General features: G+C 41.2%; 41 protein-coding genes (2 of these 41 cut by a window edge). 23 read left to right on the top strand and 18 right to left on the bottom strand.

Going from position 1 to position 57,671, the window contains the following annotated elements; translation table 11 throughout:
* On the bottom strand, window positions 1–782 hold the 5' portion of the coding sequence (truC, locus tag L2737_RS02535) for a tRNA pseudouridine(65) synthase TruC (protein WP_248954659.1). It extends 67 nt beyond the left edge of the window; the window shows 782 of its 849 coding nt (coding positions 1–782); its start codon is at window positions 780–782; its stop codon lies off the left edge, out of view.
* Window positions 783–792: 10 nt separating this feature from the next.
* Window positions 793–1,170: a YqcC family protein gene (locus L2737_RS02530; protein WP_346349184.1), complete on the bottom strand. Its 378-nt coding sequence runs from the start codon at window positions 1,168–1,170 to the stop codon at window positions 793–795.
* A gap of 60 nt (window positions 1,171–1,230) precedes the next feature.
* On the opposite strand from L2737_RS02530, the gene L2737_RS02525 reads away from it, so the two are divergent.
* Together L2737_RS02525 and L2737_RS02520 are read left to right on the top strand one after the other, a co-directional pair.
* Window positions 1,231–2,256, top strand: a complete 1,026-nt coding sequence (locus L2737_RS02525) for a DUF3549 family protein (RefSeq protein WP_248954657.1) — start codon at window positions 1,231–1,233, stop codon at window positions 2,254–2,256.
* Window positions 2,253–2,639 (top strand): DUF3301 domain-containing protein, encoded by a 387-nt coding sequence (locus L2737_RS02520; protein ID WP_102527871.1) that lies wholly within the window; start codon window positions 2,253–2,255, stop codon window positions 2,637–2,639. The genes L2737_RS02525 and L2737_RS02520 overlap by 4 nt, the downstream gene beginning before the upstream one ends.
* 1,881 nt (window positions 2,640–4,520) lie before the next feature.
* On the opposite strand, the gene L2737_RS02515 is transcribed toward L2737_RS02520, so the two are convergent.
* Window positions 4,521–4,856, bottom strand: coding sequence for an Mpo1-like protein (locus tag L2737_RS02515; protein WP_229367452.1), 336 nt, complete (start codon window positions 4,854–4,856; stop codon window positions 4,521–4,523).
* Window positions 4,857–5,001: 145 nt separating this feature from the next.
* Window positions 5,002–5,631 (bottom strand): GNAT family N-acetyltransferase, encoded by a 630-nt coding sequence (locus L2737_RS02510; protein WP_248954656.1) that lies wholly within the window; start codon window positions 5,629–5,631, stop codon window positions 5,002–5,004.
* Window positions 5,632–5,762: 131 nt separating this feature from the next.
* On the opposite strand from L2737_RS02510, the gene L2737_RS02505 reads away from it, so the two are divergent.
* Window positions 5,763–5,993 (top strand): DUF2789 domain-containing protein, encoded by a 231-nt coding sequence (locus tag L2737_RS02505; RefSeq protein ID WP_102527928.1) that lies wholly within the window; start codon window positions 5,763–5,765, stop codon window positions 5,991–5,993.
* Window positions 5,994–6,061: 68 nt separating this feature from the next.
* Here L2737_RS02505 and L2737_RS02500 read toward each other — a convergent pair whose 3' ends face one another.
* A complete protein-coding gene (locus tag L2737_RS02500; protein ID WP_102527868.1) occupies window positions 6,062–6,448 on the bottom strand; it encodes a DUF3192 domain-containing protein in 387 nt (128 codons plus the stop codon).
* 194 nt (window positions 6,449–6,642) lie between these two features.
* Between L2737_RS02500 and L2737_RS02495 the strand changes: the two genes are divergently transcribed.
* A complete protein-coding gene (locus L2737_RS02495) occupies window positions 6,643–6,978 on the top strand; it encodes a hypothetical protein (RefSeq protein ID WP_102527867.1) in 336 nt (111 codons plus the stop codon).
* 157 nt (window positions 6,979–7,135) lie between these two features.
* Window positions 7,136–7,909 (top strand): Zn-ribbon-containing protein, encoded by a 774-nt coding sequence (locus L2737_RS02490; protein ID WP_248954655.1) that lies wholly within the window; start codon window positions 7,136–7,138, stop codon window positions 7,907–7,909.
* 138 nt (window positions 7,910–8,047) lie between these two features.
* Here the strand turns inward: L2737_RS02490 and syd are convergent, their stop codons facing one another.
* Entirely contained in the window at window positions 8,048–8,695 is a 648-nt protein-coding gene (gene syd / locus L2737_RS02485) for a SecY-interacting protein (protein ID WP_248954654.1), read from the bottom strand.
* A 59-nt stretch (window positions 8,696–8,754) separates the two neighbouring features.
* Between syd and queF the strand changes: the two genes are divergently transcribed.
* Window positions 8,755–9,609: an NADPH-dependent 7-cyano-7-deazaguanine reductase QueF gene (gene queF, locus L2737_RS02480; protein ID WP_102527864.1), complete on the top strand. Its 855-nt coding sequence runs from the start codon at window positions 8,755–8,757 to the stop codon at window positions 9,607–9,609.
* A 109-nt stretch (window positions 9,610–9,718) separates the two neighbouring features.
* On the opposite strand, the gene L2737_RS02475 is transcribed toward queF, so the two are convergent.
* Window positions 9,719–10,645: a 4'-phosphopantetheinyl transferase family protein gene (locus L2737_RS02475; RefSeq protein WP_283108215.1), complete on the bottom strand. Its 927-nt coding sequence runs from the start codon at window positions 10,643–10,645 to the stop codon at window positions 9,719–9,721.
* 285 nt (window positions 10,646–10,930) lie between these two features.
* On the bottom strand, window positions 10,931–12,970 hold the full coding sequence (gene fusA / locus L2737_RS02470) for an elongation factor G (RefSeq protein WP_248954653.1): 2,040 nt from the start codon (window positions 12,968–12,970) through the stop codon (window positions 10,931–10,933).
* A gap of 370 nt (window positions 12,971–13,340) precedes the next feature.
* Between fusA and L2737_RS02465 the strand changes: the two genes are divergently transcribed.
* From L2737_RS02465 to L2737_RS02430, 8 genes are all read left to right on the top strand, one after another.
* On the top strand, window positions 13,341–14,204 hold the full coding sequence (locus L2737_RS02465; RefSeq protein ID WP_371995918.1) for a transcriptional regulator: 864 nt from the start codon (window positions 13,341–13,343) through the stop codon (window positions 14,202–14,204).
* Entirely contained in the window at window positions 14,201–22,483 is an 8,283-nt protein-coding gene (locus L2737_RS02460) for a type I polyketide synthase (protein WP_248954652.1), read from the top strand. The genes L2737_RS02465 and L2737_RS02460 overlap by 4 nt, the downstream gene beginning before the upstream one ends.
* Window positions 22,480–24,711, top strand: a complete 2,232-nt coding sequence (locus L2737_RS02455; protein WP_248954651.1) for a PfaB family protein — start codon at window positions 22,480–22,482, stop codon at window positions 24,709–24,711. The genes L2737_RS02460 and L2737_RS02455 overlap by 4 nt, the downstream gene beginning before the upstream one ends.
* A complete protein-coding gene (locus L2737_RS02450; protein ID WP_428848371.1) occupies window positions 24,666–30,794 on the top strand; it encodes a beta-ketoacyl synthase N-terminal-like domain-containing protein in 6,129 nt (2,042 codons plus the stop codon). Before L2737_RS02455 ends, L2737_RS02450 begins: the two co-directional genes overlap by 46 nt.
* Window positions 30,795–30,804: 10 nt before the next feature.
* Window positions 30,805–32,433 carry an eicosapentaenoate synthase subunit PfaD gene (pfaD, locus tag L2737_RS02445; RefSeq protein ID WP_248954650.1) on the top strand — a complete coding sequence of 543 codons (1,629 nt, stop codon included), beginning with the start codon at window positions 30,805–30,807 and terminating at the stop codon, window positions 32,431–32,433.
* Window positions 32,434–32,624: 191 nt separating this feature from the next.
* Window positions 32,625–32,882 (top strand): hypothetical protein, encoded by a 258-nt coding sequence (locus L2737_RS02440; protein WP_248954649.1) that lies wholly within the window; start codon window positions 32,625–32,627, stop codon window positions 32,880–32,882.
* Between the two features lie 493 nt (window positions 32,883–33,375).
* Window positions 33,376–34,953 (top strand): methyl-accepting chemotaxis protein, encoded by a 1,578-nt coding sequence (locus L2737_RS02435; protein WP_248954648.1) that lies wholly within the window; start codon window positions 33,376–33,378, stop codon window positions 34,951–34,953.
* Between the two features lie 356 nt (window positions 34,954–35,309).
* Window positions 35,310–36,791 (top strand): CotH kinase family protein, encoded by a 1,482-nt coding sequence (locus tag L2737_RS02430; RefSeq protein WP_248954647.1) that lies wholly within the window; start codon window positions 35,310–35,312, stop codon window positions 36,789–36,791.
* A 205-nt stretch (window positions 36,792–36,996) separates the two neighbouring features.
* Here L2737_RS02430 and L2737_RS02425 read toward each other — a convergent pair whose 3' ends face one another.
* Entirely contained in the window at window positions 36,997–37,671 is a 675-nt protein-coding gene (locus tag L2737_RS02425) for a 2OG-Fe(II) oxygenase (RefSeq protein WP_248954646.1), read from the bottom strand.
* A gap of 716 nt (window positions 37,672–38,387) precedes the next feature.
* Between L2737_RS02425 and L2737_RS02420 the strand changes: the two genes are divergently transcribed.
* On the top strand, window positions 38,388–38,621 hold the full coding sequence (locus L2737_RS02420; protein WP_248954645.1) for an OmpA family protein: 234 nt from the start codon (window positions 38,388–38,390) through the stop codon (window positions 38,619–38,621).
* Window positions 38,622–38,775: 154 nt separating this feature from the next.
* On the opposite strand, the gene L2737_RS02415 is transcribed toward L2737_RS02420, so the two are convergent.
* Window positions 38,776–40,179 (bottom strand): hypothetical protein, encoded by a 1,404-nt coding sequence (locus L2737_RS02415; RefSeq protein WP_248954644.1) that lies wholly within the window; start codon window positions 40,177–40,179, stop codon window positions 38,776–38,778.
* Between the two features lie 287 nt (window positions 40,180–40,466).
* Between L2737_RS02415 and yghU the strand changes: the two genes are divergently transcribed.
* The 3 genes from yghU to L2737_RS02400 all read left to right on the top strand — a co-directional run bounded on the left by yghU (window position 40,467) and on the right by L2737_RS02400 (window position 43,490).
* Window positions 40,467–41,330 (top strand): glutathione-dependent disulfide-bond oxidoreductase, encoded by an 864-nt coding sequence (yghU, locus tag L2737_RS02410; RefSeq protein ID WP_248954643.1) that lies wholly within the window; start codon window positions 40,467–40,469, stop codon window positions 41,328–41,330.
* 327 nt (window positions 41,331–41,657) lie between these two features.
* Window positions 41,658–42,590 (top strand): LytTR family DNA-binding domain-containing protein, encoded by a 933-nt coding sequence (locus tag L2737_RS02405; RefSeq protein ID WP_248954642.1) that lies wholly within the window; start codon window positions 41,658–41,660, stop codon window positions 42,588–42,590.
* A 126-nt stretch (window positions 42,591–42,716) separates the two neighbouring features.
* The gene (locus tag L2737_RS02400; protein WP_248954641.1) at window positions 42,717–43,490 is read left to right on the top strand and encodes a CPBP family intramembrane glutamic endopeptidase; all 774 of its coding nucleotides are present in this window, start codon (window positions 42,717–42,719) and stop codon (window positions 43,488–43,490) included.
* 162 nt (window positions 43,491–43,652) lie between these two features.
* Here L2737_RS02400 and L2737_RS02395 read toward each other — a convergent pair whose 3' ends face one another.
* On the bottom strand, window positions 43,653–44,324 hold the full coding sequence (locus L2737_RS02395) for a flagellar brake protein (RefSeq protein ID WP_248954640.1): 672 nt from the start codon (window positions 44,322–44,324) through the stop codon (window positions 43,653–43,655).
* A gap of 248 nt (window positions 44,325–44,572) precedes the next feature.
* Here L2737_RS02395 and L2737_RS02390 point away from each other — a divergent pair, with 248 nt between their 5' ends.
* Complete coding sequence (locus L2737_RS02390) at window positions 44,573–45,133, top strand: CBS domain-containing protein (protein ID WP_248954639.1); 561 nt, start codon at window positions 44,573–44,575, stop codon at window positions 45,131–45,133.
* Between the two features lie 372 nt (window positions 45,134–45,505).
* On the opposite strand, the gene L2737_RS02385 is transcribed toward L2737_RS02390, so the two are convergent.
* A complete protein-coding gene (locus L2737_RS02385) occupies window positions 45,506–46,186 on the bottom strand; it encodes a fumarylacetoacetate hydrolase family protein (protein WP_248954638.1) in 681 nt (226 codons plus the stop codon).
* A 75-nt stretch (window positions 46,187–46,261) separates the two neighbouring features.
* The gene (locus L2737_RS02380; RefSeq protein ID WP_248954637.1) at window positions 46,262–47,020 is read right to left on the bottom strand and encodes a sterol desaturase family protein; all 759 of its coding nucleotides are present in this window, start codon (window positions 47,018–47,020) and stop codon (window positions 46,262–46,264) included.
* 137 nt (window positions 47,021–47,157) lie between these two features.
* Between L2737_RS02380 and L2737_RS02375 the strand changes: the two genes are divergently transcribed.
* Entirely contained in the window at window positions 47,158–49,032 is a 1,875-nt protein-coding gene (locus L2737_RS02375; protein ID WP_248954636.1) for a winged helix-turn-helix domain-containing protein, read from the top strand.
* Window positions 49,033–49,135: 103 nt separating this feature from the next.
* On the opposite strand, the gene L2737_RS02370 is transcribed toward L2737_RS02375, so the two are convergent.
* From L2737_RS02370 to L2737_RS02360, 3 genes are read right to left on the bottom strand one after another with little or no spacing between them, the layout of a single operon-like run.
* Complete coding sequence (locus tag L2737_RS02370; RefSeq protein ID WP_102529173.1) at window positions 49,136–50,146, bottom strand: succinylglutamate desuccinylase/aspartoacylase family protein; 1,011 nt, start codon at window positions 50,144–50,146, stop codon at window positions 49,136–49,138.
* Window positions 50,146–51,051: a 30S ribosomal protein S6--L-glutamate ligase gene (rimK, locus tag L2737_RS02365; protein WP_248954635.1), complete on the bottom strand. Its 906-nt coding sequence runs from the start codon at window positions 51,049–51,051 to the stop codon at window positions 50,146–50,148. Before rimK ends, L2737_RS02370 begins: the two co-directional genes overlap by 1 nt.
* A gap of 4 nt (window positions 51,052–51,055) precedes the next feature.
* Window positions 51,056–51,487, bottom strand: a complete 432-nt coding sequence (locus L2737_RS02360) for an ATP-dependent zinc protease family protein (RefSeq protein ID WP_102529175.1) — start codon at window positions 51,485–51,487, stop codon at window positions 51,056–51,058.
* Window positions 51,488–52,019: 532 nt separating this feature from the next.
* Between L2737_RS02360 and L2737_RS02355 the strand changes: the two genes are divergently transcribed.
* The 3 genes from L2737_RS02355 to L2737_RS02345 all read left to right on the top strand — a co-directional run bounded on the left by L2737_RS02355 (window position 52,020) and on the right by L2737_RS02345 (window position 56,027).
* The gene (locus L2737_RS02355; protein WP_248954634.1) at window positions 52,020–52,691 is read left to right on the top strand and encodes a DUF2461 domain-containing protein; all 672 of its coding nucleotides are present in this window, start codon (window positions 52,020–52,022) and stop codon (window positions 52,689–52,691) included.
* Window positions 52,692–53,104: 413 nt separating this feature from the next.
* Window positions 53,105–54,463, top strand: coding sequence for a BamA/TamA family outer membrane protein (locus L2737_RS02350; RefSeq protein ID WP_248954633.1), 1,359 nt, complete (start codon window positions 53,105–53,107; stop codon window positions 54,461–54,463).
* 163 nt (window positions 54,464–54,626) lie between these two features.
* On the top strand, window positions 54,627–56,027 hold the full coding sequence (locus tag L2737_RS02345; RefSeq protein WP_248954632.1) for an RsmB/NOP family class I SAM-dependent RNA methyltransferase: 1,401 nt from the start codon (window positions 54,627–54,629) through the stop codon (window positions 56,025–56,027).
* Between the two features lie 294 nt (window positions 56,028–56,321).
* Here the strand turns inward: L2737_RS02345 and L2737_RS02340 are convergent, their stop codons facing one another.
* Both L2737_RS02340 and L2737_RS02335 read right to left on the bottom strand, forming a co-directional pair.
* Window positions 56,322–57,326, bottom strand: coding sequence for an NAD-dependent epimerase (locus L2737_RS02340; RefSeq protein ID WP_248954631.1), 1,005 nt, complete (start codon window positions 57,324–57,326; stop codon window positions 56,322–56,324).
* 32 nt (window positions 57,327–57,358) lie between these two features.
* Window positions 57,359–57,671, bottom strand: the 3' end of a protein-coding gene (locus tag L2737_RS02335) for a nucleotide sugar dehydrogenase (RefSeq protein WP_248954630.1). 854 nt of this gene lie beyond the right edge of the window; the window shows 313 of its 1,167 coding nt (coding positions 855–1,167); its start codon lies beyond the right edge, outside the window; its stop codon occupies window positions 57,359–57,361.

Here is a 57,671-nt window from a genome sequence, read left to right as displayed (position 1 = left end):
AACCACTCTTGCTCAAGCTCTGTTTCAATATGCATTAATTGCTGAGTGACAGGATGGGTAAAGCGAATAGATTTCGCTATCAGCCACAGTCGATTTATCTCAAAGTGCGATCTGAAGAATTTATTTTGTTTACCGTCACCATGGGTGGTATCGCCAATGATCGGGTGACGTAAATGCGCCATATGACGACGTAATTGGTGTTTACGCCCTGTTTGCGGTGTTAATTTAATTAAACAAAAACGACTCGTCGGGTAACGACCTGAACTAAATGGAATTTCTGTATTTAATAAAGGAGCATAGTCAGTCACCGCATCTTGAGGGGGTTTATCTTTGCGGGCTTTTTTGTCGGCAACATCATCAAGTTCTACTTTTAATGCGTAATCCAACCTAGCTGCTTCATGCACATTACCTCGCACTAACGCTAAATAGGTTTTCTCAATTTGGTGCTGCTCAAACTGCTCACATAAAGCCCTAGCCACCTCACTACTTTTAGCAAACACCAATACACCTGAAGTCGGCCTATCTAAACGGTGAACTGGGAATACATGGCATCCAACTAAATCACGTGTTAATTGCATCGCAAAAAAACGCTCTTTTCTGGCTAAGTATGAACGATGTACCAATAAACCGGCAGGCTTATGGATGGCCACAATATGTTCATCTTCAAATAAAATCTCTAACTCAGGTGCGACTTCATCGCTTTCCTCTAACTCAGTATTAAGCGTTTCATCGTCAAAGTATTCATCATCAGCAAATGGACTAATATATTTATCTTCTGTCATCATATTCACCTTACTGACGGGTTAAAAAGTTATCTATCTGAGTCAGCAATTCAACTAAAGCTGTTAAGTCACCGTGATTTACCCAAGCTTGTTCTGCCATTGGCGTTAACGATATTTGCGTCGGCAGAGGTAAGCTTTGCTCAATTAACTGACCCATTTTCGGAATGAATATGAACTGCAGCCACTGCTCAAAACGCAATGAGTCACAAGCAAATGGCGCTGTACTGGCAAGTGCTGTATCTGAAGGTATAGAGCCAGACCACAAATCACTTTGCTTTAGTTGCTGTTCTAACTGTATTAAATATTGAGCGGTTTGAATATGAGGCATAACGGCAGGTTTTCGCTTAAACGGTTTAAAATAATCATAGTTGTTTGTGCGACTAATCATATCATCAGACGCCAGTTAACCCTATAATAGCGGCAAGTTAATCGCGATAAATAAACTCCCATGACACAACTCGAAACCTTAAGCCAATTCCTAGACACCGCTAACACTCAATTTCAGGTTTATGATTTAGGCCGAAGAGTGGAAAACATTGACCCAGTGTTATTCAACCAAATTGAAGCATTGAACACCCCTTACCCATTTCCAATTCAAGGCCATGCCCAGTTTGCCATTGTGTTTTGGCGTGAAGATCAACCGCCTTTTATTTGGTTTTTAAAGCTGCCTCTTGATGAGCAAGGTTTGTTATCGCCTGCCCAGCGTAGCCAGTTTATTAAAATGATCCTAGAAGCGTTAGGGCGTGATCCAACTAAAGCTTTGTCTGATGAAGAACAAGAACGCTACGCCAATCATCCGTTCAGTTTTAAGCCTAGCCAAGAAAAACTAGCACTGTTTAATGCATTGGTTAAAAAGCAATTAAGTCAGCAAGCATCTGCTCAATATGAATATGCTGCCCAGTATTTTTCGAATTTAAATGAAACCAATGCTCAAGGTGACAACTGGCAACAACTCGGATTACAAGGTATTGCCGATGTCTGTGTCCGCTTAGATAAGTTTGACCATGACAAGCATATCAATGCAGCTATTACCCTAGCACCGTTAGAGGTTCAAGCAGCTATTTGTCAATGTTTAGAGCACGTTGCCATTTCAAATGCATTAGCTAATACCTTATTTGATAAGTTATCCGCCGCAGAAGTTGAGCATAAGCATATCTACCTTAGAGCGCTCGCATCTCACCCAGAATTAACGCAAAAAGCGATTAAGCTATTAGTGAATTACCAACAGTTAGATGAGAACTTATTGATCACAATTGCAGCAAGAAGTTGGACAGCTCTAAAAGATGATGCAACTCGCAAACTTTATCTTGAAGTATTAGCTAACCAACCGCAAAACTTCTTTAATCAAGTTTTTGCTGATATCGTAGCTATTCCAAGTTTACGAGATTCACTACTGCTCGATTTAAGAAGTGCTGACCGTAGTGAGAAACTTTCTTCCGCCATCGGCGGGTTATTTAGGGCCGTTAGCCAATGATGTCAGATTTTATTTTAATCGTCGCAGTTGTCGTTATTGCTGCATTCTTTTGGCAATTACGTCAAATGGCTGAAATCAGTCGTCGCTATGCTGAAAGATCTTGTGCCAATCAAAAAGTACAATTGTTGGCTATTGCTATGGAATCAGCAAGACCAAGTATTGGTGGCACAACAGGCTTATGTTGGCGTGCAAAATTTATGTTTGAATTCAGTACCGATGGTATTAATCAATACCGCGGTCACATCGATATGCACGGCAAAAAGATAGAAAAGATTAACTGGCCGATATTTCCAGAGCCGGAATGGATGGATGCGCCAATGGCCAAAGGTAAGTTTGGTGGCTGTGGTGGCGCATCAAGCTGCAATTCTGGCAAATGCCGTTAATACGCATACGTTAAGCAAGCTTTCAATTAAGCATTTACTTAATTAAAGTGTAAAACGTCCACATGATGAAACGCTATTAGAGGGTTAAGCACACTCTCAATAGCGTTTTTTATTGGCTGAGTATTAGAGTGTGTTGATCTTTTAAGGTTGTTTTTGCAGTGAAATTAGCTTCGATTGCTAGGCGGCAATTCACTCGCCGCGCTTAATTCGCTTTTTACCTCGAACAAATTCAACCAGTAAAAATCAACACGCCCTAGCTGATATCTCGTTTCAATATCAACGTAAGTCGAATTTTAAGCAAAAGAAAGACCGCGGCAATAAATTGTCGCGGTCTCTTATACTCTTGTTAAGCCATCCAGCTATATTTGTGCTCCCTGCACCATCCATGCGTCTAACTTGCTCCGTGCGCTATCCTTATTCAATCCTTGATGTTCCATGTACACTAAAGTACTGTCCCTCTTACTCGATTATCCTTTGACCGAGCCTGCTCAAATCCTTAAGCGTGTCCTTTAAATCATCCTTGGGGTTCTTCCATGACATCCTTGCTTCAATTATCTGCATCCATTGCAATCACTGTTATCCTTAACAGCGTAAATCCATTTTACTGATGTCCAAACATTAAAATCCATTTCACCATAAAGTCTTTCATCATCTCTGATGTCAGTGTCATCCATTAACACTGTCGTTTTCCTTAACGACGCTTTATCGTCCACTTAATTAATGTGCTATAAGTCATCATCCTGATGAGCAACATCAATAACTAAGGTAATAACTAGGGTTCATCCTGAGCAAGCCATTACAACAATCTATTGTAATCAGTCTCATGTTACAGCCACTTGCTAAAATCTTAATTAGCAGCAGTTTTGTTTAAAACTACTAAACACATCCTGTGCTTATCTGCTTCCTTGTGACTTATTTTAAGCAATATGTGAGTAAATAAATATGCACAAAACACGCAATTAACACGACAGCAACAAACAGCAAAAGCCAAACTAAAAATTAAACCAAACGATACAACAACTTAAAACAAAACACTCCAAATAAGCCAATATAAAAGCGCTAAGTCTCACAGCGCTTGTGAGATATATCTCACAAAGCGAGTGGAAAAGTAAGAAGCTAAGTCTTTTGACCGACTCACATATTTAACATTTACATAGCAGACATGCATTCATAAAAATAGGCATATATAAAAGTAGGCGTGCATAAATATTGATTTCAATTAAGCATAAAAAAGCGCAACCAAATAAGGTTGCGCTCATTTTACTCTTCGCTAGCTATCCTGCTAAATTGTGCTCCCTGCTCCATCCATGCGACTAACGTGCTCCTTGCTCCATTTTCCTTTTAACTCAATTTCCTTGTACTACCCTTGAAGAGTATTACTTGAGTGTTCATTCCTTTGAATCAGTCTATCCTTGTGACTGAGAGGCTAACTCCTAATATACCGTCCTGGTATTTGCTTCCTGCAACCCTTCATCTTCCTGATGAGGTTCATCCTTGTTTCAGTTAATCATTAACTGAGCTTATGCCCATTCCTTGAGCGTGTCCTAGTTTCATCCTGAAATTGATACACTCATCCATAACTAATGAAAAAGCATTTTTATTCACTTTAAGCACTAACTCAATTAACTTTGATTGTGGCTACATCCTGTAACTCACTCAATTAATTCATTGATTGCTTAATAAGTTCATTGTAAATAATAATTGAATTCGAAATCAGCCTAAAAACCATTGAAACAAAATATTCACAAAGTAAATATTACAGTTAAATACATAAGCGATTGTTTTTATTTAGCTTTTAATTAAATGGTGAGAAATTAGATAACTCATAACGAAAGAATACCTACACTACTGTGAGATAAGTCTCACAAGCATAGGTAACAGTTAGCTTGAAGGCGAGCCTAAACCAAGGCGCTTTTTTAACATTTGTGCAAACATCACCCAGTCGGCTAGTAAGCTATATAAAGGATATTCAAATGTGGCAGGTCTATTTTTTTCAAATACAAAGTGTCCTACCCAAGCAAAACCATACCCAATAACTGGCAAAAGCCATAATTGCCACCACTGTTGATTCAACAAAGTAACAATGATTAGCACAATGATTAAGGCACTGCCGACATAATGAAGTCTCCGGCAAGTTGTGTCTTGATGTTGTGATAAATAGAAAGGATAAAAAGATTTAAAGTCTTGATACTTTTTTTCACTTATCTTTTCATTCATAACCGTCACTCATCTTTTCATCCATAACCGAAGCTAATTGTAATAATATAAATTAACGCAAAAAATTTTCTTAAACGATCAGCTACTTCATGAAGTTAGCTAATGGTTAGATAATAGGTAGCTATTAGTTTGTTAACTGAAGCTTTTACTTACTCGGGTAAATTAATATTTCACCATCTACGCTACCTATAGAAAGTTCAGATAAATGATTAAAACCTTCGCGGGCAAATAGCTCTGCATGTTTAGGGTTATTCACAAACACCCCAATGCCATCTAAATCAGGCTGTTCATCACACCAACTTAATACTGCTTCGATCAATTTTGCACCGTTACCTTTACTTTGTTCATTAGGGGTTAATGCAATAAATTGCAGGATCCCATATTGCTTACTCGGCAAGCTTTCTAAGATGCTGTGTTCTTTTTTAATTAATGCCTGAGTGGAATTCCAGCCTGTTCCCAGTACCATTTTCAAGCGCCAATGCCAGTAACGGCTTTCCCCTAGCGGCACTTGGTGAGTAATAACACATGCAACGCCAATTAGGCGATCACCATCGAACCAACCAATTAAAGGTTGTTCTTGCTGCCAAAGCTCCGTCAATTCTTCACGAATAGCTGCGCGAAGCTTTTGCTCGTAACTTGCCTGATTTGTTGTAGCAAGTGCTTCAATAAAGAAAGGATCATCATGGTAAGCGTTATAAATAATCGAAGCTGCCACTCGCAAGTCTTCTGCCGTTAAGTAAACGGCTTTATGCTCTGCCAACACGTTCTGTTCCATATTCTCACTCATTGCTAAATCAAGTTGATAGTTACAACTTAACAAGTTTGAAACATATTGCAATTTTAATGCTGTCACCTACGCTTAAAGTTAATTTAATCGCGAAATTTAAGCATAATAACGGGACTATTATGGACACGACTTCAGCTACGCTTGCACACTTATTTGAACAACTCGGTTTAGATGCTACAGAGGCCGGTATCAAGCTTTTTCTGTCACAACATAGTATTGATGCCAATACCAAGTTAACCGATGCAAGCTTTTGGAATCATGCTCAGAAAGCATTTTTAGAAGAGAGTTTAAAAGAAGACGCCCAGTGGTCTGAACTCGTGGACCAATTGGACGTTCTTTTAAGGCAATAGCTAAGATTCTTTCTAAAATTGCATAGCCATAAAATATTGATAAAAACTTACCCAACTAATGGCTGGTATTAAATCTTTTGATACGCGGTTTCACCCCAACCCACTAATTTATTGTCACTTATGACTACTGGGGTACATTCATCTTTAGTGGTTTTGCCATCGCCTTTACTCCACTGCGTACGATAGAAAAGCACATTCACTTCTTTCTTCGGACTTTCAGCATCAGCTTGAGTCACGTAAGCTTCACTAAAATCTGCTGTGCCCATTAAAATAGTGACTTGATCGCGCGCCATACCAATGGTTAATTTTGATAAGTTAGTTCTATTAGTTTGTTGCTGTTTTTCCCAGTAAGAATCACTACGATTACCTTCATGATCACCAACATTCAACACACAACCACTCAAAGAAAGGCTACTCACAGCCATTAAAAATGCTAAACCCAATTTTGTTTTCATGATACTTCCCTTTTATTAAAATGATTCTCACGTAATTACTACTCAAACTGCTTTTGAGATACGTTATAATGTTGTCAATTATCATTAAGCTAAAACCGTGCCAAAATTTATACAATTGATTTTATTAAGTTTTATAAATATCTAATTGGCGGTTGAGCATTTTCACTAATCAATATTGAGGGTTTTCACCAATTATGAGTCCAATCGAACAGGTCCTCGCAGCGGCAAAAACTATCGCAATGAATGGTCATACACCAACAATGGCATTGATTAAGGGGAAATTAGGTGGCCGAGTACCTATGCCAATTCTTATTCAAGGCTTACAGCAATTCAAAGCCATTCCGAAAGAACAATGGCAAACCTTGCCAGACTTAGGCGATGCGCTTGAAACAACTAAACAAGCAACAAATGATGCACCTAGTATGATTGAGCAACAATTAATGGCTCAAATGCAGCAAATGAAAATTGAATTCGAAGCTAAAATAGAGTCACTAGAAAAGCGTGTTTTACAGCTTGAAAATAAACAATAACGATTGAAGTACAGCAGTATTTTCATTTAAATATATGAGTCTGCTGACACAAAATGAGTGCCTTAACTTGTGCACTCACATTGACTTAGTACACTCACATTAATTTAATGCACTGGAACCTTGTCATTTTACAGTCCAAGAATTGAACGGAAACCCCATGTTTGTCACAGAGCTCAGATTTGAATGTTTTGCGGATACCACGATAACCGCAGCCGAGAAAGCCATTAACCATTACCTCGAATCATTAAGAGCAAACGGTCAAATTCTAGGAAGAGAATTCGCTGTTGCATTTAACGAAGGTGAGTTTAAAGTCAGGTTGTTAATGCCGGAAAAAACCAGCTTATCGAGCCGTCATAACAGCCCTTGGACTAAACAAGCTTTACTGCAATTGACTGAAGCAAAGTTACTTGCGCCACGTGAGAAGTACATTGGCCAAGACATTAATTCAGAAAAAAGTAATGAAGAAGCACCAAGTTGGCAGGTGCTTTATACCAGTTATGTTCATATGTGTTCGCCACTACGTAGCGGCGATAACTTGTTACCTATTCCGTTATATCAAATCCCTGCCACATTTAATGGCGACCACAAAAGAGTGATCCGCTGGCAAACAGAGTGGCAAGCCTGTGATGAATTACAAATGGCTGCAGCGACTCAAGCTGAGTTTGCCGCTCTAGAAGAAATCACCAGCCATAAAAGCGACCTATTTAGACGCGGTTGGGATATACGCGGCAGAGTCGAATTTATCACTAAAATTCCAACCTACTATTACTTATATCGTGTAGGTGGTGAAAGCCTAGCCAAAGAGAAAGAACGAGCTTGTCCTAAATGTGGCTCAAAAGAATGGCGTTTAGATGAGCCATTACTCGATATGTTCCATTTTCGATGTGAGCCTTGTCGAATCGTGTCTAATATTTCTTGGGATCATCAGTAAGCTTGTACTCATAAGCCCTTAGCTAATAACTTCTTAATTAATGACCTCTTAGGCTATAAGCCTGCGGTTCAAAAAAGCCTGACTTATAATGAGTAAGTCAGGCTTTTATTTTCACATCACGCTAAACGCGCTGATTGATCATTTACGTTTCAGTAAATCATTACACATCATCTTCATTCGCTGCCAAATTCCAGGGTGAGCGACATAATTGTCTTCAACAATAGGTGCAACTGGTGGCATAACGCGTGGCGATAATGCATCGATGAATTCGGCTAAACTGTCAGCCAGTTGGTCTTTAGGTTTATCACCAGGAATTTCAATCCACACACTGCCGTCTTCATTATTTACGGTGATCATTTGGTCTCCATCACCTAATACACCCACAAACCAAGTTGGCGCTTGCTTAAGCTTTTTCTTCATCATGAGATGACCGATCACATTTTGTTGCAAAGAATCAAAGTCTTGCTGATTCCAAACTTGGAGTAATTCACCCTCACCCCATGTTGAATCAAAATACAAAGGCGCAGAAAAATACTCACCATAAAATGCATTAATATCTTGATGTAATTTGAGCTCTAAAGCGTGTTCTACATTACTGAAATCAGAGCTATTTTTACGTTTAACAGCCTTCCAGGAAACGGCTTCATCTGATTCAAGATCATACTTACCTTCAATGCAGGCGGATCCTTGCCCAAGTGGGAAATAACGGGGAAACTCGCCTAATACATCCTGATAAGCTTGAATATAACGGCTAGAAAAATGATCCAATGAAGTTGAACAAGACACTTAAGATGCTCCAATTTTGGGTTATAATATAAGTCTATTTTGACACGGAAACAGACTAGATGACACACAATCACGACCCCTATAGTGATGCAGAGGCACTTAAAGGACTCACTTTAGGCCAAACGACGCAATATCAAGCAGAATATGATGCTTCACTGCTGCAAGGGGTTCCTCGTAAACTGAATCGAGATGCCATTGAATTAACTGATACGCTTCCTTTTCAAGGTGCTGATATTTGGACAGGTTACGAGCTGTCTTGGCTAAATGCCAAGGGTAAACCCATGGTCGCTATTATTGAAGTTTACTTAGCGATTGAAAGTGATAATTTAATCGAATCCAAATCTTTTAAGCTATATCTCAACAGCTACAATCAGACACGATTTGACAGTGTTGAACAAGTGCAGCAAACATTAGTTACCGACTTAAGCCTCTGTGCTAATGGTAACGTTAGCGTCAAAGTCATTGAGCCAAAGCATTTTAATACCCAGCGTATTGTTGAATTGCCGGGTCACTGTATTGACGAGCTTGATATTGAAGTAGATGACTATCAATTTAAACCTGAGTATCTTGAAAACAGCACTGATGATAAACACGTAGCAGAAACGCTGACTTCAAACCTGCTAAAGTCCAATTGCCTTATCACCTCACAGCCTGACTGGGGCAGCGTAATGATCCGTTATCAAGGCCCTAAAATTGACCGTGAAAAACTGCTGCGCTATTTAATTTCTTTCCGCCAGCATAACGAGTTTCATGAGCAATGTGTCGAGCGTATTTTTACCGATTTAAAGCGCTATTGTGAATGCACAAAACTAACGGTTTATGCCCGCTATACACGTCGTGGTGGTTTAGATATTAATCCATTCAGAAGTGACTTTGAGCAGCCACCAGAAACTCACCGTTTAGCTAGACAGTAAGCTGTGTAGTGACAAATAAAAACGGATTAAGCGCGGCAAGTGAATTGCCGCCTTACAATCTAAGCAAAATGCGTTTTTTGTTATTCGATACTTTTTTGCTGTTCTAAGCTCAAAAGATGTCGGAAAAGTTAACTTGTTTAGCCTTCACAACAACCTTATTTTCAGCCCCGCAACCGACACTGATCGCAAATCGGTATGTTTGATCAATCCTGCCTAAATAACATTGCCAATTGGATGCGGTGACATATTGCTTTGTGTCGGTTTCACACAGCAAACTCAGTGGAATGTTATCAGACAATAACAACTCCTTGTTTAGTAACTTATAAGTACTTGACGTCATATGCGCATCTGGCACTTTATGAGTAACTGACAATGGTTCATGTGAAACTGGCAAAGGACAAAATTGTAGGTTCTTGAGGTCAAATGCAAACGATTTAAGTGATAATGCCAAGCCTAGGCCTTTGGCTTTTATGTAAGATTCTTTTAAAGACCATAAATCAAAGAAGCGCTCTCTCTGCTGATTTTCCGGTAACGCCAATAACGCAGATTCTTCTGGGGATGAGAAGTAGTGATGTAAAATGGCATGAATGTTAGTACTGTTTCGGCGTCGTTCTATATCAACGCCAAAATCAACACCAAACTCTTCTGCAATCACTGAGTCTGCACTCTTAAAGGCAATAGTATTAGAATCAATCGCATTGTGGATCACGCCAATCAACAGCCACTCACCGCTATGGCTGACATTAAACTGAATTCCCGTTTGCTTATATTGCGCAGCTGATAACCTTGGTTTCCCCTTCTCACCATATTCAAATTGCCACTGCTGTGGCGTAATATCTGCAAATTGGGACAACACTGCACGTAAATATCCACGTACCATCAAACCTTGTTCTCTGGATGATTGTTGAATAAAGCGATCGACTTTAATCAGTTCATTTTCAGGCAGCCATGAACGCACGATAGATGCACTACAATCATCGAGTAAATCAGTATTAAGAGAACAATAAAACAGTTGAATGGTGGTAGAAGACTGCAAATTAAGCTCACACAGAGTAACAATAGCGTATTGTCGCTTTTTTTAGGGGGTTGTTTCAACTAGCAGCCTATCTGTTTGTTGCAATAAAAAAGAGCTAAGCCAAGCTTAACCCTTTTATTCTTCGGTCAATAACTATTGCAAGAGTTACTCAAGCAATTAACCTGCTAATGCTTGAATAGATTTACGCTTATATCAAAAAGTACTTTTATCAAAGAGAGCTTATATCCAAGATATGCTTATATCAAAGAGTGCTTTTATCAACTAACGCGTTAATTGACTTATAAGCTAACTAACCACAGCCTTGAGCTCTTTTTGTGGCAATACATCGTAACGACTGAATTGCATCGAGAACTGACCATCTCCTCCGGTCATCGATTTTAGCCGAGTAGAATAGTTACTCACATTGGCTAGCGGCGCTTCTACATTAACTTCCACTAAACCTTTACTGTTAGCCTGTGTGCCACACACAATACCGCGGGCAGAACTAATGTCACCGGTGATCTCACCCACATGGGTTTGCGCTACTTGAATATTCATATCAACTATCGGCTCTAACATTACAGGTTGCGCTAATTTCACTGCCTCCATAAAAGCTCTTTTACCTGCCATAACAAAGGCTATTTCTTTTGAGTCAACGCTGTGATGCTTGCCATCAAGCACGGTCACTTTGATATCTTGCAGCGGGTATCCTCCTAACTCTCCGACGAGCATGGCTTCACGAACGCCCTTTTCAACTGCTGGAATATACTGGCTAGGCACCGAGCCACCCACCACTTTAGAGACAAACTCAAAACCTTGCCCACGAGCAAGAGGCTCAACTTTTAACTCAACCTCACCAAACTGGCCTGAACCACCAGATTGCTTTTTATGGCGATAACGAAATTCAGCCTCGCCCATAATGGTTTCCCGATACGCAATGGCAGGAATGTCGGTTTCCATATCAACATTAAATAGATTCTGCGCTTTCTCCAATGCAATTTGCAGATGTAAATCCCCTTGTCCTTGCAATACAGTTTGGCCTTCAGCTTCATTGCGGCTGATTTGCAAACTAGGATCTTCTGCCACTAACTTATGTAACACTTCCGATATTTTTTGCTCATCACCGCGGCGTTTTGCAGATACCGCTAAGCCAAAAATAGGCTGCGGGAATTTGAGCTCCGGTAAATGGAATTCATCTTCATCATGACTGTCATGCAGCACTGCACCTACTGTCAATTCTTCCAATTTAGCTATAGCGCAGATATCTCCAGGTAACGCTTGGTTCACATTGATTTGTTTGTCACCTTGCAACTTCATTAAATGAGACACTTTAAACGGCTTACGACCGCTACCAATAAACAATTTCATTCCCACAGAAATCGTACCTTGATACAAGCGGAAAACCCCCATACGTCCAAAAAACGGATCTATCGCCACCCTAAATACATGAGCTAAAACATGGTCTGAGGCTTTTTGTGTGACATTAATTGGCTTAGCATCATCACCAAACCCTTTAATAAACTGTGGTGGGTTAGCTTCAAGCGGGCTAGGCATTAATTTAATCAGCATTTCTAATAACGAGCCAATACCAATATCTTGCTCAGCACTGGTAAAACAAACTGGCACTAAGTGCCCCATTCTTAATGCTGTTTCTAATGGTGCATGTAATTGCTCAGGGCTTAGTGATTCCCCCTGCTCGAGATAAAGCTCCATTAAGGCTTCATCTTCTTCTAATACGGTATCGACTAGCTCATCTCTGGCTTGGGTAGGGCTACTGAATAGCGTCGATGTGGTTTCATCACAATGTAAATAACAATCAACGACTGAATCCACAACGCCATCAGCATTGGTATGAGGTAAATTAACCGGCAAACAGCGATGACCAAATTGATGCTGAATATCCATCATCACTTCTGACACGTTTGTTTCATTGCCATCCATATGATTAATCGCAATGATCACCGCTTTACCTTGACGGCGCGCCGCTTCAAAAGCGCGTTTAGTGACAGATTCAATGCCGACACCGGCATTGACGACTAATAACACCGACTCAACGCCGGGTAAGGGTAATAGTGCACGACCAAAAAAGTCAGGTAATCCAGGAGTATCGATAAAATTGATGTGATGCGATTGATAATCAAGATTTAAAAAGGAAGGTTCTAAACTGTGGCGGTGGGATTTTTCTTGGGCAGTGAAATCAGCATGATTTGTACCCTTATCGACCCTGCCTTTTAAAGTGATTGCATCAGCGCTAAAGAGTAATGCCTCAAGTAATGAGGATTTCCCTGCGCCAGTGTGTCCGAGCACTGCCAGATTGCGGATTTGCTCAGTGGTAAACTCAGCCATGATGGCCTCCTTTGTTCACATTATTAAACTATCCATATTTTGTCTTTGTATGTTTACAGCTGCCTATTATTTGCACTCAAACCAGTATACGACTGAAAGAAAGTGAATAAATTGACCTAGATCAGTCTTTACACCGACCCCATTTTTTATAACAAAACCACTCATTCAGCTTACAAGTGTTAGCTAGTTCTGGTCGTATCAGTGATTAATTAGTTTCGGGTGATTGTATCGACCTAAAACCTCAGGTACTCTGCATGCTCGTTTATGCTAAAACACTAATAATGAAGATGAACAAACGTTAATCTTCATTATGATTTTAAGAGTCCCAATAGATTGTACGGAGTATTCATTCTGCTATGGCCGTCCTTAAATGACAGCAAACCGACAAGCTAAATCTGCCATGAAAAAACCTGGCAAAAAAGTATCTTCCGATTGTGATGCGGCAAACACACCTGTGCGCCATCGCAATGCAACAACGACACCTGAAATGCGTCAATTCATTCAGACTTCCGAGTTTACTGTCAGCCAGTTAGCTAAAATTCTTAATATTACTGAAGCAACAGTCAGAAAGTGGCGCAAGCGAGACTCAATAAGTGATACACCTAATACCCCACATCATTTAAAGACCACCCTTTCACCAATGGAAGAGTATGTGGTTGTCGGGTTGCGCTATCAATTGAAAATGCCCTTAGATAGGCTGCTAAAAGTCACCCAACAGTTCATCAATGAAAACGTATCTCGCTCTGGTTTAGCCCGTTGTCTTAAACGTTACGGTGTATCCAAACTCGATGAGTTTGAAAGCCCTTTTGTACCTGAACGATATTTTAATCAGTTACCCATTGTTCAGGGTACAGATGTAGCGACTTACACCTTAAACCCTGAAACTCTGGCTAACACCCTTGCTCTACCAGAGGCTACGCCCGATAACGTGGTACAAGTGGTTTCATTAACCATTCCACCGCAATTGACACAAGCAGACAGTTATTCAATTTTACTCGGTGTCGATTTTGCAACCGACTGGGTTTATCTCGACATCTATCAAGACAACCACACACAAGCGACCAATCGATATATCGCTTATGTGTTAAAGCACGGACCGTTTCATCTACGTAAGTTACTCGTCAAAAATTACCATACATTTTTAGCTCGTTTTCCTGGTGCAACTGCAGCAGAAAACGCGCCTCAAAATAATAAATCAGCTAAGGATAAGCTGAGTACTGGAGACTCAAAATGAGCCAAACCCCTACTAATCCTGAGACGCTCTCTCAAGAAAACAGTCAATCTCAAGATTCGAGATTAAATAAACGCCTTAAAGACATGCCAATTGCCATTGTTGGCATGGCAAGCATTTTTGCAAATTCGCGTTACCTGAATAAATTTTGGGATTTAATCAGTGAAAAAATTGATGCGATTACCGAAGTGCCTGAGTCGCACTGGCGTCCTGAAGATTACTTTGATGCTGATAAATCAACGCCAGATAAAAGCTACTGTAAACGTGGTGGCTTTATTCCAGAAGTTGACTTTAATCCAATGGAATTCGGCCTGCCACCAAATATTTTAGAACTGACTGATACTTCACAATTGCTTTCGCTAGTCATTGCCAAAGAAGTTCTTGCAGATGCGGGCGTTACCTCTGAGTACGATACTGACAAAATCGGTATTACGCTGGGTGTGGGTGGCGGTCAAAAGATCAATGCAAGCTTAACGGCGCGCCTGCAATACCCAGTGCTTAAAAAGGTATTTAAAAGTAGCGGCCTAAGTGATGCTGACAGCGATATGCTGATCAAAAAATTCCAAGACCAGTACATTCACTGGGAAGAAAACTCATTCCCAGGCTCACTAGGTAATGTTATTGCAGGTCGTATTGCTAACCGCTTCGATTTAGGCGGCATGAACTGTGTTGTTGACGCTGCATGTGCAGGCTCACTTGCCGCAATGCGTATGGCATTAACTGAGCTGGTTGAAGGCCGCAGTGAAATGATGATCACTGGTGGTGTTTGTACCGATAACTCACCTTCAATGTACATGAGCTTTTCAAAAACCCCAGCGTTCACCACCAATGAAACGATTCAACCCTTTGATATCGATTCAAAAGGCATGATGATTGGTGAAGGTATCGGCATGGTAGCCCTTAAGCGCCTTGAAGATGCAGAACGTGATGGTGACCGTATTTACTCAGTCATTAAAGGGGTTGGCGCTTCATCTGACGGTAAGTTCAAAAGTATTTATGCTCCGCGCCCTGAAGGCCAAGCAAAAGCACTAAAACGTGCTTATGATGATGCAGGTTTTGCCCCTGAAACCGTTGGCTTAATTGAAGCGCACGGCACAGGCACTGCAGCAGGTGATGTAGCCGAATTCAATGGTCTTAAATCAGTATTTGGTGAAAATGACCCAACCAAACAGCACATTGCGTTAGGTTCGGTTAAATCTCAAGTGGGTCACACTAAATCTACCGCTGGTACTGCTGGCGTGATTAAAGCCGCCCTTGCACTGCACCACAAAGTGCTACCGCCAACCATTAATGTCTCTAAGCCAAACCCTAAACTAAACGTTGAAGATTCGCCGTTTTTCGTTAACACTGAAACCCGTCCTTGGATGCCTCGCCCTGACGGCACACCACGTCGTGCTGGTATCAGCTCATTTGGTTTTGGTGGCACTAACTTCCACTTAGTATTGGAAGAATATAGTCCAGAACACAGCCGTGATGACAAATACCGTCAACGCCAAGTGGCTCAAAGCTTATTAATTAGTGCTGATAACAAAGCAGCCTTAATTGCAGAAGTGAATAAGTTAACCGCTGAAATCAGCGCACTTAAAGGTACTGACAATAGCAGTATTGAGCAAGCAGAGCTCACGCGCATTGCCAAGCAATATGCAGTGACTAAAATTGAAGATTCCGCTGCCCGCTTAGGTCTTGTGGTATCAAACCTTACCGAGCTAACCACTCAGCTTGGTTTAGCGTTAAAGCAACTTAATAACGATTCAGAAGCATGGCAATTGCCATCGGGTACCAGTTACCGCTCATCAGCACTCATCACTGTGACAACTAAGGGTAAAAAAGCGACTAGCGAACCAAAAGTCGCAGCGTTATTTGCCGGCCAAGGCTCGCAATACGTCAACATGGGTATTGAAGTCGCTTGTCATTTCCCTGAAATGCGTCAGCAACTGATCAAAGCCGATAAAGTGTTTGCAAGCTTTGACAAAACACCACTATCACAAGTGATGTTCCCTATTCCTGCTTTTGAAAAAGCAGATAAAGATGCACAAGCGGCATTACTCACCAGCACCGACAATGCGCAAAGTGCTATTGGCGTAGTCAGCATGAGTCAGTATCAGTTACTGAGTCAGGCAGGCTTTAGCGCGGATATGTTTGCAGGTCATAGCTTTGGTGAGCTTTCAGCATTATGTGCCGCTGGGGTAATTTCAAATGATGATTACTATCAGCTTTCATATGCTCGCGGCGCAGCTATGGCTTCATCGGCTATAGATAAAGACGGTAATGAATTAGATAAAGGCACCATGTACGCCATTATCTTGCCAGCTCATGATGCTGATGCAGCAAACAGCGATAACATCGCTAAGTTAGAAACCTGTATTGCTGAATTTGACGGTGTAAAAGTCGCTAATTATAACTCTGCGACTCAGCTTGTTATCGCAGGCCCTACAGAGTCTTGTGCACAAGCAGCTAAAGCCATTAGCGCATTAGGCTTTAAAGCCATTGCACTGCCTGTCTCTGGCGCATTCCATACGCCACTTGTAGGACATGCACAAAAGCCATTCGCTAAAGCCATCGATAAAGCCAAGTTTACTGCCTGCAAAGTTGAATTATTCTCAAATGCCAGCGGTGAAAAACATCCAACGGATGCTAAGTCGATTAAAGCGGCATTTAAACAGCACATGCTACAGTCGGTTCGCTTTACTGATCAGTTAAACAGCATGTATGACGCTGGAGCGCGTGTATTTGTTGAGTTCGGGCCTAAGAATATCTTGCAGAAACTGGTTGAAGCCACGCTAGGTAACAAAGCAGAAAGCGTATCAGTGATTAGCATCAATCCCAATCCGAAAGGTAACAGCGATCTGCAGTTACGTATTGCGGCTATGCAACTTAACGTACTTGGCGCACCGCTAACGGAGGTTGATCCTTATCAAGCAGAAATCGCCGCCCCTGCAGTGCCGAAAGGCATGAACGTCAAGCTAACAGCTTCAAACCATATCAGTGCACCAACCCGCGCTAAAATGGAAAAATCATTAACCACTGGCAAAGTCACTTCACAAATTGTTGAAACTGTTGTCGAAAAAGTGGTTGAAGTACCGGTTGAAAAAGTAGTAGAGAAAATCGTGGAAAAAGAAGTCATTAAAACAGAATACGTTGAAGTTGCCGCATCAGGTTCAACTGCAGTGTCTAACGCTGCTGCTCAAGCGCCTCAAAAAATAGCACCTCAAGCTCCAGCACAAAGTGCTCCAGCTTCAGGCAGCTTAGAAGCGTTCTTCAATGCACAACAGCAAGCAGCTGATTTACATCAGCAGTTCTTAGCCATTCCACAGCAATATGGTGACACCTTTACTCATCTAATGGCCGAGCAAAGTAAAATGGCTGCTGCAGGACATGCTATTCCTGAGAGCCTACAACGCTCAATGGAGCTATTCCACCAGCATCAAGCTCAAACACTACAAAGTCATACTTTGTTCCTTGAGCAACAAGCACAGTCAAGCCAAAACGCATTAAGCATGCTGACTGGTCAAGCACCAGTAGCGACAGCGCCTGTTGTTGCAGTTCCTGTTATCAATACTCCTAGAGTTAATGCGCCTATCGCTGCAACTCCAGTGATTACAGCGCCAGCACCAGTCGTTGAAGCTGTAAAAGTAGCCGCTCCAGTACAAGCGCCTGTTTCCAAACCTGCCGCTATGGCAGCTCCAGCGCCACGTATTGAACCAGTAAAAGCACCTGCCCCAATTACTGCTCCTGTCGTTGCGCCGGTAGTTGCAGCAGCGCCTGCAGGTTTAAACGCAGAAACAGTGCTGAACACTATGCTCGAAGTCGTTGCTGAAAAGACCGGTTACCCGACTGAAATGCTTGAATTAAGCATGGATATGGAAGCAGACCTTGGTATCGATTCAATCAAGCGTGTTGAAATTCTAGGAACCGTTCAAGACGAACTACCAACGCTACCAGAGTTAAGCCCTGAAGATTTAGCTGAATGTCGTACACTTGGCGAAATCGTTGATTATATGAACAGCAAGCTGCCTACAAATGCAGCTGAAGGGATTCAAATAGCAGCTCAAACTGCTGTTGCAGCACCAGCATCAGGTCTTAGCGCAGAAACCGTGCTTAATACAATGCTTGAAGTCGTAGCTGAAAAAACCGGTTACCCAACTGAAATGCTTGAACTGAGCATGGATATGGAAGCAGACCTTGGTATTGATTCAATCAAACGTGTTGAGATTTTAGGTACCGTTCAAGACGAACTACCAACACTGCCAGAATTGAGCCCTGAAGATTTAGCTGAGTGTCGTACCCTTGGCGAAATCGTTTCTTATATGAACTCTAAGCTACCAGCTGAAGACTCTAAACTTCCTACAAGTGCCGCTGAAGCCTCTCAGCTACCAACTACTGGTTCTGCTCCAGTAGGTTTAAGCGCTGAACAAGTTCAAAGCACCATGATGACTGTGGTTGCTGAAAAGACGGGTTACCCAACTGAAATGCTTGAACTGAGCATGGATATGGAAGCAGACCTTGGTATTGATTCAATCAAGCGTGTTGAAATTTTAGGTACCGTTCAAGATGAACTGCCAACACTGCCAGAATTGAGCCCTGAAGATTTAGCTGAGTGTCGCACCTTGGGCGAAATCGTTTCTTATATGAACTCTAAGCTGCCAGCTGAAGGCTCTAAACTTCCTACAAGTGCCGCTGAAGGCTCTCAGCTACAAACTGCTGGTTCTGCTCCAGTAGGTTTAAGCGCTGAACAAGTTCAAAACACCATGATGACTGTGGTTGCTGAAAAGACGGGTTACCCTACTGAAATGCTTGAGTTGAGCATGGATATGGAAGCGGATTTAGGTATCGACTCAATCAAACGTGTTGAGATTCTAGGTACCGTTCAAGATGAACTACCAACACTGCCAGAACTTAACCCTGAAGATTTAGCTGAGTGTCGTACCCTTGGTGAGATCGTCAGCTACATGAACAGCAAACTTCCTGCAGTCAGTGCAAATACTGTCACTGCACCAGTGACGCAAGTTGCTCCTGCTAACAATGGTTTATCAGCTCAAGAAGTTCAAAACACCATGATGACTGTGGTTGCAGAAAAGACCGGTTACCCAACTGAAATGCTTGAGTTAAGCATGGATATGGAAGCGGATTTAGGCATCGACTCAATCAAACGTGTTGAGATTTTAGGTACTGTTCAAGACGAGCTACCAGGCTTGCCAGAGCTTAACCCTGAAGATTTAGCTGAGTGTCGTACACTTGGTGAAATCGTCAGCTATATGAACAGCAAGCTTCTTCCTACAAGTGCAGCCGCAGGCGCTAATACACAGGCAGCTCCAGCAGTTAGTGGTTTATCAGCTGAAACAGCCCTGAGCGCCCCGTCAGGTTTATCTGCAGAGCAAGTTCAAAGCACTATGATGACTGTGGTTGCTGAAAAGACCGGCTACCCAACGGAAATGCTTGAACTAAGCATGGATATGGAAGCGGATTTAGGCATCGACTCAATCAAGCGAGTTGAAATCTTAGGTACTGTTCAAGACGAACTACCTGGCTTACCAGACCTAAACCCTGAAGATTTAGCAGAATGTCGCACTTTAGGCGAAATCGTTAGCTACATGAACAGCAAACTAACGACAAGCAGTGTTGTGAACACTGCAGCATCAACGGCAGCTGCACCAACAGCCACAGCAGATTTAGCAAACGACTTACCTCCTCATCAGGAAGTCGCACTAAAAAAGCTACCAGCGGCGGATAAGTTAGTTGACTGTTTTTCAAAAGACGCATGTATCGTTATCAATGATGACGGTCATAACGCAGGTGTTTTAGCTGAAAAATTAGTAGCAACAGGCCTAACCGTCGCCGTTATTCGTAGCCCTGAATCTGTGACATCTGCGCAATCACCGCTAAGTAGCGATATTGCCAGCTTCACTTTATCAGCGGTCAGTGATGAAGCAATTAGCGATGTAATAGCTCAAATCAGTAAGCAACATAAGATTGCAGGTTTTGTTCACCTGCAGCCTCAACTCGCAACATCAGGCAACTTACCATTAAGTGATGCTGGATTTATCGCAGTTGAGCAAGCTTTCTTGATGGCAAAACATCTACAAAGTCGTTTTAGCGAATTAGCACAATCACAACGCGTAAGCTTTATGACAGTGAGCCGTATTGATGGTGGTTTTGGTTATTTAAATACCACTGAACTGGCAAAAGCTGAGCTTAACCAGGCTGCTTTATCTGGTCTCACCAAAACCCTCGGCCATGAGTGGCCAAACGTGTTTTGTCGAGCATTAGATATTGCACCAAGTTTTGAAGCTGTTGAGCTTGCTCAAGCAGTGATTGCAGAGCTTTATGATGTTGAAACAAGCATTGCAGAAGTCGGTGTTAGCGACCAAGGTCGTCACACACTCACAGCAACAACAGCGGCGCAAACTCGCTACCAAACAACATCGCTCAATAGTAGTGACACAGTGCTTGTTACTGGCGGCGCAAAAGGCGTGACATTTGAATGTGCCTTAACACTTGCTAAGCAAACCCAGTCGCACTTTATCCTAGCGGGTCGCAGTGAGCATTTAGCTGGTAATTTACCGACTTGGGCTCAAGGCAAACAAGCAAAAGAATTAAAAGCTGCTGCAATCGGGTTTATTCAATCTCAAGGTAACAAGCCAACACCTAAGCAAATTGATGCCTTAGTTTGGCCGATTACCAGCAGTTTAGAGATTGACCGCTCACTAGCCGCGTTCAAAGACGTTGGCGCAAGTGCTGAGTACGTCAGCATGGATGTCAGTTCAGATGCAGCTATTAAACAATCACTTGCTGGTCTAAAACCAATTACAGGCATAATTCATGGTGCTGGTGTACTCGCCGATAAACACATTCAAGACAAAACATTAGCTGAGTTAGGCCGTGTATATGGCACTAAAGTGTCAGGCTTTGCTGGCATCATCAATGCGATTGATGCAAGCAAATTGAAGCTAGTTGCTATGTTCTCATCTGCAGCGGGTTTCTATGGCAATACGGGTCAAAGTGATTACTCAATGTCGAATGAGATCCTTAACAAGACAGCACTACAACTTGCAGCAAACTACCCGCAAGCAAAAGTGATGAGCTTTAACTGGGGACCTTGGGACGGCGGTATGGTCAGTTCAGCCTTAAAGAAAATGTTTGTTGAACGCGGCGTATATGTGATTCCGCTCGATAAAGGCGCAAACTTGTTTGCTCACAGTCTATTGTCTGAGTCTGGCGTACAGCTATTAATCGGTTCAAGTATGCAAGGTTCGGCATCAACTGAAGGCGCTGCTGTAAAAAAGCTTAATGCGGACTCTTCGCATAATGCCGAGGGTTCGCTGATTCTTTCTTTAAATAATGCTGCAAGTCACCGTGTTGTGAGTAACACGGTGAGTGTTGAACGAGTACTAAATCCTGTTGCAATGCCTTTCATTGAAGATCATTGCATCGCGGGTAATCCAGTACTACCAACAGTGTGCGCCATACAATGGATGCGTGAAACTGCGCAGCAATTGTGTGGTCTGCCTGTATTGGTTCAAGATTATAAGCTGCTAAAAGGCATTATTTTCGAGACTAAAGAGCCACAAGTATTAACGTTGAAACTGACGCAAACTGAATCAGGCTTAACAGCACTGATTGCTAGTCGCATGCAAAGTGATGATGTGGATAGTTTGCTTAGACCTCAGTATCAAGCCAGCCTCCTTGTTAATGAGAACGTTGTTAATGAGAAGCTCGGAAATGTCGCTGTTTCAAACACGCTACCAACAGTGGTAAAAAACGCCCAGCAGTTAGCAGAGTCAGGCAAAGTCATCAGCACAGATAGTGAGCTATATAGCAACGGCAGCTTATTCCACGGCCCTCGCCTTCAAGGAATAAAGCAGCTGTTAATTGCCGACGATAAGCAGTTGGTTTGTTCGGTTGAATTACCACAAATTGATGCTAAAGATTGTGCAAGCTTTACGCCGCAAACAGGTTTAGGTGGTAGTCAGGCTTTCGCTGAAGATTTGCTACTGCAAGCCATGTTAGTGTGGGCGCGTATCAAGCATGATGCAGCCAGCTTACCTTCAACCATTGGTGAGTTAACCACTTATGCACCGTTTGCATCAGGTGACAGTGGCTACTTAGTGCTGAATGTGGTTAAAAGTACCAGTCGTTCATTAACGGCTGACATTGCTTTATATCATCAAGATGGCCGCCTAAGTTGTACGATGACAAACGCTAAAACGACAATCAGCAAAAGCTTAAATGAGGCTTTTTTAGCCCCAGCTAAAGCATTAGCTGATTTGCAGGAGTCAGTGTGAGTAATCAAACTCTTTCTGCACAAAAAGTACAGTCTACAACATCAGCAAGTGCGGCTAACATGCGCATCGCGTTAAAGTTAGTGGCGAATGAGTCTTTCTCATTCGCCGCGCAAGCTGAAATGAACAGCTCTGCTTTTGCTGCCATCAAGTCATGTTCTTTAGCTGACAGTATTGGTTTGTCAGCTATCGTGCTTGAAATTGATGTGTCATCGTTAGACGACACATCAGCCCCCGCAAACCAAGCTATCAGTTTTAGTGACTATTTAGCCCAAGCGATTGTTCATATAGAACAACAGCAAAGTGTGCTACTCAGCCACCCTGCTATGCCTTATCGTTTATTAATGATGCCAGCTATTGTTGCTGCTAAGCATCGCTGCCACCCCCATGCTTATTTAACAGGTATGGGCGATGATAGTAATGCAAAAACAGCAACCTCTAAGGCATTATCTCAAGCGAAACGCGCTCATATCAGCCCAATCCAAATGGATGCGACTCATTGCAACAGCTATAAAGATAAGTTTGCTGAATTGATAACGCTAGTTGGCAACATTGCAGCGCGAAGCATGCCTGAAACGCCTGCTAAGCTCACTGCAGACAGTTCAAAATACTGGTTCAGCGAAATGCATCAAAGCCGCGTGGCTTGCTTCAATATCACTGAAGGCGCTCATCATCATGCAGCTGTGTTAGTTCAAGGAACTGAGCTTGCCCAGGCAAAATCTATGCTGGATGAAAAGCGGATATTTATCCCTTTATCTGCAGATAATTTGCAAGCGTTCAAATTGCAATTAACAGACTTACACGCCCAACTTGATAGCATTAAATCGCAGTCAGATAACATCATGACTTTAATGCTCACTCAGCTGGAAAAGTTTGCTAACAATAACGCGTTATCGGCCGTGATCATGGCAAACTCGGCAGCTGCAGCTTTTACTGAAGCCGAAGCCATGCTATTGGCTGTTGAAACAGCATTAAATAACAACACAACAGAACTCGATTACAAAACGCCGTCTGGGAGCTGTTTACATACTTCATCCCTACAAAAAGACGCGCATAGTGGCGTCTGTTTTGTCTACCCCGGCGTAGGTACTGTTTACCCACAAATGTTTGCTCAATTACCCAGTTACTTTCCAACGCTGTTTTCACAATTAGAACGTGAAGGCGACGTCAAAGCCATGCTGCAAGCAGAAAGCATTTACGCTGAAAATGCCAAAGTATCAGATATGAGCCTAGATAAACTGGCCATTGCTGGTGTCGGTGTGAGTTATATTTTAACTAAGATATTAACCCAGCACTTTGCTATAAAACCAAATTTTGCCATGGGTTACTCTATGGGTGAAGCGTCGATGTGGGCCAGTCTTGATGTGTGGAAAACGCCGCACAATATGATTGAAGCAACTCAAACCAATAGCATTTTCACCACCGACATTTCAGGTCGATTAGATTGCGTGCGTCAAGCATGGCAATTGAATCATGATGAAGATATTGTCTGGAATAGTTTTGTGGTTCGCGCTGAGCCAAGCATCATAGAAGCTGCCTTAAGTGACTACCCTCGTGCTTATCTCGCCATCGTTCAAGGCGACACCTGCGTACTTGCTGGTTGTGAGCAAAGCTGTAAAGCGCTACTTAAGCAAATAGGTAAACGTGGGATTGCTGCGAATCGTGTTACTGCGATGCACACCCAACCTGCGATGCTAATACGCGACAATGTGCAAACATTCTATCAGCAACCGCTTCATGATCAGGCTGTACTTAATGCACAAGCGGCGCAAATACAATTTATGAGCGCTGCCAGCACTATACCTGTTAGCGTCACCAGCGAAGCAATTGCAGACTCTATTGCTGATACATTCTGCCACCCGCTGAATTTTACGGAATTAGTAAACAATACACGTAAACAAGGCGCCAGTTTATTCGTTGAAATTGGCGCAGACAGACAAACCAGCACCTTAATCGACAAAATTACCCGCACCTCTGAAGCCCCCGATACAGTAATGAATTCAGCATGCCAAGCCATTGCAACTAATGCTAAAGGCGGCGATGACCTAACAGCGCTACTGAAATGTATTGCTCAACTTGTGGCTCACAACGTGCCGTTATCACTCAATTATTTAACTGATGGTTTAACCAACCTTTTGACTACGCAACTTATGACAGCGCAAAGAAGTCAAACTGCGATGAGTCAATCAAACTCTCAGTTAGCCTCACAATTAGAAGGAGAACAATCTTGAGTTCTCAATCGAATACACAACACGCGAGTTTGCCAAAAATTGCGATTGTCGGTTTAGCGACCCAATACCCTGATGCGGAAACACCGGCAAAGTTTTGGCAGAATCTATTAGATAAAAAAGACTCTCGCACAACCATTAGCAGCCAAAAACTCAATGCTAACCCTGCTGATTTTACTGGTGTACAAGGTCAGTCAGACCGCTTTTATTGTGATAAAGGCGGTTATATTCAAAACTTCAGTTTTGATGCTAATGGTTACAAAATCCCAGTGGCGCAATTTGACGGCCTTGATGACAGCTTTTTATGGGCAACAGATACTGCCCGCAACGCATTAAATGATGCTGGCATTGATATTACAAACCCACAAAATGCAGCTAGCTTAAGCCGTACAGGGATTGTAATGGGAACCTTATCGTTCCCAACAGCAAAATCGAATGAGTTGTTTGTCCCGCTGTATCACAGCGCGGTAGAAAAAGCCTTACAGCATAAACTGCAGCAAGCTGATTTTACCCTGCAAGCTTTTGACTCTGAAGGCTTTGCAACGCAGGCGACACCTGCCTCATTATCTAACGGTGCGATTGCTCATAACGCCTCAAAGTTAGTGGCTGACGCGCTGGGTTTAGGCGCTGCGCAATTAAGCCTAGATGCCGCCTGTGCAAGTTCAGTTTACTCGCTAAAACTTGCCTGTGACTACTTGCATACTGGCAAAGCTGACATGATGCTTGCTGGCGCAGTGTCTGGCGCTGACCCATTCTTTATTAACATGGGTTTCTCCATTTTTCACGCCTACCCTGACCATGGTATTTCTGCGCCTTTTGATAGTAACTCAAAAGGTTTATTTGCCGGTGAAGGTGCTGGAGTATTAGTGCTAAAGCGTCTTGAAGATGCCGAACGCGATGGCGACCATATCTACGCGTTGGTTAGCGGTATTGGATTATCAAATGACGGCAAAGGTCAATTTGTATTAAGCCCGAATAGCGATGGCCAAGTTAAAGCGTTTGAGCGTGCTTATGCTGACGCAGCAATGCACGATGAAAGTGCTGGCTCTGAGCGTTTTGGACCAGACAAAGTTGAAGTGATTGAGTGTCATGCAACAGGCACACCTTTAGGTGATAAAGTTGAACTGACTTCAATGGAGCGCTTTTTCAGTGACAAGCTCAAAGGGAGCAACACGCCGCTCATTGGCTCTGCTAAGTCTAACTTAGGTCATTTGCTGACGGCTGCAGGAATGCCTGGGATCATGAAAATGATCTTTGCTATGCGCCAAGGTATGTTACCGCCAAGTATTAATATTAGCGCGCCGATTGCATCTCCATCGGAGATGTTTGGCCCAGCCACATTACCCAATGATGTATTACCTTGGCCAGACAAAGCAGGCAATAAAGCCCGCCATGCTGGGGTATCGGTTTTTGGTTTTGGTGGCTGTAATGCTCATTTATTGGTTGAGTCTTACTTTGCTAAAAATAATGCTAATAACAGCACTCGCACCCCGTCACATTCAACGACTCATTCAGCGACTCATTCAACGACAATCAATGCGCAATTACCTATGCATATTACCGGCATGGCATCGCACTTTGGCTGCCTTAGCACCATTAATGCATTCGCTAATGCCGTTGCAACTCAGCAAAATGCTTTTAGTGCATTACCAGCAAAACGTTGGAAAGGCCTTGATAAACACCCTGAATTATTAAGCCAATTTGGCATTGCAGAAACAGCGCCAATGGGCGCTTATATCGACCAGTTTGATTTCGATTTTTTACGTTTCAAAGTGCCACCGAATGAAGATGACCGTTTGATTTCTCAGCAGCTGTTATTAATGAAAGTGGCTGATGAAGCGATACATGATGCCAAGCTTGAGTCAGGTAGTAAGGTAGCCGTGCTTGTGGCAATGGAAACTGAACTTGAATTGCATCAATTTCGCGGTCGAGTCAATTTGCATACCCAAATAGCAGCAAGCCTTAAGGCCCATGGCGTAAGCTTATCTGACTCTGAATACCAAGCACTTGAAACCATTGCCATGGACAGCGTGTTAGATGCCGCTAAGCTCAACCAATATACCAGTTTCATTGGTAATATTATGGCGTCGCGTATCTCATCGTTATGGGATTTCAATGGCCCAGCCTTTACGATTTCAGCGGGCGAGCAGTCGGTTAATCGCTGTATTGATGTGGCGCAAAACTTATTCTCGATGGAATCTCGTCAAGAGCCATTAGATGCAGTGATTATTGCCGCGGTTGATTTATCTGGCAGCATTGAAAACATGGTGCTAAAAACGGCCAACTTAGCGAAAACAGGGGCGAAAACAGCTCAGCAGCAAACGCTTAATATTGGTGAAGGTGCTGGTGCAATTGTTCTGCAAACCGCCACACCAAAAGCTGTTAATGTCGAGTCGTTAGATTTAATTCATCAAGCCTTAGGCGCAGTAGAATCACCAATCACTGAACATGACACATCAATATTACTGCAAAACAGCTACGGTACAATTAATACGTTAGCCTTTGGTCATAGCGAGCAAGTCAATAGCATCAGCGATAGCTTGTTAACCCCTGCAGGGTTAGCGGCTGAGCAGATTAATGCCCTGGAGCTTAACCAAGCACCAGATGGACAGGTATTGCCAAATAATATCAGTGCAGTGCAGCAGTTATCGCAAATGTTTAGCCAATCAAGCCCGAGCCAAGCGCAGCAGTGCATTGGCCATACGTTTGCAGCATCGGGTATTGCCAGCTTATTGCATGGCGTTTTATCACTTAAAACAGATTCAACAAGTCAAAACCTTGTTGTAGCCACAATGAGTGAAAATCAATGTTCGCAACTGCTCGTTAGTCAATCAGCGCAGCAATCAACAGCGCTTAAGACCCGAATAAACACAGATATTGGCCAGCAAACCGCCAAAAAACTGAGCTTAGTGAAACAAGTCAGCTTAGGTGGCCGTGATATTTATCAACATATTGTCGATGCACCTTTACCTGAGTTAGACAGTATTCGCGCTAAAACGGCCAAATTAACGCCAGTAGCCAAAAGCACTCCGTTGACGATGGCCGAGCGTAACCAGTTTATTGCGCCAGCAAATACAAATGCAGTGACAGCTGACACTACTCCCCCAATTTCAATGACAACAGAGACTTCTATGCCGTTTTCTGATCGTTCAACCCAGTTTAACCCTAAACCAAGCCAGTCAGCGCCGAAGCAAGTCGCTTCGCCTCAAACCGCCATCAACCAAGTGCCAAGTGTTGCCATCAGCCAAGTGCCACCTGCACACTTAACTGCGTTTGAACAAAACCAATGGTTAGCCCATCAAGCGCAATTAGCGTTTTTGAAGAGCCGTGAGCAAGGTTTAAAAGTGGCAGACGCGCTCTTAAAGCAAGAGCTAGCCTATGCAAATGGTCAGCCTTATATTGCCCAATCAGTCGCACAAGCTGTTGCACCTATCCAAGCAGCAAACGTGTTAGCTCAGCCAGTAGCATCTGCTCCAGTTTTGCGTCCAGATCATGCCAACGTGCCGCCATACACAGCGCCAGTGCCAGCAGATAAGCCATGTATTTGGAATTATGCTGATTTAGTGGAATATGCAGAAGGCGATATTGCCAAAGTATTTGGCCCAGATTACGCTGTAATTGATAACTACTCTCGCCGTGTACGTCTTCCTACAACAGATTACTTATTGGTATCTCGTGTTACTAAGCTCGATGCCACCATGAATCAATACAAGCCATGTAGCATGACAACGGAATATGACATCCCTGAAGATGCGCCGTATTTAGTTGACGGACAAATTCCATGGGCAGTAGCCGTTGAGTCAGGCCAATGCGATTTGATGCTGATCAGCTACTTAGGCATTGATTTTGAAAACAAAGGTGAGCGCGTTTATCGTCTTCTTGATTGTACGTTAACCTTCTTAGATGACTTACCTCGTGGCGGCGATACCTTACGTTACGATATTAAAATCAACAACTTTGCTAAAAATGGCGACACCTTATTATTCTTCTTCTCTTACGAGTGTTTTGTTGGCGATAAGATGATCCTCAAAATGGATGGCGGTTGTGCCGGCTTCTTTACCGATCAAGAGTTGGATGATGGCAAAGGCGTTATTCGCACTGATGATGAAATCAAAATCCGTGAAACAGCATTAAACAACCCGAACAAACCTCGTTTTGAACCACTACTACATTGCGCGCAAACTGAGTTTGATTATGGACAAATCCATCATCTACTGAATGCCGATATTGGTGGTTGTTTTAGTGGTGAACACCACAACCATCAACAAGCTTCGGGTAAACAAGACTCGTTATGTTTCGCTTCAGAAAAGTTCTTGATGATTGAGCAAGTTGGCAACCTGCAAGTTCATGGCGGCGCTTGGGGCTTAGGCTTTATTGAAGGCCACAAAACCTTAGCACCTGATCATTGGTACTTCCCTTGTCATTTCCAAGGTGACCAAGTGATGGCTGGCTCGTTGATGGCAGAAGGCTGTGGCCAATTACTGCAATTCTTTATGTTGCACATCGGCATGCACACCTTAGTTGAAAACGGCCGCTTCCAACCACTTGAAAATGCGTCGCAAAAAGTACGTTGTCGTGGTCAAGTATTGCCGCAACATGGCGAATTAACGTACCGCATGGAAATCACTGAAATTGGTACTCACCCTCGCCCATATGCAAAAGCAAACATTGATATTTTACTCAATGGTAAAGCGGTAGTTGATTTCCAAAACCTTGGTGTGATGATTAAAGAAGAAGCCGAATGTACCCGTTTCATCGGCGACACTTCAGAGACAAGTGCTATCATTTCAAGCACAGTCCAAAACAACAATAGCCATAATACGCCTGCATCAACAAATGCACCGTTAATGGCGCAAGTGCCTGACTTAAGCGCACCAACCAACAAAGGGGTTATCCCACTGCAGCATGTTGAAGCGCCGCTGATCCCTGACTATCCAAACCGCACCCCTGATACGCTGCCGTTCACTGCTTATCACATGTTTGAATTTGCCACAGGCAACATAGAAAACTGTTTTGGCCCTGACTTTAGTATCTATCGCGGCTTTATCCCACCTCGTACGCCGTGTGGTGACTTACAGTTAACCACTCGTATTATCGATATTGACGGTAAACGTGGCGAACTTAAAAAGCCATCATCATGTATCGCTGAATACGAAGTCCCAACAGATGCATGGTACTTTGCTAAAAACAGCCATGCCTCTGTAATGCCATATTCAGTACTAATGGAAATCTCACTGCAACCAAACGGTTTTATCTCAGGTTACATGGGCACGACGTTAGGCTTCCCAGGTGAAGAGTTATTCTTCCGTAACCTTGATGGTAGTGGCGAGTTACTCCGCGATGTGGATTTGCGCGGTAAAACCATTGTTAACGACTCAAAACTGTTATCTACCGTGATAGCTGGCAGTAACATTATTCAAAGTTTCACCTTTGATTTAAGTGTCGATGGCGAGCCTTTCTACAAAGGCAGCGCGGTATTTGGTTACTTCAAAGGCGATGCACTTAAAAACCAACTGGGTATTGATAATGGCCGCATCACGCAGCCTTGGCATGTTGAAAACAATGTTGCTGCCGATATCACCGTTGATTTACTGGATAAGCAATCTCGCGTATTCCATGCGCCTGCTAATCAGCCACATTACCGTCTAGCCGGTGGTCAGCTTAACTTTATCGACAAAGCTGAAATCGTTGATAAAGGGGGCAAAAATGGTTTAGGTTACTTGTCTGCATCTCGCACCATTGACCCAAGTGATTGGTTCTTCCAGTTCCATTTCCATCAAGATCCTGTGATGCCGGGTTCATTAGGCGTTGAAGCGATTATCGAGTTAATGCAAACTTACGCCATCAGTAAAGACTTAGGTAAAGGTTTCACTAACCCTAAATTTGGTCAGATTTTATCTGACATCAAATGGAAGTACCGTGGCCAAATTAACCCACTGAATAAACAAATGTCGTTAGATGTGCACATCAGTGCAGTTAAAGATGAAAACGGCAAACGCATTATTGTAGGTGACGCAAACCTAAGCAAAGACGGTTTACGTATATACGAAGTTAAAGACATCGCAATCTGTATCGAAGAGGCATAAAGGAATAATAATGACTATAAGCACTCAAAACGAAAAGCTATCTCCATGGCCTTGGCAAGTTGCCCCGAGTGATGCCAGCTTTGACACTGCCACTATCGGTAAAAAATTAAAAGAACTGACTCAAGCTTGTTACCTGATTAATCACCCTGAAAAGGGCTTGGGTGTTTCACAACATGCCCAAGTGATGACAGAAAGCATCAACAGCCAACAAGATCTACCCGTCAGTGCATTTGCCCCTGCATTAGGAACACAAAGTTTAGGCGACAGTAATTTCCGCCGTGTGCATGGGGTTAAATACGCATACTACGCAGGCGCGATGGCGAATGGTATTTCATCAGAAGAGCTAGTGATTGCATTAGGTCAAGCTGGCATCTTATGCTCGTTTGGCGCAGCAGGATTAATTCCTTCTCGTGTAGAGCAAGCAATTAACCGTATTCAAACTGCGCTACCAAATGGCCCATACATGTTTAACTTAATCCATAGCCCAAGCGAACCCGCGCTTGAGCGTGGCAGTGTTGAACTATTTTTAAAACATAAAGTGCGCACCGTTGAAGCATCAGCATTTTTAGGGCTAACCCCACAAATTGTGTATTATCGCGCAGCGGGTTTAAGCCGTGATAGTCAAGGCGAAGTCGTTATCGCCAACAAGGTTATCGCTAAAGTGAGCCGCACCGAGGTTGCTATTAAGTTTATGCAACCTGCCCCAGCTAAAATGCTGCAAAAACTAGTTGATGAAGGCTTAATCACTGCAGAGCAAATGGAGCTTGCGCAGCTCGTTCCTATGGCCGATGACATCACAGCAGAAGCTGATTCTGGTGGTCATACAGATAACCGTCCGTTAGTGACATTATTGCCAACTATTTTAGCGCTAAAAGATAAAGTGCAAGCTGAGTATCAGTACAAAACACCTATTCGCGTAGGTTGTGGCGGTGGTGTCGGCACCCCTGATGCGGCACTCGCCACCTTTAACATGGGCGCAGCGTATATCGTTACAGGTTCAATTAACCAAGCTTGTGTTGAAGCTGGAGCCAGTGAACACACTCGTAAGTTGCTTGCGACAACAGAAATGGCTGATGTGACCATGGCGCCAGCAGCTGACATGTTCGAAATGGGCGTAAAACTACAAGTGGTTAAACGCGGCACATTGTTCCCAATGCGCGCAAACAAGCTTTATGAAATTTACACCCGTTATGAATCCATTGAAGCTATACCAGCAGAAGAGCGTGAAAAACTTGAAAAACAAGTCTTCCGTTCAACCCTCGATGAGATTTGGGCAGGCACAGTAGCCCACTTTAACGAGCGCGACCCTAAGCAAATCGAGCGTGCTGAAGGAAACCCGAAACGTAAAATGGCACTTATCTTCCGTTGGTATTTAGGTCTTTCAAGCCGTTGGTCAAACTCTGGCGAAGTGGGTCGTGAAATGGATTACCAAATTTGGGCAGGCCCTGCACTTGGCGCGTTCAATGAATGGGCAAAAGGCAGCTATTTAGATGATTATACCCAGCGAAATGCGGTAGACTTAGCCAAACACTTGATGCATGGCGCAGCGTACCAAGCTCGCGTTAACTTATTGACTGCTCAAGGCGTACCGCTTCCGGTTGAACTGCAACGTTGGAGCCCGCTTGATCAGGTAAAATAACCTAACTGCTAATCCGCAGTTGTTGTTTTACAATATGAGCCAGTTATCAGTTTATGGCAAGTTAACGGTAAGTTAGCGGTAAGTCATGTATCAAACAACAAATTGCGTTATCAGCCTATACCCTTGATCTAGGAATAAATAGTCAAGGAATAGGCTGATGATTAGAACAGTAAAGCGAATTAGGTATCAGTATGAGTGAAACACAAAAATTAGATTTTTCAGCGGTCAATGGCACTACGCTTGAGTCATTTAATCAGCAAAAAAATCTGATAAAACGCATGCTAAAAGGCAATAGCGCCCAGTGTAGTGAGTGCAATAAACCACTGACACTGCAACTCCCGCCTAACTCAGCTAAAGCGAAAGTAAGCACAAAATCCCCTGGTATATATTGCGCCAAAGGTTGTACCGATATTGAACTGGATATGGAAGCCGTTGCGTTGATGAAGTAAGACCAGCGATGTCATATGACCATATTATAAAAGCACCTTAGGGTGCTTTTTTTGTATGCTTAGAATCTTAGCCAAATGCCAGTTTATCAACTGTCGTCATGTAAAAAGGCGCAAGACTTTACCTAGCTGAAATATTAATGAGTGGGTTACAAAGCAAGACATCAGCTTGCATTGAAGCTTGAAACTGCTAACAAAATTAGGAGTAAACCCCTGTTACCTCCTCCAATGGCGAGTATGTAAAGTTTCAATCTGGAATGTCTCTGCGTCACAAGCAGGTTTCAGTTTAAGACTTCAATATACGTCGATACCAATAGCCCTCTTATTTAAGTGCTCTGTTATAAATGTTCAGTCATATGCGCTTTGTAACAAATCAGCACTATGTCGCACTTTTGCTAACAAAAATAATGCGTTAACAAATATTTGACCTATATCAACAATAAATAACATTAGCTAAGGCAAACTAACTCATTCTTTTTTATGTGGTTATATTTCTATGAGTCATAACAAGGCTAACAACAATATTGAACAACCCCTTACTGATGATTGTATTTTACTTTCTACCACTGACTTAAATGGAAATATAAAGTACGCCAATAAGGCTTTTGCCGATATTTCAGAATTCAGTGCAGACGAGTTACATGGCAAGCCCCATAATATTGTTCGCCATCCTGATATGCCCAAAGCCGCCTTCAAGTCCCTGTGGGATAATGTAAAAGAAGGTAAACCATGGTGTGGCATCGTTAAAAATAAAACCAAAACAGGTAAGTTCTACTGGGTGAACGCCTATATATCACCCGTTTACGAAAATGGACGCTTACATGAACTTCAATCTATTCGTCGTAAACCAAGCCGTGAACATATCGCTACAGCAGAAAAAATCTATCAACAACTCAATGACGGTAAGCAACCTGCAGAACTCAGCCCTCCTCTATTTAGTTTTACTGGAGCACTGTGTTTATGGGCTGTATTTATCTCATTAATCGCCGCTGTCGCGCCATTAGTTATGCCAATGCTTGTTGCAGCTATTTTTATTCCAATTCTTGCTGGTATTGGGATTTACTTCCTCACCCGACCATTAAAAGATCTTGAAAACAAAGCGACCCAAATAATTGATGATCCGATTGCTTGTGGTGTTTTTGCTTCAAACCAAAACGAGTTAGGCAAAATTGATTTAGCTTTAAATTATTTAATTACTGAAATGGGTGGTGTGGTTGGTCGTATGGCTGATTCTGCCTCGTCAATCAGTGAAGAAAGCCAGCAACTCAATGACACGATTATTCAGACACGCGAGCGAGTGCAAGAGCAAACCCAACAAACCAGCCAAGCTGCCACGGCGATGGAAGAAATGACCACCAGCTTTGCAGAAGTGAATGACAATACGCACAATACCGCCCAAGAAATTACCACCAGCCAGGAAGCTGCTAACCTAGGCCATAACAGCATGGTGAAAGTGGTTAACTCAATTGGTGAGCTCAGAAAAGAAGTGGTTCAATTTTCAACTGTGGTTAACACCATCGAGCGCGACAGTAAATCTATTGCTAGCGTGCTGAGCGAAATCAAAGGCATTGCAGAACAAACTAACCTACTCGCACTCAATGCAGCTATTGAAGCAGCAAGAGCTGGAGAAAGCGGCAGAGGCTTTGCGGTGGTTGCCGATGAAGTAAGACAATTATCGATTCGCACCAGTGAATCCACTGCAGAAATTGAACATATCGTGGCTAATTTCCAACAAAGCACTCAAAAAGCCACCCAAGCAATGGAAGCAGGTCAGCGCCAAGTTGATATTTCTGTATCATTAGCAGAAGAAGCCGATGGTGCTTTTGACCAGCTTTTATCATCGATTAATCGAATTCAAGATATGGCAGCGCTCAACGCAGCAGCAATGAGCCAGCAAACTCTAGTAGCGGAAGATATTAGTCGATCGATTCAGCAAATTGATGAGCTTTCAAACCAAAGTCTAATCCAAACCGAAGATACGCAGAACAAATGTGAACAAATGGGACGACTGGCCAATAAAACCAGCCACCTTTCAAAGCAATTTTGGAAGCAAACTATTGAGCGAACTAAGTAACCTGAATTCGGGATAAGTAAAAACAGCTAAATATGAAAACCGCAATAACACGATTTTGCATATTGTTATTGCGGTTATCACCTTAAAATCACACACTTAAAATCACACACTTAAAATTACACGAATACACGAATACACGAATACACTTAAAAGTATCGCTTACACTTATCATATAAAGTCATCGCTTAAAGTCGCATTTAGCAAGCCTTAGTCACCTGCATCAAATATCTAACACCTTAAATCCATGCTAACTCCTCAGTTTCTGCTCATTCTTTGCACACTCTTTAATTAAGCTATTCATTCGGCATCTTACCCAATGGTAATGGTTTCGAGTGGCTCGATTACAGGAGAGAATTATGTCCACACTAGATCGTTTTTTCGACGTTAATACCCCAAATAACAAACCATATTTATCTATTTCTATTGTGCTGTTGAGCAGCTTACTTTTGTTCACAGGTTGTGGCAGTAGTGATGATGACAGCACCAGTGAAGATACAGTCATCATAGTACCTGAAGAGACTGTAACCCCAGTTATCGATTACGATTCAGATTTCGAAGCAACCGATTGGACAGAAGCCACACACACCAAAGATGTCGATCCTAATTTTGACGAAGTGTTTGACGATACCCAAGTAAAACGCCTCGATTTTGTGGTCACCGAAGCTAACTGGCAAAGCATGCTAGATGACATGACAGCTCTTTACGGCACTTTTGGTCAATCAACGTCAAACAATGACTTAACAGATACTGATGAAGACCCAATATTTGTCCCCGCCGAAGTATTTTATAACGACACTCAATGGTACCGAGTTGGGATAAGATTCAAGGGAAATTCTTCACTGCAAACCAGTTGGCAACAAGGGATTTTAAAACTCTCGTTCAAGTTGGATTTTGATGAGTACGAAGATGACTATCCGCAAATTGATAACCAACGCTTTTATGGTTTTAAAAAATTTAGTCTTAAAAACAACTATAGCGACCCTTCTTTCGTACGTGAAAAAGTCGCGGCTGATGTGTTCTACGATGCAGGGCTTGCAGTGTCGCACACCGCATTTTATACCCTCTATGTTGACCATGGTGACGGCCCTGAATACTTTGGTTTGTACACCTTAGTTGAAGAAGTTGACGGCGAAGTTCTCGACACACAATTTAGCAGTGATGATGGTAATCTCTATAAGCCTGAAGACGATGGTGCCACGTTTGCTTATGGCAGCTTTAATGAAGAGAACTTTGAGAAAAAAACCAATGAAGATGATGCTGATTGGTCTGATATCCAAGCATTATTCAGTGCATTACACGATGATACGGCCACTAGCGACCCACAAACTTGGCGGGCTAATTTAGAGGCAGTATTTAATGTTGATGCGTATCTTAACTACTTAGCTGTTAATGGCATTATTCAAAACTGGGACTCCTATGGCGTTATGCCACACAACTATTATTTATATAATAACCCTGAAACGTCACTACTCACTTGGATCCCTTGGGATCATAACGAAACTCTTCAAGATGGAAAAATGGGCGGTGCATTAGCGCTAGACTTCTCTGACTTAAATTCAGCAGATTGGCCACTCATTGGCAATATTTATGCGGATGAGGAATACAAAAATCGTTACAACGAGTACCTGCTTTCAGTGTCACAAACAGCATTCGAAACCAATCAAATACAAGCAAAGTATCAAGACTACCAAGCGTTAATTGAACCTTATGTGACATCTGAGCGGTCGGGGTATTCATTCTTAAACAACAGTAATGAATTTTACCAAGCGATAGATGAATTAATTTCTCATGTAGAAGAACGTAATGATGCCGTTGAGCAATATTTGGATAATCAATAAACGATAGAATAGATCAACATTGATTTAAGTTTATAGCTAACGGGTTAACACCAAAGCGCATTTAAAACCAAGTCGCGTTAAAACTAATCGCCTTGAACAAGCGCAACTTAAACCAAAGCAATTTAAACAAGAGCAATTTAAACAAGAGCGCCCTAAACCACAGTAGATACACTGTGGTTTAAGGCGACTTAGTAACTAAGTCAAATTACACAGGTGGATCAACTTTGTTAGCGACAGAAGTATTTACCCTAAACCAACCTGCTATCGAGCGCCTGTCTCGCTTAGCAGGTAATACTTCATGGGGAAATTCTTCACTTAAAAAAATAACCAAAGAGCCTAACAGTGGCACAATCTTGAGGCCTTGTTTATCTTGCTCATTCATATAGAGCACTAACTCACCACCATCAGCACTGGTCCAGCCTGAATTAAAATATGCGACAACAGAAAGCACCCGATTAGCTTCACCTTTAAAGGCATCACAATGGCGTTTGTAATAATCACCAGGCCCATAATGAGCAAAATGGCTTTCGAAAGAAAACAGCCCTAAGAATAACCGCCGATTCAAATAATCTTGTAACCTGGCTGTCCAATCAAGCCATTGATTAGCCGGTGTTGCGCCTTCTGTAATCCAACAGATTTCATCTGTTCTCACAAATTCATTCTGCAGGTATTTTTCACCGCGACCGATACCCGCACTTTTGAAAGCTTCAGCCTCAATAGATAGTTGATGGGTAAGTAATGATTGGGCTAGCGGTTCAGGCAGTGCACCTAGGCGAATGCTGTAACCTTTTTGTTCAAGATCTTGAGCTATCAGTGAGAAAAGCGTTTCGTCATATGAGCTATTAGCGCCATCTGACGCTAAATGATTAACTGCAACCAATTTTAATACCTTCGGTAAAACTTATATCCTCTTAATTAGAAACAACAAAAAAGAGTAATGCTCACCAAGCAAATCCGCCATCATTGGCATATCAGAGTACAAACGCTTAAGTTAAAAACGCTAACTACTTAAGGGTTTGAATATCCTTAATTAAAGTCGGTATTATCGATTCAGCTAAGTCATTTGAGTATACATCAAGTAATATTTTTATATTGAAAACAAATTTTTAGACGAGTTTTATATTCTGCCTTTCTTGTGACTTTATAATAAAATCGAAAGTGTAATAACCAATTCTGCTAATCTATTTTTCGTCCTACACTTTTTTATTTTAGTTTTGCCCTAATATCTTTTACATAGCACGAGAAATGTATCCCTGTCCGCAGAAGCTAGATAAAAGCATTGATGGTCATCTTTTAGCTAGTGTCAAATTAATGAGGTTTTACAATGACGAACGAATTCACTCCGCCTACAATTTGAAAAGTTGAAGATAAAAAACGGAGCTCCTTTTTCTGGGAGAGTGCTAGTCTTACTGGTTTTGCGGGCATAAAAGGTACTGGTGCTTAGCTTATATTGACGACAAAAATCTGTAATAGTTAAGCCGCTGCCAGGCTGTTACTGGATCAAGTTAGTCCAATCCGAATGAGAACGTTTAGCCATATTAACTCCTGATGTAATAGTTAGTTATTAAGATATAGCTTCAAAGCGGTAAGCTGAAGATGTACTTGGTAGGACGGTTACGTTACACGGATGATAAAGGCACCATTGAATACAATAAAGCGCTTGCTAAACGTCGTGCAGAAGGGTTAGTTGAACATCTTGTCGTACTTGGTGCCTCTCCAAATCAGTTAGCTTCAAGTGCCCATATCATTCAAGATAAAGGTAAAAAGCTTACCAAAGCTGAGCGCTCAAAAATCCGCAGAGTCAATTTTGAAGTGACAACTAAGTTATAATAAGGCTACCTTTTGAATACTAGCCTTTCGCTATTTAGGTGCTTCATTCCATTATGGTTCAGAGAAACAACTAAGAGCAACTAGTGAACATAAAATTATGCCCTCGATTGAGGGCTACTTATTGTAAGCCTCATAACTGTTTAAAATGTAAGTACTAATCAAAGAAGCTTACTGTCATTTCAACTAGTTGTGCTTCTGGCTCATGGGATTCAAATGCAGCTTTCAAAGTGTAATGTTCGTTAGACAAATTCACGATGTCGAATTCATCATGAGAATCAGGATATCGAAACAAGAAATCTTTTTTTGATGTTGGGATATTCAGTTTTTCTAACAACTCAAGAAATTGTCTTTCGCTTTGATCACCAGAAACCGCTTCGGTAATTTTTACCCTTTGAACAACACTATCTTTAGTATTCAGCATAATATTAGGGCTGACAATGTCCCATACCCCTTTCTTGTTCAGGTATATTCGATTTGCAAAATCGGTGTTAATTTTTCTATTTTCATAAGTCAAAATTTTTCTTATCTTTTCTAGAGAGAATTCTTCATATTTCACCGTATGTTGGAGCCCTAAATAATCTCTATGAGTAACACTAAATCCATTAACTTTTTTTTCTGATTCAATCGAGTCATAAGGCATATATTCGTCAAATGAAAAATATAGCCTAGAGTTTTCCCCTTTAACAAAATATTCATCTCCTTCTGACTCTAAAGCAAGATTTTCACTGACCTTATCAAAAGTATCTTTTAATGTAATCCCCTCAGAAGTAACCCATCTTTTGGCATCGTAATTTTCACTATATACAATTTGATTTTTGCCATGACTATTTAAAATAGTGGTGTTGTGAATTATCTTTACAACCATCTTATTTTCTAAAATAAACCATAAATTCCGTCCATAACCATATGCGATTTTTCCATCAGATAAAATTAGTCTCGCACTTTCTTGACCTAAAGATTCAAGTTGTTTGAAATCATCACCGATTTTAATAGAGTAGGCACTAAATGAGTTAACATTTGAGTCAGGAGCACTAAACTTGTCAGCAAGATCTATCAAATTCACTTCCTTTTTTGATAAAAGAACCTGTACTGTCAATTCATTAACCTGTCTCCCTTTATCATTATAGGGGGATGTTACTTGGGTTAGACTTTTATCGTCATCACAAAATGTAATTACTTCAGCTAAAACAACGATACGAAACTGGTTAACTTTACGGACAAATGGGCGTGCTAGTTCGCCATAGACTTTAACGTCACGATTAATATGGAGAGCATTAACTTTATTTATAATAATTCCATCAGAACCATATTTTGCAGCCTTCAACTGAGTATCATTAAATGCTTGAAGAATATATTTCTGTCTTATTTCATTGAATCTCTCATCGGTATAACTTTCTTGTATTTCTGTATCTTTCAAATCGTAGGTATCACTTTGCTCTACACTGATTTGATTCGATGCAACACATGATGGTAAAAAGTTTAAGACTGGCGGAATCGATGTGGCGTTTAGACTCCCTGAAACTAACAACAATGACATAACATAAATAATTTTTTTCATATATCCTCCATGATATCCAATATCTAAAATGGCAAAAACTCACTTAAGAGTCAACTAATTAACTAGTCCATTACTTAATAAGCTCACTCCTCACACAAATAGAATTATCACAGCGCTTCATTATTAATAACCAATTCTGCTAATCTATTTTTCGTCCTAGACTTTTTTATTTAAGTTTTGCCCTAATATCTTTTACATAGCACGAGAAATGTATCCCAGTCGGCAGAAGCTAGATAAAAGCATTGATGGTCATCTTTTAGCTAGTGTCAAATTAATGAGGTTTTACAATGACGAACGAATTCACTCCGCCTAGAGTTTGGAAAATGGAAGATGAAAATGGTGGAAAATGGGCAAGTATCAATCGACCTGATTCTGGTGCCCGTTTTGATAAAGTGCTGCCTAAAGGTAAGCATGCTCTGCAGCTTTACTCTTTGGGTACGCCTAACGGACAGAAAGTCACTATCATGCTTGAAGAACTACTGGCAGCAGGAGTAACTGAAGCCGAGTACGATGCTCACATCATTAATATTGGCGAAAGTGATCAATTCTCTTCAGGCTTTGTTGCAGTCAATCCTAACTCTAAAATTCCTGCATTACTCGATTACACCACGGATGAACCCATTAATGTTTTTGAGTCTGGTGCAATTTTAGTTTATCTGGCTGAAAAGTTTGGTCACTTTTTACCTGAAGAACTAGCAAGTCGTACTCAAGTGATGAATTGGCTATTTTGGCTTCAAGGCTCTGCACCTTATCTTGGTGGTGGCTTTGGCCATTTCTATGCCTATGCGCCTGAAAAATTTGAATACCCAATTAATCGCTTTTCAATGGAAGCCAAGCGACAACTCGATGTATTAGATAAGCAACTGACAAATAATCAGTATCTTGCAGGCGACGAATACAGTATTGCCGATATTGCTACCTGGCCTTGGTACGGCAATTTAGTCTTAGGTAATCTCTACGATGCCGCTGAATTTTTGGATGTGGAAAGTTATCCTAACTTACTTCGCTGGGCAAAAGAGATAGAGCAACGCTCTGCTGTAGAGCGAGGAAGAATTGTGAACCGTTCATGGGGAGAAGAATGGGAACAAGTCCCTAACCGCAATAGTGCTGAAGATATTGATAAGGCATTAAGCCTAAAACCTAAAGTTTAGATGTTATAAATTAAAACAAGCTTCACCACTTTAACCCTTTTAGATAGGTTCACCATTTCAAGGGTTAAATAGTGACAGAGTGCTAAGACGGCAAAGTAATTACTTTGTCGTTTTAAAAGACATAATAAAGCAAGGATGTTCAAGGAAGAACTCAATATTAGTTGGCCATTACACACATTGAATAAGTTCACCTTATATACCCCTAAACATCACTGACACTCGCTAAGTTTTTCACTTAGAAGGGAATTCATTTCAACCGTCTTTGATTTTCTCTTAGAGATAGTTTTATGTTAGTGTTTTGTAAAATTTATCATTAGAATATCTTTCATGTTTTGGTTGAACTACTCGCTAAACTCTCGCATTACTTTACAAAAACGGGCTTTGTTAACTGCCAGTATTACAGTGCTGATCTTATGTGTCTTTCAGCCTTTTGGCACTTATGAGTCAGAGTTATCATTTAAATACTTACGCTTAGCAGGCTATGGCGTTGCCACATTCCTAGCCGTCTTTATTGCAGGGATGATTGAGATAGCCTTATCTCACCATAGAGCCAAAATAAAACCTTATCCTCTATTAATCATTAGCCTATACATCACAATCGCAGCGCTGTGCAATCATAGCTATTTCGTTGTTGCCGTTTATGATAGTTGGCACTGGGAAAATCAGCTGATATTTGTATTTTACGTATCGACTATTGCGATATTTCCAGTTTCGATTATGTATTTTCGTAACCATAATAATGTGACATCAACGAGTAAACCCACTCCATCTGCCCCTTTATCTAATGCTCGCTTAACTGATACTCAATCAACAGATACTCAATCAACAGATGCTCAGTTAACAAATTCTCGGTTAACAAAAGCTCCGTTAACAGAAGATAAAGCCCAAAAAACAACCGATAATTCTGTTGTCATTCAAATAACGGGCGAGAACAAGTCAGACTTTTTATCTGTCAGCTTAGCCGATATTATTTTGATCAAATCAGCCGATAACTACTGTGAAATCATTACAATAAAAGACAACCAAGCGACTGTTAACTTACTGCGCATGACACTGGTTAAAGCGCTAGAACAATTACCACACGATAGCGATATTGTTCGATGCCATCGCTCTTACGGGGTAAATTTATCACACGTGAAATCATTCCACGGTAATGCCAATGGTTTAAAACTAACAATGCAGTTTAGTGACGTTATCGTTCCTGTGTCTCGATCATATATTGCTGTAATTAAAACCGCTTTGTCACTCGCCCCTAGTTAATGTTATTCGTCCCTATTCGACAGGTTTCACCACTAAAATTTTAAGCTAATCCCAAAAGTATTGTGACTTACTCACTCGTTGTTAAAACTGTCATTCGATAAACACTAAATGACGACTGGGTAGAAGATGACAAATAAAATCAGAGCAACACTTTTGTTGGCGGCATTCATTTGTAGCCATTTATTGATAAGAAATTTATGGGGTGAAACATGGACAGAAACACTACTAGCATTAGATAACCATTCTTATGTTCTGCACTCACTAGCCAGATGGCTTTTTATCTACGGCCCTTTTGTTTTTTTCACTTTGTACATCTTTCGAGATGAGCCTGTTTTAGCCGTGTTAGGGCTCAATTCTGATCGCAAAGACTGCTACTTAACCTCCGCCTTATTATGTTGCGTTCCTATGACTCTCGGTTACGCTTATTTATCGACAGACTTAAACCTATCTATCGCGGCAGTGATAACAGGATCGGTTTACCCTGCATTGTTTGAAGAGATAATTTTTAGAGCCATTTTATTTGGTCTATTATTTCGGGTTTGTAAATGGGGCTTTATTCCTGCTGCAATAACCACTTCACTGATTTTTGGTTTTGGACACCTTTACCAAAGCCATGATGTCATATCTGCATTGATGTTGTTTGCTTTTATGGCTGTCGCTGGTTCTTGGTTTGCTTGGCTCTATTGTGAGTGTGGTTACAGCATTTGGTACCCTATGTGGATGCATCTTTTTATGAACGCCACTTACGGTATTTTTGGTATGTCAGGTGGTGCAATGGGTGAAGCTAGCGCCAACATATTTAAAGGCCTAACCATTGTTTTGAGCCTTGTTTACGTTTATTGGTTAATAAAAAAAGGAAAGCCAAGAGCGGTGACAAAACAGCGCCTCTGGAAAAGCTAATACAGCTTAGTTAATACAGTTAAGCTAATACAGTAAAATCAGCTAATTAAAAGATAAGACAATGACTCTCAGCCTAATACTGTTAAACCTAAGCATTAGGCTATTTTTGCAAAATAACTTAGCGTGTAACGCAAGTTAATCAATGATGCCAAATTGAGATAATTATTGTTCTGCCATTAATGCCATATGAACAATTTTCTCTATTTCAGTTTCTTGTTCATTCAAAAACTGGCAACCCAATGCGGTGCCATCATCAGAGGGCTTCACATTGCAAATCCTTGCCTTTACCCTGATGGTCTCTTGCCCGTTTTCATCGACTTCTATGACGATTTCTTCACCTTCATCTAGTCCTTTCTTTTGCAGCTCTAGTTCAAGCTGGCATCCAGCTAAAGAAACATCAGTCAATGTCCCTGATAAATGATCAGGTGTAGTGCAAATTTTCATTGGTAAGTCTGTCAGTACGCGTTTAGTAGAGCGTAAATTATGAATAACCATACTCTTAGGGAAGTCTAAAACCATAATATTAGAAGGCTGGCTCAAGGTTTGTTTTATGCTGGAAATAAAAGCAATGACCGACGCTTCATGACCTTCTACTAAGCCGCGTACTGTAATTTGTAATCCCTGCTTAATATATTGGCTGAAACTGCCCAATTTATGAGATTCAGGAAATTGAATGAGAATATATTCTTCAGGTAAATAGCCAATAAAAGTGGTTTTAAAGCGACCTTTTTTACCAACAGGCGTAATGATATCAATATTGACTGACGTGCCTGCCAGTAAATACTTAAACTCCTTCGATAATCCATCTTTGCTAGTGATTTGTTTGGTCGGCATTTTGTCGTCCTTGCGTTATTACCCACTAGAATGTTAGCACAAAATTTAACATACACAACAGTAGCTTAACCTAAATTAAATGTTCTTCATGTACTTGCTTCACTTGCATCCACAGGTCTATTGTTATTAACACAAGGTTAAGGTTTTTTGATGTTAAACATATAAAGGACGTTGCACCAATCCTGAATAATAGCGGTCGCTACTTTCAGTAACCTAAGCCGTTTACATAGCGTAACGGAACAAAACACATGAGAAATTTAGAATTATTTAGTACTGCATCTATCGATCACCTTTTATGGTCATCAGAGTCAACAACACCCAATTTAGACTCTTCAGCTTTAGAGATTTTTACTGATTTTGATGTATCTAGACCCATCATTGTTGATGCCTCTACCAGTGCAGTTGGTACTGCTAAAATCATGGAAAAAACTCACGCATATATGCGCTTGGTCGTGGATAAAAATGATAAATTTCTGGGTATCATTACCCAACAAGAACTATCTCATCACAATCTGATGCTCACAGCTAAGCGTCTCTCTTTAACGATTGATGAGTTATTGGTAACTGAAATTATGGTGCCAAGAGAAGAACTACAAGCTTTTGATTACAATCAAATATCAACTGCAAAAGTGAGTGATATTGTTCGATTACTGCAAGAGAATAACCTTCACCACATGCTGGTAATCGATCAAGAATTGCATCACATCAGAGGATTAATTGCAGCAAGTGATCTGGCAAGAAAGCTCAATCAACCTATAGAAATTCACAAGCGCCCATCGTTTAGCCAGATATTTGCCCAATCGAATTAGGCATTACCATAAGATTTTAATTAAACATCGCTAACGGCATAATTGGTGTTCATACATAATTATCAACATCGATTTTGCCTGTTTTCTTAGGTTAATATCGCTCAGTTTTAGCCTTTTCAATCAGATCTCTGCGCAGTGATCTTTTGCGGCGTACATGAAGTAAACCCAAACTTACACTCACCACTTTGCTACACTTTTATGGGCGGAAATAGCTAGGCTTTCAACCTTGCCCTTTATATCTTCAGCTAAAACAACAATATCTGTTATGAGTGTCATAACAGGTGATTGCAAACTTTTAAGCGCTATAACGACAAACAACATCAGTTAGGCGCACGCAAACATGGGCTATCGTGCCAGCTAAATTAAATCAAACTATTCTGCGACCCATGACTGACATATCATAGGTTGAGCTTTGTTAAGGTCTGCTAATAATTGCTCATAAGAATGGTATTCAATGCCAGGCCAAAGCTTCACTTCAAAAACTGCACCTTTAGTGACCTCTCCGACTCCTTTTGGCGTACCTGTCATCACAATATCACCATCAACCAATGACATAAACTCGCTAATAGAACGGTGGATCTGATCAACCGAATACATCATCAAATCACTATGGCCTAATTGAATCAGTTCATCATCAATCGTGAGCATAAAGCAAAAACTCGCATTCGCCTTGAGTGATGATGTCGATAAACTGATAAATTGGCTAAATATTGCTGAGCCGTCAAATGCCTTAGCACGCTCCCAGGGTAATTGCTGACTTTTAAGGCTTGATTGTAAAGCACGTTTAGTAAGATCCAACCCAAGCCCTACTGCAGCAAACTGACCATTTTCAACTTTAAAGCAAAGCTCTGTTTCATAATGAATCGGCTCTTGTATAAATGACGGCAGACTTTGACCAATGGCTGAGTTCGGTTTAACAAATACCACCATATCTGAGGGGATTTCGTTGCCTAACTCTTGGATATGATCGACGTAGTTGCGCCCTACGCATACGATTTTAGACGGGGTAAAAGATGCTTCACCCTCATCTTGTTCAATTACTTGTAATGTCACTTAGCATCCTTATCATTGCATTCAGCTTTATATTATTGAAATACAAACATAAAAACCACCTATAAAAAGTCATCTTTATTTACTTTTCAATGAGTTTATATCTTGAAACGTTAACATCTGAGGCAGTTTTCTCGAAGCTCCATCAAAAAAACCAATTTCCTTAGCAAACGTTTTAGGATTATTGAACGTGCCAAAAATAATATCAAAGATGGGTAAATCAGAATAATTGAAAGCATGCACGCCTTTTTCATGGTGCACTGAATGGCTTTCAGGCCTTTGTATGATATACCCGAGCCATTGGGGTGTATTAATATTGAGGTGAGGAAAAATAGCTAACACCATAGTGCTATAAAAAAACCAAGTTGTTGCTTCTGGCGATAACCCAACAAAGATATTCAGAGCTATACTTCCAATCAAAGTAAAGCCAATCATGTCGAAGGGACTAAAGTAAAAAGCGCCAAAACTATCAAGCCGCTCAGCACTATGATGCATCTGGTGAAATATTCGCCACAGGCTTTGATGTTTATGCATTGCCTTATGCCAAATATAAATCAATAACTCGAAAATTAAGATGGCGAAAATAGTACCAAGAAAAGAGTTCCGGTCATCTAAATTAGCTATCTGAAACGGTTTTAAGTATGGGTCAATCAATAATGGCAGGTAGCTAGATAGCAAAAAATAAAAACTAAATACGGCTAAAGATATCGGGATCCAACCAGTCACCTTCGGCAGTTTTCGTGCAGGGAAGCTAATTTCAATCACAATTAATGTGCCGTATATCGCTAGCAGTGTGAGCGATACGGGATCTAGAATAAGTTCAGTTAATGTCGGCATAGTGTTAGTCCTTTTCACTGGCGAATAGAACTTCTAGTATTAATTAGCGGTGCTAAACAACATGAAGATTGGATAATCTTTAGCTAATTATTTGTTCACATTTCTGTCGACAAACAGATTCAGGATGAAAACTCATTGTGATTTATCGATATAACCAAACAGAAATCGATCTCATTCAATTCGAAATCCGCATTGATGGGAACGTTATTGCTGTAGAGCCTAAAGTATTCGATTTGATCGTATACTTAATTGAGAATCGCCAAAGGGTTATTTCAAGAGGTGAGTTATTTCAAAATATTTGGGCAAATAGAGAAGTTTCAGATACGACCTTAAGTAACCATATTAAAACCGCTCGCAATGTATTAGGTGATGATGGCGAAAGGCAGCAAATTATCAACACAATACGCTCAAGAGGTTATCAGTTTATAGCTCAAATTGAAGAAAACCCAAAGCAAATATCATTTAACGTACAACCTTCTAGTTTAAGCAATAAAGTGCCTATACTGGCCACTTTCTACCATCGTAAGTGGGAATGGCTAATGACTTTATTAGTCACAGTGATAATCCTTACTTTCTGGTTTTATTATCAAAAAACTGGCACAAAAAGTCACGAACCAATACTGTTAGTTGTGCCCTTCTCAACAATCACGAACAATGAAAGCTGGGTGCCTTTTACCGAACAAATGACCCGAGAAATAATTCAAGATCTCAGAAAAATTGAGGGTATTACGACTCTCCCACCACCAACTTCCTTCACCTTTAGCAATAATAAAATTCGAAGTCATATTCTGAACAAATTACCTCAAATAGAATATGTATTAGACGGTGCTGTGAGCGAGAGTGTCAATGGCCAAATACGTGTAACTGTTGAACTTGAAAACATTCAAACAAAGGAACTCATCTGGGTAAATGATTTTGACATCAGCTCGGATAGTCTCAATATATTTGCTGTGCAGGCAAAAATAGCAACATTGGTCTCAGACACATTGAAAGTTATGGTACTTTCACAACAACAAAAGCAACTAGCATCACCGCCAACCGATAATATGCAAGCCTATCAGTTTTACATTAAAGGGCAGCACGCTTTGTCAAAAATGACGCTTTCCTCCACAGAGCAAGCGATTGCAATGTTTAATCAGGCCATTGAACTAGACGATAAGTTCGTCCAAGCTTACAAAGCAAAGTCAGATGCTTACAGGCTATTAATGACATTTTTTAAATCCCCAAAAAAAGTCATGCCCGATGTGATCAGTTCATCCTTACAAGTTCTTGCAATTAAACCAGACTCAGCACAAGTGCTTTCATCATTAGGTTTGGCTTACGTACACAACTGGCAATGGCAAGAAGCTTGGAACATGTTAAATAAGGCTAAACAACTTCAACCAGACTTAGCGACGACCGAACTAGGATTTGCATTATATTACGCAGCATTGGGGAATAAAAAAAAGTTGAAGCAAGCATTAGAGTCTGCCAATACCCTTGACCCCCTTAATTTAGAAATTGCAGAATGGGGGATGTGGGCGTTAATGATGGTTAATGATATAGAGGGTGCTATAGCCTGGGGAACAGAAAAGCATCGATTACTTCCTGAACAACCTTATCCTTTATTAAGTTTAGCCGTCGCAAAATATATAAATCAACAGGAACAAGAAAGTATCAAACTTTCTGAACAGGGAGTCTCTTTAAGTCTCAACGACTCATTACCTCTCGTATTATTAGCACAGTCCTATGCAGCATCAAATTTTGGTTCTAAAGCGCTTAATTTAGTCGCGCAAGCTCAATCAATGGACCAATATGTTTGTCCTTATGAAACAGCAGTTGTCTATGCCTTGTTAGACGACAAAGAATTGATGTTTCAGTACCTTGAAGATGCGGTTTACCATCAATCAAATTGTCTTATATTTAGTAGAAATGATCCGAGATTAGTTAAATACCATCAGGAAAATAGATTTAAAGTCATCCTAAAAAAGGTAGGTTTAGATGATGAATCTATTAAAAAGTATCCTCAATAGCGAGTAAGCAACCAATAGCGTTATTTGTACGCATATAGCAATAAGCCACTGAATAGAAATAACTAATCAGTGGCTCATAAAGGATTAACCCTAGGTGATTCTGTTAAGCGTAAGTCGAAATAAACTCGTCTAAGTGCTCGTTCGCAATTTCAATATCATCACCAACAAACTGCGCAATATGAAACAGCGCTTCACCTTCATTGGCAACTGGAATGTTTGTCAGTCCAATAATGATGCCATCTGTTGGCGATCTTAATTCGGTTACTTCGCTGCCGAACGGGTTGACCACATTAGCCAGCAAGCAACCTTTGCTTACCCGAGAGCCTATTTTACGTTTCACATTCACTAAGCCATCCGCTTCACTTCTTAACCAATAGCTTCGACTGGCATTAATCGAAGCGGTGGGTTTAAGCTTACTGCTTAGCATGCCTAAATAGCGCATCACGTTAAGCACACCTGTGACACCCGATTTTATCGACAGCTCGCTAAAACGCAGTGCTTCACCAGCTTCATATAAAATACAGGCAATACCTTTGTCATTAGCGTAGCCACGCATTGAGCCTTTTACAGATTTAGAGTCCATGATCACTGGCGCTCCAAACGCCGTCGCCATTGCCATCATTGTTTCATCATCAGTATCACAACGGATCTGCGGGAAATTATCACGATGGATTGCACCAGTGTGTAAATCAACAATATGAGTGGCCTTTGAAATCAACTCGCTCGAAAATAAATGTGCTAAACGACTCGCAAGCGCCCCTTTCGCACTCCCAGGAAAACAGCGATTTAAATCGCGTCTATCTGGCAGATAACGAGACTGATGAATAAAGCCAAACACATTGACGATAGGAACAACCACCAAAGTCCCCGTTAAGGTTCTGATGCTCATCTTATCAATCAACCTGCGGCATATCTCAATGCCATTTAACTCATCACCATGAATGGCGGCGCACACTAACAGTACAGGGCCAGGCTTTTTACTATGAAACACTTCAGCATGCAGCTCTAAAGGCGTGTCGTTATACAATTTTGCTGCGGGCAGTTTGATACTGGCACGTGTGCCAGCATCAATACTAAACTCACCAATGGTAAACGCTTCACGCTTTGGCGCCATTAACCAATACCTTTGGTTTTGGTGCTGCTTGGTTTAGCATTTTTCTCTATAAATTGAATAATTTTTTCAGCCACATCAATGCCTGTAGACTGCTCTATGCCTTCAAGCCCCGGAGATGAATTAACCTCCATCACTAAAGGACCATGTTTTGAACGTAAGATGTCTACACCAGCCACATTTAACCCCATGGTCTTAGCTGCTCGAATTGCGGTTGAACGTTCTTCAGGTGTTAACTTAACAACTGTAGCGCTGCCGCCTCGATGCAGGTTAGAGCGAAACTCGCCTTCAGCGCCTTGACGTTTCATTGCTGCAATCACTTTATCGCCAATAACAAAACAACGAATATCAGCACCACCAGCCTCTTCGATATATTCTTGCACCATGATATTGGCTTTAAGGCCCATAAAAGCTTCAATCACACTTTCAGCCGCTTTACGGGTTTCAGCTAAAACAACGCCAATACCTTGGGTACCTTCTAGCAGTTTAATCACGCAAGGGGCACCGCCAACCATGTCTAATAAATCAGGGACATCTGCAGGCTTATTAGCAAAACCAGTCACTGGTAAACCGATGTTTTTACGTGACAACAATTGTAATGAACGTAATTTATCCCGCGAGCGAGAAATGGCTACCGATTCATTCAAGGGGTGTACACCCATCATTTCAAACTGACGTAACACTGCTGTACCGTAAAATGTCACTGATGCGCCAATACGCGGAATAACAGCATCAAATGTAGGCAACTCTTCACCACGCATATGAATGCTTGGCGCCATCATATTAATGTTCATATAACATGCTAACGGATCGATGATTTGAACATCATGACCGCGAGCAACCGCAGCTTCTCGAAGGCGACGAGTAGAATATAAGTCTTTATTTCTAGACATAATTGCAATGCGCATGGGCTTAGGCTCCTGTTAAGTATGATGCTGATGAGTCAACTAAGTAGCGTCCAGCTAGTGCTCTACGACCTAATAGCATTCTAAATTGCATGTTGTCACGCTGTGTAAGCGTGAGTTCAATATCAAATTGTTGCTCGCCAATAATGATAGGCGTTTTAATGACATAGCGATGAGTAATATGACCACCTGAATCTTTTACATGGCGACGGTCAAACACTGCAAACTCACAAATCAATTCTCTATCTGACTCTTGCTCTGGGTGAAACCAGACTTTAATCCAGTCTTCACCTGCTTTTGTAAACGGTTTAATCCTGAAAGCGTGTAAACATGACGTCTTAGCACCGGAATCAACTTTCATATTGATCCGTTCATTGCCAAGTTCAGGAAACGTCGCCCATTCACACCAGCCAAGAATTTGTAATGCATTTTTTGTCATGTTCAAGCCTTTTTACAGAACCTTGTTTAATAGCGTTAAATTAGAAAAGCTAGAGTAGAATAAATGAGTTTGTTAGGTAATATCACCGTTCAAGCATCATCAACTTAAGCCAAAACAACAATTTAACAGAGTTAATGTCGAGTTAAAAAATTACTCTCAATCAGTTTGGAAGCGCATAATACTCCTAAAGATTAAAAATACTACTAAAAAAATACAAATGATATAAAAAAACTATCACCAACAGTCGCTAACCTCATTAACGCTATATTCTCAAAGCGCCAAAAGTAGTAGCTAACTTTATATATTTCCTAAAAAAGTACACCTGTAACTTAAATTTGATGTTTTAACACTCAACATAAATCATCTTATTCAAGTATGAGTTTAGGCGTAGGTCAGCCTTTATAATTGCTACTCGTATACATCAACTGAATATAGCGAGTTAAGGTCATATATTGACGAGGTAAAGCTAATCATAGATTGAAATTCAATGCCTTTATGGCACACTTTACCTTCATCATTTTTAGGATTTGTTATGTACACTCAGCAAAGTTTCGATTTTCTCACCTTACTTGCCAATAACAATGATCGTGAATGGTTTAAAGCCAACCAACAAGATTATGAAGACAGAGTCAGAACCCCTACACTCAAATTTATCGAAGCAATGCAGGGTCCGATTTTAAATTTGTCCCCTCGCCTAACCGCAGTCCCTAAAAAAGTGGGCGGCAGCATGATGCGCCCCCAACGAGACAGCCGTTTTAGTAAAGACAAAAGTCCTTATAAGTTGAATGTTGGCATTCAGTTTAGACACTTTCAGGGTAAAGATGTTCATGCTCCAGGCTTATATTTACACTTAGCTAATGAAGGCTGTTTTCTTGCTGCTGGCATTTGGCATCCTGAATCAAAGGCATTAAATGCAATTAGACATTGTATTGATGAAAACCCTAACGGCTATCAAAAAGCCTTATTAGCATTAGAAAAAGCTGGGTTTGAATTATCTGGTGATAGCTTAGTAAGGCCACCTCGGGGTTTTGATAAAGCGCACCCTCTTATTGATGAACTAAAGCGTAAGGATTTTATTGCTATAAAACCCATTACAATTGAACAAGTTTGCGCTAATGATTTTGTCGATTATTGCGCCCAAGAATTTAACAAAACCATCAACTTGATGAGCTACCTTTGCTTTGCGCTCGATTTAGATTTTTAAATTAACGATTCGGTTCGGTGCATGCCAATATGGAGCACCGAACCATTCAGTTTTTAACATGCTCCAGCTTTAATGTGCTTATTCTTTAATATTCCTTTTCTTTAATATACTTTTTCCTTTATATACAAGGAATAAAAGCTTATCAAAAGAGAGAGTGAGCAATTTCGACTGAGCATTAATGTGTTTACGATCATTTATACGGCTAACTAAACTTCGTAAATTCCGCCGACAGTTCAAACATTGTCACACTGTGTTGCTACGTGGCGATAATTGATTTCTAAGCTGTATCTTTCCGATATAACAATCTATATTATTCAATGTAATAGAAACAAATAATCAACAAAACACTTCCTTAGAACTCTCCCCTTTGAACTTGATAGCTTGTATGTTCGAAGAAACGACAGGGCTAGTAGATGATGAAACAATACCTCAGTACCGCCAAAGCGATAGCGATCCAGCAGCACATTTTTTTCATCAGCCTAATAGCCTTTACCGTGCTATTGACCATACCTTCTGCCATAGCAGCACCTGCAAACGTCAAATCAGCAGTTAATCGCGTCGAAACCAAAGATACTGGGGTTGAGAAACTGATCCTCCCTTACGTATTTAGCACTGACTCTATGGGATTAAATTTGGGCGTGGGCGCCATGGTAAGTGGTTACCATCAAGAGCAAATGACCATTGGTGGTACCGTCTATGGCGGCGATGTCAGTTATGGTGCGGGCGCTGGCGTTTGGAATTACCGTTTACCTAAAACAGACCGATTTTTTATGAGCCTGGTCGGCTTTATGGGCTATTACCCGCAACAAAAAGCCTATGCTGGCGGAGCCGGTGAATACATTCCAGTTGGAACACCATTGCCAGGCAGCAATGACTCATCCAATGAGCAATTTCTGCAAGCTGATGGCGCCTCAAATTGGTGGGATATAAAAATTGAATACACGCTACCTATCGGCGCAACACGTGATAAAAGCACAGTGAGCTATGACTTAACTAGAGGCTTACTCACCTCTGAGCCCACTGGGGGCAGAGTGTGGAACCCGATGGAATCAGGCGCTACTGTTGCCGTGCTAAGGCAATTTAACCGCTACGAAAGTTTTGAACTTGATGATGGTGAGCTTGATGGCGCAATTCACGCTATTGAGTTAGGGCTTTTATACGACAACACTGATTTTTCAATCAACCCCAGTTACGGTAGTAAACAGTATGTCGCTATCTCTCATGATGCAGGTTGGTTCGAATCAGAAAAGCAATGGACCTTTATTGAGTTTGAAGCCAGTAAATACTTTTCATTTGGTGAATCGGATTTCGCATCACAACGAATTATTGCGTTAAATTTTTGGACTGGTTATTCACCCACCTGGGAGCTTGAATACAACGATGAAGGTGGAAGAATTGTTACCAATAACGCACCTTACAGCGAAGGAGCAACCTTAGGTGGTTTTTATCGCATGCGCGGATTTGATAATAAACGTTTCCATGATAAAGCAGTGATTTATGGCAGTGCTGAGTACCGTTACACCCTGAAATACAATCCGATTGAAGACGTTAACTGGCTCAAGTTTCTTCGTTTAGACTGGTTCCAATTGGTTGGTTTTGTTGAAGCAGGGCGTGTCGGTGAGTCTTACACTAGCGATGAGCTACTAACTGACATGAAATACGATTATGGCGTATCACTAAGAGCATTAACCGCAGGGATTGTTGTAAGACTTGATGTTGCCCAATCAGATGAAAGCACTAATGCGTGGGTCATGGTCGATCATCCTTTTTAATGTCATTACTGCTCTCCCTTTAGAAAGAGGGCGAGCACTCAGTTCGTCAATGAACACTTATACATATTCAACCAAAATTAAAGACATGGTAAACTGCAGCTCAATTAATTTCGTGTGACCAAGAGCTTTTAAAACCTTTTGGTAACCACTGTTTGAGTCAAAAATGCAGCCAGCTAATCATTCCCAAATACAAGCCACAACACCCGCAGAAAAAAGAGCTCTGAGCTATTCGAGTACCATTAAAAAACTCTTTGATGAAGTGTTAGACACTAAAATGCCTGCGGATAGAATTGTTGCTAACTACTTTAGGGAACATAAAAAGCATGGTTCGAAAGATCGTCGTGTGATCCGCGAAACCTTATTTGGATTATTTCGTTGGTGGGGATGGCTTAAACAGTTAGGTTCGCAACATGACGAACAAACCTGGTTTAAGATGCTGAGTTGTTGCGCCCTATTGGAGCAACATAACTGGCAGCAATTTGCTAACGCTTGGCAAAGCTTTTCAGGTTTTAGCACTGAGCAACATCAAACCATTGCAGATTTCATGACTCGAGCTTATCTTTCAATACAAGAAGCCAATGCGTTATCTGTTAGCGATAGAAACCAGCTAATGAATCAACTATTTGCTGATATTGAATTTAAAGAACAGCAGTTAGTACCAGATTGGTTCTGGGATGTTTGCCCAATTGAAGACGAAATTCAACAAATTAAACTGATCGAAGCGATGAGCTCACGTCCACCGATATGGGCAAGAGCACAAAATATTGATACCCAAGTCGCAGTAAAGCAGTTACAGCAAGCAGGGATAGATGCCAGTGCTAGTGAATACTTTGCTGATGCATTAAGTCTTGGCAATAAAAGTATTAACCTCAATGACGTCGCATTATACAAGCAAGGCCAAGTTGAAATACAAGATTTAGCTTCGCAAGTGATTGGCAATACTTGCCAGCCAAAGGCTGATGAGAAATGGTGGGATACTTGCAGTGGCGCAGGCGGAAAAACCTTACAGCTTCATTCGCTTATGCTACAAAATGCGAGTTCAAATTTAAGTTCAAGTTCAAAAGCCAAACTAACCGGCTCTATTGTATCTTCGGATATTCGCTCAAAAGCGTTAGAAGAACTTAAAAAGCGCGCCAAAAGAGCAAACTTCAAAGGCATTACTGTTGCGCGCTGGAAAAGCGACGACTTACCAGTCGACGCTAACAGTTTTGATGGTGTTTTAGTGGATGCCCCATGCAGCTGCACAGGCACTTGGCGTAGAAACCCAGACATGCGTTGGATTGATGATAGAAGCTGCGTAGATAATAAATCAGAACTGCAGCTTGATATATTGTCTCGTAGTTCAAAAGCCGTTAAAACTGGCGCGCACCTTGTGTATGCCACTTGCTCATTATCACCGATAGAAAACGAACAAGTGGTAGAGCAGTTTTTACAACACAACCCAAACTTTGATCTCGTGTTGAGTACACACCCATTCACCCAAGCTCAACAAAAACACATTACAGTGTGGCCAAATGAAGCGAATTCAGACGGCATGTATGTGGCGAGAATGTTGAGAAAGTAATAACTCTATTTACCGATAAACTAATCCCATTAAAAAAGGACTTCACAATTATTTGTGAAGTCCTTCTTATTTAAAAGAATAATCATTAACTGAAAGTAAAATTATTGAAGACTTGAGCATTAGTTTTACAGTGGAATGTCGACTTCAATGACTTAATAGTAGTTTAGTCCTTTTTACTAAAGGTAGTTATTGGTAACACTCCAGTAAAGTAGTCATTGAGGTTTAAAAACGTCAATTGCAAGACCTACTTACTATTGATAATTAAACCCTCATTAAACTGACCATTTCTAGTGATTATTTGTGATAGAAGTCTCGATACCATTTAACAAATTCAGTAACACCAGCTTTAACATCAACTGAAGGTTTAAAACCGGTTGCTTCAAAAAGGTCAGCAACATCAGCGTAAGTTTGATATACATCAGCTGGTTGCATTTCCCTAAATTTTTTCTTCGCTTTAATCCCTAATTCTGTTTCTATCGCTTTAACAAAATCCATAAGGTTAATGGGTGAACCATGACCAATGTTATAGATTGCATAGGGTGCGGAACTCGTCGCTGGAGAGCCTTGTTCAACAGTCCAAGATGTATTTTTACTTGGGATCACATCGGCAATACGGACAACGCCTTCTACAATGTCGTCAACATGAGTAAAATCACGCCACATATCACCATTGTTATTAATGTCGATAGTCTCACCATCTAAAATCTTTTTTATAAAGATAAACGGCGCCATATCAGGTCGCCCCCAGCTGCCGTAAACAGTAAAAAAGCGTAAACCTGTGGTGGGAATATCATATAAGTGCGAATAGGTATGAGCCATCAATTCATTAGATTTTTTCGTTGCCGCATAAAGAGATACGGGATGGTCAACACGGTCAGAAGTTTCAAATGGGGTTTTGGCATTTAAGCCATAAACTGAACTCGACGATGCATAGATTAGATGCCCAACGTTTGTGTGACGACACCCTTCCAAAATATTCAAATACCCAATAAGATTCGAATCAGCATAAGCATGGGGGTTTTCAATTGAATACCTTATCCCAGCTTGAGCCGCCAAATGAATAACGCGGTCAAATTGTTCATCAATAAAAAGCTGTTGAACCGCATCTCTGTCAGCAATATCAAGCTTTATGAAGCTAAAATTCTTGTTTTTAATCCTATCTAAGCGAGCATGTTTTAACTTTACATCATAGTAATCATTGATATTATCAATTCCAATAATGCAATTTCCTGCTTCTGTTAATTTTTCAACCACTGCACTGCCGATAAAACCCGCTGCACCAGTAACTAAATATTTCATAAACTTATCTCAATAACTTAATTTTAGCCGTACTAGTCTGAACCAAATAGGTCTCGAGTATACACTTTAGCGCTGACATCACGTATTTCTTCGACCATACGATTAGACACTATCACGTCACAAGATGATTTAAATTCATCTAAGCTCTTAATCACTTTTGAATGAAAAAATGTATCCTGATCTAGCACTGGCTCATACACAACGACTTCAATGCCTTTAGCTTTTAATCGTTTCATTATACCTTGGATGCTTGAAGCACGAAAATTGTCAGAGCCTGACTTCATGATCAACCGATAAATTCCCACGCGATGGGGATTGCGCTTTAAAATACTTTGGGCAATAAAA

It is taken from the genome of Shewanella electrodiphila, assembly GCF_023283985.1.
GTDB classification, from domain to species: Bacteria; Pseudomonadota; Gammaproteobacteria; order Enterobacterales; family Shewanellaceae; genus Shewanella; species Shewanella electrodiphila.
This window is presented reverse-complemented; position numbering and strand designations above follow the sequence as displayed.

What these genes read in the sequence shown, in the direction of transcription:
- L2737_RS02530 (WP_346349184.1), bottom strand. Translation starts at nt 1,170, where the DNA reads ATGATTAGTCGCACAAACAACTATGATTATTTTAAACCGTTTAAGCGA.
- L2737_RS02525 (WP_248954657.1), top strand. Translation starts at nt 1,231, where the DNA reads ATGACACAACTCGAAACCTTAAGCCAATTCCTAGACACCGCTAACACT.
- L2737_RS02520 (WP_102527871.1), top strand. Translation starts at nt 2,253, where the DNA reads ATGATGTCAGATTTTATTTTAATCGTCGCAGTTGTCGTTATTGCTGCA.
- L2737_RS02515 (WP_229367452.1), bottom strand. Translation starts at nt 4,856, where the DNA reads ATGAATGAAAAGATAAGTGAAAAAAAGTATCAAGACTTTAAATCTTTT.
- L2737_RS02510 (WP_248954656.1), bottom strand. Translation starts at nt 5,631, where the DNA reads ATGGAACAGAACGTGTTGGCAGAGCATAAAGCCGTTTACTTAACGGCA.
- L2737_RS02505 (WP_102527928.1), top strand. Translation starts at nt 5,763, where the DNA reads ATGGACACGACTTCAGCTACGCTTGCACACTTATTTGAACAACTCGGT.
- L2737_RS02500 (WP_102527868.1), bottom strand. Translation starts at nt 6,448, where the DNA reads ATGAAAACAAAATTGGGTTTAGCATTTTTAATGGCTGTGAGTAGCCTT.
- L2737_RS02495 (WP_102527867.1), top strand. Translation starts at nt 6,643, where the DNA reads ATGAGTCCAATCGAACAGGTCCTCGCAGCGGCAAAAACTATCGCAATG.
- L2737_RS02490 (WP_248954655.1), top strand. Translation starts at nt 7,136, where the DNA reads ATGTTTGTCACAGAGCTCAGATTTGAATGTTTTGCGGATACCACGATA.
- queF (WP_102527864.1), top strand. Translation starts at nt 8,755, where the DNA reads ATGACACACAATCACGACCCCTATAGTGATGCAGAGGCACTTAAAGGA.
- fusA (WP_248954653.1), bottom strand. Translation starts at nt 12,970, where the DNA reads ATGGCTGAGTTTACCACTGAGCAAATCCGCAATCTGGCAGTGCTCGGA.
- L2737_RS02465 (WP_371995918.1), top strand. Translation starts at nt 13,341, where the DNA reads ATGACAGCAAACCGACAAGCTAAATCTGCCATGAAAAAACCTGGCAAA.
- L2737_RS02460 (WP_248954652.1), top strand. Translation starts at nt 14,201, where the DNA reads ATGAGCCAAACCCCTACTAATCCTGAGACGCTCTCTCAAGAAAACAGT.
- pfaD (WP_248954650.1), top strand. Translation starts at nt 30,805, where the DNA reads ATGACTATAAGCACTCAAAACGAAAAGCTATCTCCATGGCCTTGGCAA.
- L2737_RS02440 (WP_248954649.1), top strand. Translation starts at nt 32,625, where the DNA reads ATGAGTGAAACACAAAAATTAGATTTTTCAGCGGTCAATGGCACTACG.
- L2737_RS02435 (WP_248954648.1), top strand. Translation starts at nt 33,376, where the DNA reads ATGAGTCATAACAAGGCTAACAACAATATTGAACAACCCCTTACTGAT.
- L2737_RS02430 (WP_248954647.1), top strand. Translation starts at nt 35,310, where the DNA reads ATGTCCACACTAGATCGTTTTTTCGACGTTAATACCCCAAATAACAAA.
- L2737_RS02420 (WP_248954645.1), top strand. Translation starts at nt 38,388, where the DNA reads ATGTACTTGGTAGGACGGTTACGTTACACGGATGATAAAGGCACCATT.
- L2737_RS02415 (WP_248954644.1), bottom strand. Translation starts at nt 40,179, where the DNA reads ATGAAAAAAATTATTTATGTTATGTCATTGTTGTTAGTTTCAGGGAGT.
- yghU (WP_248954643.1), top strand. Translation starts at nt 40,467, where the DNA reads ATGACGAACGAATTCACTCCGCCTAGAGTTTGGAAAATGGAAGATGAA.
- L2737_RS02405 (WP_248954642.1), top strand. Translation starts at nt 41,658, where the DNA reads ATGTTTTGGTTGAACTACTCGCTAAACTCTCGCATTACTTTACAAAAA.
- L2737_RS02400 (WP_248954641.1), top strand. Translation starts at nt 42,717, where the DNA reads ATGACAAATAAAATCAGAGCAACACTTTTGTTGGCGGCATTCATTTGT.
- L2737_RS02395 (WP_248954640.1), bottom strand. Translation starts at nt 44,324, where the DNA reads ATGCCGACCAAACAAATCACTAGCAAAGATGGATTATCGAAGGAGTTT.
- L2737_RS02390 (WP_248954639.1), top strand. Translation starts at nt 44,573, where the DNA reads ATGAGAAATTTAGAATTATTTAGTACTGCATCTATCGATCACCTTTTA.
- L2737_RS02380 (WP_248954637.1), bottom strand. Translation starts at nt 47,020, where the DNA reads ATGCCGACATTAACTGAACTTATTCTAGATCCCGTATCGCTCACACTG.
- L2737_RS02370 (WP_102529173.1), bottom strand. Translation starts at nt 50,146, where the DNA reads ATGGCGCCAAAGCGTGAAGCGTTTACCATTGGTGAGTTTAGTATTGAT.
- rimK (WP_248954635.1), bottom strand. Translation starts at nt 51,051, where the DNA reads ATGCGCATTGCAATTATGTCTAGAAATAAAGACTTATATTCTACTCGT.
- L2737_RS02360 (WP_102529175.1), bottom strand. Translation starts at nt 51,487, where the DNA reads ATGACAAAAAATGCATTACAAATTCTTGGCTGGTGTGAATGGGCGACG.
- L2737_RS02355 (WP_248954634.1), top strand. Translation starts at nt 52,020, where the DNA reads ATGTACACTCAGCAAAGTTTCGATTTTCTCACCTTACTTGCCAATAAC.
- L2737_RS02350 (WP_248954633.1), top strand. Translation starts at nt 53,105, where the DNA reads ATGATGAAACAATACCTCAGTACCGCCAAAGCGATAGCGATCCAGCAG.
- L2737_RS02345 (WP_248954632.1), top strand. Translation starts at nt 54,627, where the DNA reads ATGCAGCCAGCTAATCATTCCCAAATACAAGCCACAACACCCGCAGAA.
- L2737_RS02340 (WP_248954631.1), bottom strand. Translation starts at nt 57,326, where the DNA reads ATGAAATATTTAGTTACTGGTGCAGCGGGTTTTATCGGCAGTGCAGTG.